Raw genomic sequence first — 57100 nt, 5'->3', positions numbered from 1 at the left:
GGCTGGGCGGCTATGGTCTGCCCGACTGGAGGGTGACCCAGCATGTCTTGCCCTAGAGCATGATACTGAAAAAGTGAGAAAGCGGCTTTTCGGACAAACGGGGCACCATCTGTCCAGGCATCATGCTCCATCTCTTTGATTTAGTGGCGGATTCAGATTTCAGGATTCACCTGAAATCATCTCAAGCGTTCTCATAAACTGGGCGTGGCGTAACAGTAGGGGTAGGGGTTGTGAAACGAGTACTGGGCAATTGTATCGGAACGGCACTTGCCTGTTCCATTGGTCTGTTTGCTTTCCAGATTCCCGCAACAGCCAAGACGGCGACGAAAATCGCCGAACAGGCCATGCGGGCAGAGGTGGTGCCGGACAAAGGCATCTACCAGATGTACCAGAACCGCTCGTGGCTCTGGGGTCGGGAGGGTGCCGGATATTTTGCCGTCCAGCGCCGTCAGTTCAGTGCCTGGACCTCGGACAAGGCGCGCAAGCTGGGCTACGGTGACGGCATCTGGTTCATTCCCGGAGGAGGCAAGCTGTGCTTCCGCGCAAAATGGCACGGAGCCGGAGGCGACTCCAACGCTCTTTCCTGTTTCGAACATCGCCAGGCAGGCAGGATTCTCTACCAGCGCCGGGTTCCAGATGGAGAATGGTACGTATTCAGGAGTTCGCACCGCAACCTTGCGGACGCGTTCATGAAATTGAAACACGGCGACTACGTCAGCCGCAAACAGAGCCGGATCAAGGCAAAGTAGTAGAGACTTTCATCCGGGACAGGGCACTGGTCCAAAAGCGGGTCGACTGAACGGTCAGCGACCTGCCTCAGTCACGTTCAGGCGACCTGCCTTAAGCCTTGCGCTCCCAGCGGCGATCTGGCGTCTGTTGCCAATAGGTGACGGCGTGGCCAGCGCTCTTCATCACCTTCCAGTGCCCTCGCGCCGCCTCGAGCTGGGCGGCATCGTGGCCATCGAACAGGAACACGGCGCGCTCGTAGCCGCCAAGGTCAGGCGGCACCGCGCCGTCGACCAGGAACCTTATCTTTGCGTCGTTGGGATTGCTGTCGCCGGTGGTCAACAGAATCGGCTGTTCGCCGGGATGAGCCTCACGATCGGTCGCGTGCGCCAGGAACGAATCGTCCCGGAAGGTCCAAAGATGCTGGTCGAGCGCATCGCGGCGTTCCTCGGTGCCTGTCTGCACCACGGCGCGCCAGCCACGGTCGACGCTGCGCTCCAGGAGGCCTGGCAGCGCATCCTCCAGCGTCGATTCGGTCAGGTGGTAGAACAGGACGTCGGCCATCGCTTCAGCCTATAGTGATTGAACCCGTTCACTGCTCATAATTGTCGCGCACCAGCCGGTCGAGCAGCCTGACGCCGAAACCGGAACCCCAGGACTGGTTGATCTCGTTCGACGGCGCCCCCATCGCCGTGCCGGCAATGTCGAGATGGGCCCATGGCGTGTCCTTGACGAAGCGCTGCAGAAACTGCGCCGCGATGGTGGCGCCGCCAAAACGGCCGCCGATGTTCTTCATGTCGGCGTTCTTGGAATCGATCAGCTTGTCGTATTCGGCCCCCAGCGGCATGCGCCACAGCCGTTCCTGCGTCGCCTGCCCCGCCGCCGCCAACTTTTCGGCCAGTTCGTCATTGTTGGAAAAGAGGCCGGCATAATGTTGACCGAGCGCCACCATGATGGCGCCGGTCAGCGTCGCCAGATTGACCATGAATTTCGGCTGGAAGCGGTCGTTGCAGTACCACAACGCATCGGCCAGCACGAGGCGGCCCTCGGCGTCGGTATTGAGCACCTCGATGGTCTGGCCCGACATCGAAGTGACGATATCACCGGGGCGCTGGGCATGACCGTCGACGGCATTTTCGACCAGTCCGATGATACCGACGACATTGGCTTTCGCCTTGCGGGCCGCCAGCGCATGCATCAGGCCGGTAACGGCGGCGGCACCGCCCATGTCGCCCTTCATATCCTCCATGCCCGAGGCCGGCTTTATGGAATTGCCGCCAGTGTCGAAAGTGACGCCCTTGCCGACGAAGGCGATCGGGCTGTCCTTCGGCTTGCCGCCGTTCCACTGCATGATCGCCATGCGGGCGCCGCGCGGCGATCCTTGCGCGACACCGAGCAGCGAGCCCATGCCGAGCTTCTTCATTTCCTTCTCAGCCAATATCTCGACCTTGACGCCTAGTGCCTCGAGATCCTTGGCGCGGGCAGCGAACTCGACCGGCCCAAGCACGTTTGCCGGTTCGTTGACGAGGTCGCGCGCCAGTAGGACGCCGTCTATCACCGCCTCGGCATCGGCGAAGGCCTTCTTCGCAGCGGCCGGATCGGCGGTGTGGATGGTCACCTTGACCGGCTTCTTCGGCTCTGCCTTGCCGTCGTCCTTGTCCTTCCTGGTCTTGTACTTGTCGAAGGAATAGCTGCGCAGGAGAATGCCCGCGGCAAGGCTTGCCGCGTCTTTCGCGCTCGGCGAGGCGCCGGCCACATCGAGGACCACCGCCACTTCGGTCGCCTTGCGCAGCGACGCGGCAACGGTGCCGCCAAGCTTCAACCACGCATATTCGTCCAGTCCCGATACCTTGCCGGCGCCTATCGCCACCAGTCTGTCGAGCGATGCTCCCTGCGGCGCCAGAACTTCCACCGTGCTGGCGAACTTGCCCGTGAACTCAGCCACGGGAAAGGCCCGCTCCAGTGTCTTGCCGGGATCACCGGCCTTGGCGACGTCGCTCAGGCCGCCCTCATCCGCCGCGAGCACGAAGACCGTGCCCTTCTTGTTCACCGCGCTCTGGGACCCGGAAAATTTGGCGAAGGCGATCGACGGTCTTTGATTCATCATGTCCTGCTTTCAGGGAATGCGCGACTTTTGGGGAAGCGGTTCGAAACGATGCGCGACATTTGGTCGTTTTCCGGCATTTGGCAAGACTTTGCCGAATTGGCATCCCATATGACCTATGGAATCGATGACGATTCGTCGCGGCACGGCCCCGCTTTTTGCCGCAACCTGTTGTTAACCATCGATGTTCGCCCTTTCTTATCCATTCCCGCCGACACTCCGCCCAGCCGGGGGGCGTGATGTGGGACAGAACCCGGATAGACCATCTGATGAGCCAGTTGTGCAGGCGCTGCCGGACAGCTACCTTGTTCGGTGGCATGATGCCGTTCGAAAAAATCGAGAAAAGCCTTCATGAAGGTCGTTGAACGCTACATCATGCGCCGCGCTTTCGTGGTCTTCATGGCCGCTCTTGTGTGGACGCTGGCGATCGTATGGACGACGCAGGTGCTGGCAAAGATCGATCTGGTCACCGACAGCGGCCAGTCGGCGCTGACCTTCTTCGAAGTCGCCGCCCTCATCCTTCCGTCCATCATCCCGATCGTGGTGCCTTTTGCCCTGGTGGTAGCGGTCGCACAGACACTCAGTGTCATGAATTCGGATTCCGAACTCGCCGTCGTCAACGCCGCGGGGGCCTCGCGCTGGACGATCGTGCGGCCGATCATGTTGCTGGCGCTCGCCGCCGCCGTTTTTTCCTTTGCCGTCGACAACGGCATCGACCCTTACGCACGGCAGAAGAACCGGGCCCTGGTGGCGTCGTCGCGCGCGGATCTGTTGTCGCTGATCATCCAGGAAGGCACCTTCCGCAAGATTGACGACGGGTTGTTCCTGCAGATCGGCGAGCGCCTTCCGAACAATCGGCTGGGCGGCATTTTCGTCGCCGATTCGCGCGAAGAAGGCGTCAACCTCGTCTACTACGCCAAGACCGGAAGCATCATCGAACGCGGCGGTGAAAAGGTGTTGATGATGAATGACGGCGTCATCCATCGCAAAACGCTGACCGGCGATCTCTCCGTCATCCGCTTCACCTCCTATGCCTTCGACATGTCGGCCTTCATGGCGGCGGCTTCGGCGGTGACGCTCCTGCCCAAGGACCAGACGACGCAGTACCTGCTCAACCCGGGCGCCAACGACAAGTATTATCAGCAGAACCCCTACGAATACCGGGCCGAGGTCAACCAGCGGTTCTCGGAATGGACTTATTCCATGGTTTTCGCGCTGATCGCGCTTGCGGTCGCCGGGGATGCGCGCTCGCACCGCGAGGCGCGCGTCAATCCGCTGATCACGGCGATCACGATATCGCTGTTCGTGCGTTGGCTGGGCTTTTTTGCCGCCAGCAAGGCGGATGAGGTCCCGCAATATGCGTATATGGTCTATGGCGTGCCGATCGTGGCTTCCGCGGTGGCGATCTGGTTCATCGTCTCCAACCGGACACTGGAACTGCCCGTGACCTGGGCGGACTGGATGACAAACTTCGCCACGCGCATCGCTGACAGCTGGAATGCTTTCAAATTGCGTTTGTCCAGGCGCGGCGCATCAGGGCAAGGGGTCGGCTGATGGGCTGGACACTGGGCCGCTACTTCTTCTTCCGCTATGTGACGATCACCATCTGGTTCTTCATCGGCCTCCTGGCATTGGTGTTCCTGATCGATTTCACCGAGCTGTCCGGACGCACCACCGGCCTGCCCGGCTTCACCTACGGCACGGCGGTAGCCATTTCAGGCCTCCGTATGCCGATGATCATGCTGCAGACGGTGCCGTTCGTCGGTCTCTTCTCGGCGATGGCGACGCTGGTATCGCTGAACCGGCGTTACGAACTGGTCATCGCGCGTTCCGCCGGTGTTTCCGCCTGGCAGTTCCTCTTGCCCTGCTGTGTCGGAGCCTTGCTGTTCGGCGTCCTGTCGGTTGGCGTCATCAATCCACTCGCCGCGCACGCATTCTCCTGGTCCGAGCAGATCGAAACCCAGCTGCGTTCCGGCAAATCGAATACGGTCTCGGCCGATGCCGCGCCCTGGATCCGGCAGAAAACCAGTTCGGGGGACACCATCATCGGTGCGCGGGCCATCCTGAACCAGGGCCTGGAAATGGCCGATGTCGTATTTTTCATTCTCGACCCGCAAGGCAACATCGTCGAGCGCAAGGACGCCGCCCGTGCCTTCCTGCGCGACGGCTATTGGGAATTGCAGGACGTCAAGACGTTCCAGAACGGCACGATCCAGGCATCGGCAACCGATCGCGTACCGACCAATCTGAAGCCGGAATTCGTGCAAGAGCGGCTGGCGCGCCCCGAAACCATCCCCTTCTACGACCTGCCCGGAAAGATCGAAGTTGCCCGCTCCTTCGGCCTCAAGGCAAATGCCTTTGCCATGCAGTTTGATTCGCTCGTGGCGTTGCCGTTCCTTCTCGTCGCCATGACGCTGATCGCGGCAACGGTTTCAATGCGATTTGCCAGGATGGGACAGTCGGCGACGATGATTCTGGGTGGCATCATCGCTGGCTTTCTGCTTTATGTCGTTTCGGTGCTGGTGAAGGCATTCGGCGTGGCGGGATTCGTGCCGACTGTCGTAGCCGCCTGGGTACCGGTCATGGTGGCTATGTTCTTCGGGGTGACTTTCCTGCTATACAAGGAAGACGGCTAGTGAGGGAGGCGTTTTTGCCCAGCAACAGGCAGGCCGGTTTGGCGCGCCTCTATGCGGCGACCGCCTTGGCGTGCGTGCTTGCCTACGCCGTTCCGGCACCGGCGCTTGCGCAGGACGTCGGCGACATGGCGACATCGGTTCCGGCCGGCTCGCAAATGCTGCTGGCGGCCGATACGCTGGTCTACAACAACGACAACCAGACCGTGACCGCCGTCGGCGGTGTGCAGATCGACTATGGTGGCAATCGCCTTGTCGCCCAGCGCGTCGAATACAACCGCAACACCAAGCGGATGGTCGCGAGCGGCAACGTCGAAGTCATCAACAGCGACGGCACCAAGATCAATTCGCAGCATATCGACATCACCGATGACTTCGCCGACGGCTTCGTCAACGCGTTGCGGGTCGAGACCATCGACAAGGCCTATTTCGCCGCCGAAAGCGCCGAACGCATGGGCGGCGTGCTGACCACCTTCCACAATGGCGTCTACACCGCCTGCGAGCCGTGCGAGGATAAGCCGGACAAAGCGCCGACCTGGCGCGTCAAGGCCAAGAAGATCATCTGGAACGGCGAGAAGAAGACGGTTCGCTTCGAGAATGCGAATTTCGAGTTCTTCGGTTTTCCGCTTGCCTATCTGCCTGCATTCGAGATTGCCGACCCGACGGTGAAGCGCAAGAGCGGCTTCCTGATCCCGAGCATCATCTACAAGAGCGATCTCGGCGTCGGCGTGAAAGTCCCCTATTATCTCGCATTGGCGCCGACCTACGACCTGACCGTCACCGGCACCGGCTATACCAGGCAGGGTTTCCTCGGTGAGGCCGAGTGGCGTCAGCGCTTCGACAATGGCGAGTACAGCTTGAAGATCGCCGGGATACACCAGCAGAATCCCGACGCCTTCCTCGACACCACTGCCTTCCCATCCAGCTCTGGCCACAACGTCAATTCGGGCAGCGCCGGCGATCCCAACAAATTCCGCGGCATGATGGGTACCCAGGGGCAGTTCGCCATCAACTCACGCTGGAACTTCGGCTGGGACGTGCTGTTGCAGACCGACAAGAACTTCTCGAACACCTACGGCATCGACAAGTACAATAGCAGCGTCCACCAGTCGTCGGTCTACTTGACGGGTCTCAACGGCCGCAACTATTTCGACGTGCGCGCCATGCATTTCGATGTGCAGGAAGATACGCCTGACGACAATATCTCTGCGCGAAGCGGACAACAGCCGTGGGTGCTGCCGTCGCTCGATTACGCCTATATTCCTGATGCCTCGGTGGCCGGCGGCCAGCTGTCCCTCAATGTCAACGCGCGTGTCATCCGCCGCGACGATGTCGATGAGACCTTCGTCCAGCCCTACAATGCCCTCACTCCGACGCAGCGCGTCCGCGGCATCGAAGGCGAATCGGGCCGTCTCACCGCCGAGGCCGAGTGGAAGCGGAGTTTCGTCACAGATGACGGACTGGTGCTAACGCCGTTGCTCGCGCTGCAGGGCGATGTGGACTACCTCAACGCATCGTCGGCTTCGCTAGACGCCATCGACCGAATGGCAACGCATTTGGGCGAGCAGGACGATATGCGCTCGTCATTTGCCCGTTACATGGCAACCGCGGGCCTCGAGATGCGTTGGCCGGTGCTGTTTTCCATGGCCAGCGGGTCCAGCCATGTCATCGAGCCAATGGCGCAGGTCTTCATGCGTCCGAACGAGCAATATGTCGGCGGCCTCTCAGTGCCCAACGAAGACGCCCAAAGCATGGTCTTCGACGCGACCACCTTGTTCGAGCGCGACAAGTTCTCCGGTTACGACCGCGTCGAAGGCGGTTCGCGCGCCAATGTCGGCTTCCGCTATTCCGGCTCGTACAACAATGGCTGGGGCACCAATGCGATTTTCGGCCAATCCTATCAGATCGGCGGCGAGAACTCCTTTGCCGCGCCGGATCTGGTCAATGTCGGCGCCAATTCCGGCCTCGACACGACCAAGTCCGACTATGTCGGCCTGTTCGGCATCAACAGCCCCAACGGCTTCGCGGCCTCGGTCAGCGGCCGTTTCGACGAACAGAGCTTCGAGATCCGCCGCGCCGAGGTGAAGGCCGCCTATTCCGGCCTGCCTGTGTCGCTGAGCGCCAAATACGCCTTCATCCAGGCTCAGCCCCTGTACGGCTTTACCACCGACCGCCACGAGGTCACGCTTGGTGCATCGACGCATCTCGCCGAAAACTGGCGCGTCTTCGGCACCGGAACATACGACCTGCAGCAAAGCCTGCTGGTCAAGGACGGCGTCGGCTTCGCCTACAACGATTCCTGCTTCACTTATTTGATGACCTACTCGCAGTCGCGCGATCTGAACACCAGAGAGGTGTCGCAGACCATCGGCTTCAATCTGTCGTTCCGCACCCTCGGCGATTTCGGCTCGTCGACCAGTGGCGTCGACACGATCCAGTAACAATCGGCGACATCGTTTCGCCGCATAGGGCTGGCACGGATTTCGCGCACCTGGAAAGATGAAATTGGGCGGGACCGGGATAGAATTGGGATACCAACGATGAGGAAATACCTCTTTTCAGCAGGTTTCGCGTTGCTCGTGGCGGCGACGTCCGTGTCGATCACTGCAATGACGCCGCCGGCTTTCGCCAGCGAGATCAAATACGTCGTCAACGACATTCCGGTCACCAGCGGCGACATCGCCCATCGCGCCGCCTTCCTGAAGCTGCAGCGCAAGAAGGGCGATGCCGGCCAGGAAATGATCGACCAGACGCTGCGTATGGCCGAGGCCAAGCGGCTTGGCATCCGCATCAGCGACGCACAGGTCGAGGCGGCGTATCAGCGCTTTGCCTCGAGCAACAAGATGCAGCTCAGCCAGCTTGACGGCGTCATGGAGAAGTCAGGTGTCACCAAGAGCCACTTCAAGGAATTCATCCGCGCCCAGATGGCCTGGAACCAGGCTTTGAGCGCACGCTACCGTTCCGGCGACGGCACAGGTGCCGTCAGCGAGCAGGATCTCGTGAGGAAGATGCTCGAAAAAGGCGGCGCCAAACCGAGCGCCACCGAATACATGCTGCAGCAGGTCATCTTCGTGGTGCCGGCGGCTGAACGCAGCGCGACGCTGGGCAAACGCAAGCGCGAGGCCGACGCCATGCGCGCCCGCTTCAACGGCTGCAACACGACGCGCGAATTCGCCAAGGGCTTGATCGACGTCACCGTTCGCGATCTGGGCCGGGTGCTCGCGCCGCAGCTGCCGCCGGACTGGGCCGAGCAGATCAAGGCTACCAAAGTCGGCGGTGCCACCGCCACGCGCGAAACCGAGCGCGGCGTCGAATTCATCGGCATCTGCTCGTCGCGCGAAGTGTCCGACGACAAGGTCGCGCAGATGGCGTTCCAGGCCGAAGGCTCTGGCGGCGACAAGGATGCCGACGCGCTCAGCAAGAAATATGTCGACGAGCTGAAGGCAAAAGCCCGCATCGTCAAGCGCTGACGTGAGCAACGCAGTGACTGCGCTCGCGTTGAGCGTCGGCGATCCGTCCGGCATTGGGCCGGAGATCGCCATCGCCGCCTTTATGGCGCGGGAAGCTGCCGACCTGCCCCCCTTCTACCTGCTCGCCGATCCGGCACTGATCGCCTCCCGGGCGCGCCTGCTCGGCATTTCGCTGCCGGTCGTCGAAACGACATCAGCGCAAGCGGCGCAGGTCTTTGCCCGCGCCTTGCCGATCGTTCCACTAGCCGCCGGCTGCATCGACAGCCCCGGCCGGCCGGATCCGGCCAATGCGGAAGCCACCATCGAGGCCATCGACCGCGCCGTCGCCGATTGCCTTGCCGGCGAAGCCTCGGCCGTGGTCACCTGCCCGATCGCCAAGAAGCCGCTCTACGATGCCGGCTTTCGCTTTCCCGGCCACACCGAGTATCTGGCGCATCTGGCGGCCCGGCACAGCGGCGTCGAGGCGATGCCGGTGATGATGCTGGCAGGACCCGACCTGCGCACCGTTCCCGTCACCATCCACATCGCGCTGGCCGAGGTGCCGAAGGCACTGACCACCGAACTGATCGTCGCCACTGCGCGCATCACCGCTGCCGATCTCACCGGCCGCTTCGGCATCACCAAGCCGAGGCTGGCCATTGCCGGGCTCAACCCGCATGCCGGCGAAGGCGGCTCCATGGGCCTCGAGGACGAGCGGATCGTGCGCCCGGCGGTCGACATCCTGCGTGCCGAGGGCATCGACGCTTTCGGCCCTTTGCCGGCCGACACGTTGTTCCATGTCCGGGCGCGGGCGGGCTACGACGCGGCCCTTTGCATGTATCACGACCAGGCGCTGATCCCGGCCAAGGCGCTGGCTTTCGACGAGGCGGTCAATGTCACGCTCGGCCTGCCCTTCATCCGCACCTCGCCCGACCACGGCACGGCCTTCGACATTGCCGGCAAGGGTGTGGCGCGGCCCGACAGCCTGATAGCGGCGCTGAAGCTTGCCCGGCGGCTGGCCGACACGAACACGAAGGCAATCGCCGTATGAGACCTCGGGCATGAGCATCGACGGGCTGCCGCCGCTACGCGAGGTGATCGAGCGTCATGGGTTGCAGGCGAAGAAGGCGCTCGGCCAGAATTTTCTGCTCGACCTCAACCTCACCGGCAAGATCGCGCGCACCGCCGGCGACTTGTCCGATGTAACAGTAATCGAGGTCGGTCCTGGTCCCGGCGGGCTGACCCGCGCCTTGCTCAACAACGGAGCGCGCCATGTGATCGCCATAGAGCGCGACGAACGTTGCCTGGCTGCTCTTGCCGAAGTGTCCGATCATTATCCCGGCCGGCTGGAGGTTGTTTCCGGCGACGCGCTGAAGACGGATTTCGCAGGCCTTGCCCGTCGAGCGACCGGGGGCTCGGTAAAGATCGTGGCCAACCTGCCCTACAACATCGGCACGGAGCTGCTGGTGCGCTGGCTGACGGTCAGCGACTGGCCGCCTTTCTACACCTCGATGACTTTGATGTTCCAGCGCGAGGTGGCCGAGCGCATCGTCGCGCCCGCCGGCAGCGACAGCTATGGCCGGCTGGGGGTTCTTGCCGGCTGGCGGACGGAGGCGAGGATCGCCTTCGACGTACCGCCACAGGCATTCACGCCGCCGCCAAAGGTCACCTCCTCGGTGGTGCATCTGGTGCCGCGCCCGACGCCCCTGCCCGCCGAGGTGAAAAAACTCGGCCGCGTCACAGAAGCCGCCTTCGGCCAACGTCGCAAGATGCTGCGGCAAAGCGTGAAGAGCCTCGGCGGCGAAGCCCTGCTCGAACGCGCCGGCATCGATCCGACACGCCGCGCCGAGACGCTCAGCGTCGAGGAGTTCGTGCGGCTGACCAATGCGGTGTAAGAAGCTGCCGATCTCCCCCTTGAGGGGGGAGATTGGCGCTTCACCGCCTCAGCCAGTCTTCTCGTCCAACAGTCCAGAGACGAAATCGAACAGGCCTGGCCGGCGGTCGCGTCTTAGCCGCTCGGCGACGACGATACCGCGAACTTCGGCGAAGGCGCGGTCAAGGTCGTCATTGACGATGACGAAATCATATTCCTTCCAGTGCTCGATCTCGTTGCGGGCGTTTTTCAGCCGCGTCTCGATCACCGCCTCCTGGTCTTCAGCGCGACGTTTCAGCCGCGCCTTCAACTCCTTCATCGATGGCGGCAGGACAAAGATCGAGACAATGTCGGCGCGCATCTTCTCCTTGAGCTGCTGGGCACCTTGCCAGTCGATGTCGAACAGCATGTCGCGCCCCTCGGACAGCGCCAATTCGGCCGGTTCGCGCGGTGTCGCATAGCAATTGCCATGCACCTCGGCCCACTCCAGCAGTGCGTCGGAATCACGAAGCCGCTCGAATTCGCGCATCGTCCGAAAATGATAGTGGACGCCTTCGATCTCGCTTCCGCGGCGCGGCCTGGTGGTGACCGAGACCGACAGTTCGAGGCTGGAATCGCTTTCCAGAAGATTGCGCGCGATCGTCGACTTGCCGGCGCCGGATGGCGACGACAGGACGAGCATCAGGCCCCGGCGGCGAATGCGGGACCCCAAATCCTTGGCAACCATCGGCTACTCCAGATTCTGGATCTGTTCACGAAATTGGTCGACCACCGCCTTCAGGTCCAGGCCGATCGCGGTGACGGCTGCGGCATTCGATTTGGAACACAGCGTATTCGATTCGCGGTTAAATTCCTGTGCCAGAAAATCGAGCTTGCGACCGACCGCACCGCCGCCCAGCAGCAGAGCCCGGCCGGACGCGACATGCGTTTTCAGCCGGTCGATCTCTTCGCGAATATCGGCTTTGGTGGCCAGGAACGCCGCCTCCATGTGCAGTCGGGTGGCATCCAGATTGGCGGAAGCGTCCATCAGCAGCCTGACCTGCTCGGCGATGCGTTCGCGAATCACCGTCGTCTCGCGGGATGGATCCGCCTCGGCTCGCAGCGTCAGCACCTCGATCGTGTCGATATGACCCGACAACAGCAAAGCCAGCGCGGCTCCTTCGCCCTGACGTGCCTGTTCGAGCCCGTTCAAGGCCACTTCGAGCGCGACCATGATCGCGGCATCGAGCGCGGCCCTCGCCTCCTCGGTTTCGACGGTTTCAGGAATGTCGAGCACGCCGCGCAGCGAAAGCAATCCATCTGACGTCGCCGCAGCAACGCCGAATTGCTCCTGCAGCCGTTTGGCGAGCCCAGCAAGGTCCTTCAGGAAGGCTTCGTTGACGACCGGCTGCGCCTGCGCGCCAACGGCACGGCCGATGGTCAGCGTCGCCTGGAAATTGCCGCGTGCAAAACGTTTCTGAAGTATCTGCCGGACAGCAGGTTCCAACCGTTCGAAGCCTTGCGGCAGCCGCAGCCGTACCTCGACGCTCTTGCCGTTGACGGACTTGACCTCCCAGGCGATCGAAGTGCCTTCGTGCTCGGCGACGGCACGTGCAAAACCGGTCATGCTCTGCAAATTCATATCGCCCACACGTCCCTGGCACATCGCCCTGAACCGGCTTTCCGGACAGGAGCGAGTGCGGCTTGAAAAAAGACTGCGCCGCAGGCGCGTCGAAATCGGACGCGCGGCGCTCTTCCAAATGTCAGGGCGTTGCCTGTCGGGCAACGCCTTTCTTCATTTACTGGGCAGCGCCCGCGTCACCGCCGCTGGCATCGCTGTCGCCGGTGCCAGTCGTCTTGGCGGCTTTGGCGGCATCATCGGCCTGCTTCTTCAGCAACGCGCGATAGCGGGCGACATTCTCGTTGTGCTCGTCCAGCGTCGCGGCAAAGACGTGCCCGCCGGTGCCGTCGGCAACGAAATAGAGGTCGGCGGTCTTCGACGGATTGGCCACCGCCTCCAGCGCTGCACGACCCGGATTGGCGATCGGCGTCGGCGGCAAGCCATTGATCACATAGGTGTTGTAGGGAGTCTGTTTCTGGATGTCCGACTGGTAGATCGGCCGGTCCGCCGGCTTTCCCTTGCCGCCGAACAGCCCATAGATGATGGTCGGATCGGATTGCAGGCGCATGCCCTTGGCAAGCCGGTTCAGGAAGACGGCGGCAACTCGCGAACGCTCGTCACCCTTGCCCGTCTCCTTCTCGACGATCGAGGCCAGCGTGACGAACTCCTCGACGTTGGCCAGCGGCAGGTCAGGCGCGCGCCGCTCCCAGACATCGTCGACCAGCTTCTTCTGATCCGCCAGCAGCTTGTCGACCATCTGCTGGCGTGTCGCGCCGCGCGTGAAGCGCAGCGTGTCGGTGGCGAGGCTGCCCTCCGGCGGCGTGGTTGCCGGCATGTCGCCGCTCAACGCAGTCTCCTCGGCGATGCGCTGCAATGCCTGGTCGACCGTCAGTCCCTCAGGAATGGTCAGCGAATACATCACCGACTTGCCGCTCTTCAAAAGCTCCATGATATCGCGCATGGAAGCCCTGGGCTTGATCTCGTACTCGCCGGCTTTCAGCGCGGAATCATTGCCGAAGGCCCGCACGCCAAGACGGAATACCCGGGCGTCGCTGATCAGCCCCCGGCGTTCGAGCTGGTCGGCGATATCCTGGACGCCGGTGTTCGGCTTGACCAGGAAGGTGTCGCCATTAGCCGAAGGTCCGGGTTCGGTGAATTCCTCCTTGCCGAAATAGACCGCGACGCCGGCCGCCAGGACCACCAGCATCACCGAGGAGATGACGAAGTTCATGAACACGACGACCTGGCTGCGTGACGCACGCGAGCGCTTCGGCGGCGGCGTGCCAGCCTCCGGCCGCAACGCCTCGCTGGCCGTTTTCGGCACGATCGGGCCGGATGTCGGCGGCCGTTGCCCGAATTCTCCGTTGCCTGCCGGATTTGTGTTCATTTCGCCCTACCGTTTGATCGCCCAACGAATCCCCAGCGGCAGAGTAGGGGCGAATATGGCAAAATTGACGGCACGCCAAAGCGCCGCCCGGCAGCCGGACGATCAGCCATTGTATCGCTGGAAGACCAGCGACGCGTTGGTCCCGCCAAAGCCGAAGGAATTGGACAGCGCCACGTCGATCTGGCGGGCACGCGGCTTGTTCGGCACCAGATCGATCGCGGTTTCGCGTTCCGGGTTATCGAGGTTGATGGTCGGCGGCGCGACATTGTCTCTGATGGCAAGGATAGAGAAGATCGCTTCGGCGGCACCCGCCGCTCCAAGCAGATGGCCGATCGACGACTTGGTTGACGACATCGAAATCTTCGATGCGGCATTGCCGACAAGCCGCTCGACGGCACCGAGCTCAATCGTGTCGGCCATGGTCGAGGTGCCGTGCGCGTTGATGTAGTCGACATCGGCCGGCGTCAACTTGGCCCGGTTCAGTGCCGCCGTCATGCAACGGAAGGCGCCATCGCCATCCTCGGCGGGCGCGGTGATGTGATGCGCATCGCCAGTGAGACCATAACCCGTCACCTCGGCATAGATCTTGGCGCCGCGCGCCCTGGCATGTTCGAGCTCCTCGAGCACGACAACGCCGGCGCCCTCGCCCATGACGAAGCCGTCGCGGTCGCGATCATAGGGTCGCGACGCCGTTTGCGGCGAATCATTGCGTTCCGTCGACAGTGCCCGGCATGCGGCAAAACCGGCGATCGACAGCCGCGTCACCGGCGCTTCGGCGCCACCGGCGACCATCACGTCGGCATCGCCCCACATGATCAACCGGGCAGCATCGCCAATGGCGTGCGCGCCGGTCGAACAGGCCGTGACGACGGCATGGTTCGGGCCTTTCAGCCCGTGCCGGATCGAAACCTGCCCGGAGACGAGATTGATGATCTGGCCCGGGATGAAGAAAGGGCTGATGCGGCGCGGGCCGCGCTCCTTGAGGATCATCGCGTTCTCGGCGATGCCCTCGATGCCGCCGATGCCGGAGCCGATCAGGACGCCGGTGGCACACCGCTCTTCATGCGTCTTGGGTTCCCAGCCGGAATCCTTCAGCGCCTCGTCGGCGGCGGCAATCCCATACAGGATGAAGTCGCCGATCTTGCGCAGTTCCTTCGGCTCGAGCACGGCCTCCGGATTGAAGGTGGCATTGCTGCCGTCACCACGCGGAATGACGTGGGCGATCTTGCAGGCAAGATCCTCCACCTCGAACTCAGTGATGCGCTTGGCAGCGCTGCGGCCGGTCAGAAGTTCCTTCCAGCTGTGCTCGAAGCCCATGCCGAACGGCGACAGCAACCCAAGGCCCGTGACGACGACACGCCTCATCGCAGGTCCTCCCCGGTGATGACTGCGGAAAGCGTCAGGCCGAAGCCTTGTCGATGTACTTCACGGCATCGCCAACGGTCAGGATGGTCTCAGCCGCGTCGTCGGGAATCTCGACGCCGAATTCTTCTTCGAACGCCATGACGAGTTCGACCGTGTCGAGGCTGTCGGCGCCCAGATCATCGATGAAGCTCGCCTGCTCCGTCACTTTGTCGGCATCGACGCCAAGGTGCTCGATGACGATCTTCTTGACGCGCTCTGCGGTGTCACTCATTTGGGCATCCTCGTCTTTTGTTTGTCTGTCTTCGTTAGCGGGCAGAATGCCGCTAATCAAGCTGAAAGATGGTCCTGCCGGAAACGCAACGACTACGAACCGGTTTTTGCCCGAACCGCCGGGTTGCGGGCCGCATTACACGAAAAATAGCTGAGGTCCAAGCCGAAATGGTCTCTTTTCACAACCCGCCGGACCTTGTTTAGAATTCGCCCTGCCGAGTCATATGGTGCGGTTTTCGAGAACCGGAGCGGAGCGTACTTTCAGTACGCGAGCACCGGAAGCGCAGATAACCGCGGCAGATGGCCGGCAGGGTAGAATTATCAACAAGGTCCGTCAGATCATCGCCATGCCGCCATTCACGTGGATGGTCTGGCCGGTGACGTAGGCGGCTTCGTTGGAGGCGAGATAAGCGACGGCGGACGCGACTTCAACGCTGGTGCCCATGCGCCGCGTCGGGATCGCCGCCATGATCGCCTCTTTCTGCTTGTCGTTGAGCTTGTCGGTCATCGCCGATTCGATGAAGCCCGGGGCGACGCAGTTGACGGTGATGTTGCGGGTGGCGATCTCCTGTGCCAGCGATTTGGAAAAGCCGATCATGCCGGCCTTTGAGGCGCAATAATTGGTCTGGCCGGGATTGCCGGTGACGCCGACCACCGAGGTGATGTTGATGATGCGGCCATGGCGGCGGCGCATCATCGGATGGGTGAGTTCGCGGGTCAGCCTGAACACGGCGGTCAGGTTGACTTCGAGCACGGTGTCCCAGTCGGCATCCGACATGCGCACGAACAACCCGTCCTTGGTGATGCCGGCATTGTTGACCAGGATGTCGACGCCTTCGAGATCGGCCTCGGCTTTCTGGCCGAGCGCCTTGACCTCGTCACGGTTCGACAGGTTGGCCGGGAACAGCTTGACCCGGTCGCCAAGCTCGCTGGCCAGCGCTTCCAGTTTCTCGACGCGGGTGCCATGCAGGCCGACGATCGCGCCCTGCGCATGCAGCATCCTGGCGATCGCCTCACCGATGCCTCCCGATGCGCCGGTGACGAGCGCCTTGCGGCCAGTCAATTCGAACATGTCTTTTCCTTCTCTCAAACCGGATAACGGTTATCTGTAGACATCACAGCCCCAGAAGTCGTCGCCTTTCATAATACCTTCCTCGCCGCTCCTGATCCGTGCCAGCACCTCGGCGGCAAGGTAGTAGTCTTCTACGTCCTCAAGGCCGCGCTCAATGAACTCACGCATATGATAGGCTTTGCTGCGCCCAGTCTTGGACGCGAGAACATCCAGGCGCAGCCTGATCTCAGGAGAAAGACGGATCGATGTGGACATGCCGCACCTTAGTTGCGATGCACGTATTCATGTGGCCGCGCATCAGCGAATTCAGTCAAGCCGTTCAACCAAGCGCCGCCAACGCCGCCTCGACCTCAGCCGCGGAGCCGACCGACGCGGTGGCAATGTCGCGGTTGATGCGCCGCGCCAATCCTGAAAGCACCTTGCCGGCGCCGATTTCGTAAAGCGTGGTGATGCCGTTCGCGCCGAACCACTCCACCGTCTCGCGCCAACGCACGCGGCCGGTTATCTGTTCGACCAGGCGGCGGGCGATCTCGTCCGGATCGCTGGTCGGGCTAACCGTGACATTGGATAGGACGGGAACCACCGGCGAATTCTTTGTCACGCCGGCCAGGGCTTCCCGCATGACGTCGGCCGCGGGCGCCATCAGCGCGGAGTGGAAAGGCGCGGAAACCTGCAGCATCAGCGCTCGCTTGGCGCCCTTTTCCGTGCACAGTTTCGCCGCCAGTTCGACCGCAGCCTTGGTTCCGGAAATAACCAGCTGACCGCCGCCATTGTCGTTGGCGATCTGACAGACCGACCCTTTGGATGCCTCGGTGCAGGCTGCTTCGACATCGGCCTGTTCCAATCCGATGATCGCCGCCATGGCGCCCTCGCCGGCCGGCACCGCCGCCTGCATGGCATTGCCGCGTATGCGCAGCAACCGGGCGGCATCGGCAACCGAAACGAAGCCAGCAGCGGCCAACGCCGAATATTCGCCCAGCGAATGACCGGCGACATAGGTGACCTTGCCTTTCAGCGAGAAGCCGCGCGATTCCAGCGCCCGGACCACGGCCAGGGACACCGCCATCAGTGCCGGCTGCGCGTTTGCGGTCAGCGTCAACGCCTCTTCCGGCCCTTCCCAGATCAGCTTCGACAAGTTCTCACCAAGTGCGTCGTCGACTTCCTGGAAGACCCTGCGCGCTTCGGGGAAGGCGTCGGCGAGATCCTTGCCCATGCCGACCGCCTGGCTGCCTTGTCCGGGAAAGGTGAATGCGACGGCCATGCGAGGGCTCCCAAGGGCTGGTTTTGCTTGCCTGAAGACGGGTTTTTCTTGCCTGTGAGGCATGGCGGGGCGCCAAGTCAAGCCCGGTTCGACCCTGCCCGACGGCCGCCTCATCCGCCGAGTGCCTGTTCCGAAAGGCTTTTTGGCGATCACTCCTGATGAAAACCGCTCACGATTCGTTTGCTGGCTCTTCTTATTTTGGCCACAGGCGCTAGCTTTGCGTGACAATTCCATGACAATCGAGTGACGTGTTTGTCGCTGGGTGGGGAAGTTTAAGTGGCAAAGAGTTACAAACGCGCCGGCAAGCCCGCGCCACAGTTCCTGGAAGACGACCCCTCCACCGGCTATCTGCCGGGCAGGAGATGGCCGGTCGTGCGCTATGGGCTTGTCAGCCTGGCGATCGCGGCCGTCCTGGTGTTTGCGATCGAACTGATCGTGCGCGGCGATTTTGCTGGCACCGTCTCCTTCTTCCTGCAGCCGCTGAAGCCCGGCTGGACCACCATCGTCGTCTTCGCGCTGATCCTGATCGGCCTCGATGCGGTGCTCGGCCGCAGCCATCAGAGCCTGATGATCGTCGCGCCGCTGACGCTATCCCTTGCCTTCGTCGGCCACCAGAAGTCGCATTATCTCGGCGATCCGCTCTATCCCACCGATTTCCTCTATGCCCGCCAGATCTTCGCGCTGCTGCCGCTTTTGGTGCGCGACCGGCCGATGACCGCGCTCGCCATGGTCGTCGGCATCGTCGCCGGCCTGTCACTGCTCGTCTACGGCTGGCGGCTGTGGCGCCGCAAGGTTCCCGCGCTCAGCCGCAAGGGCCGCCTTGCCCGGCTGACGCTGGCCGTGCCGCTGCTCGCCTTCTTCGTTTCGATCATGGACTACGCCACCTTCTCCTGGACCAGGGACCGGCTGCAGATCATCCCGATCATGTGGGACCAGAAGGAAAACTATGCCTCCAACGGTTTTGCGCTGGCCTTCGCCCTCAATGTGCCGATGGCGCATGTCTCGGCGCCGCCAGGCTATACCGACAAAGCGATCGCGGCGATCGGCAGACCTGATGTAACCGCCTCGGTGCCGGCCGAGAAGCCCGACATCATCATCGTCATGAGCGAATCCTTCTGGGATCCGACCAAGCTGCCCGGCGTCACCATCACGCCCGATCCGATCCCCAACGTGCGGGCGCTGCGCTCGGGCTCGATGTTCTCGCCGGAATTCGGCGGCATGACCGCCAACATCGAGTTCGAGGCCCTGACCGGCTTTTCCAACGCCTTCCTGCCGGCCGGCAGCATCCCCTATCAGCAATATGTGCGCACGCCGACGCCTTCGCTGGCAACCTTCCTGAAGAGCCAGGGTTACCGGGCGCGCGCCATCCATCCCGGCACCAACTGGTTCTGGAACCGTGGCGCGGTCTACGCCGATTTCGGCTTCAACGACTTCAAGTCGGAAGAGACGCTGCCGCCCATGCAAAAGCGCGGGCCGCTGGCATCGGACGCGGCGATGACCGACGAGATCATCAGCGAGGCCGACGCCAGCGACGAGCCAGTGTTCTTCTTTGCCGTCAGCCTGCAAAACCACGGTCCTTACGAGCCGAACCGCTATTACAATCCGACGCATACGGTGAAGGCGCCGATCAGCCAATGGGCGCGCGAATCGCTGCTTAGCTATGCCGAGGGTTCAGCCGATGCGGATCGCGGCCTTGAACGCCTGGTCGAATGGGCGAAGAAACGCTCCCGTCCCACCGTGATCGCCTTCTTCGGCGATCATCTGCCGCCGCTGGGGCCGGTCTACGTCGAAACCGGCTTCCTCAAGGACAATGTCGCGCCGCGCAAGGAACCGTCGCCCGAGGCCGCCCTCGAACACCACGAGACGCCGCTGGTCATCTGGTCGAACCGCACCGGACCGGCTGAGCACATGGGTGCCGTCAGCCCAGCCTTCCTGCCCTATCATATCCTGAAAACGGCCGGGATCAGCCATCCCTACTACACCGGCTTCCTGGGCGAGATGAGCGAACGCTACCGTGTCGTCGACCGCAATCTTCTGCTGACGCCGGCTGGCGAAGCCACGCCCGATTGGGCGCGACAAAAGGAGATCGATCCGGCGATCCGCGATTTCCGCCTGCTGCAGTACGATATGATGTTCGGCAAACGCCACGCGGCACCCGACTTCTTCCCCGAAACGGTCGACAAGATTGTCGCCGCCCATACGAGTTGAGACCGCCTTTAGTTCGTCAATTGCAGCTTTGAGAACTTGTTGGCAATCTGCTGGAAGACGTCCGGCAATTTGGTCGGATCGTTGACTGCATAATAGCCGCTCGGATCAGAGGCGCAGGCGCTGTAAAGCGCACGGTTGGCTGCGGTGTCGGACTGCAGCACCATGGTGTAGATCTGCACGCCCTGGTCCTTCAATTGGGTGCAGACGCTTTTGGTCCAGCCATCGACGTTGCGTGCCGCCGTCGTCTGGTTATCCGATCCGAAACGACCGCCGGCCAGATAGCCATATGATGTGTAGTCAGACTTCGTCGGCTGTTGGCTGGCGCCATAGACGACGTTCTCACCGTCGGTGAGCAACAGCACGATCTTGCTGATGCCGGGCGTCTTCCACGGCGCTCCATCGGTGTAGGGCGCGGCGGGCGACAGCACCCGCATACCCCATGACAGGCCCTCGGAGACATTGGTGCCCGAACCGTTCCACTCGGTCATCTGACTGGCTGCCTTGCGCAGCTTGTCGAAATCGTCGGTCAGGGCGACCACCGGGGTCGGACACGCACGGTTCGGGCCGATAGTGATGGGAGAGCCGGTCTCGGTGATGAGTTCCTTGGCGGGCGCAACATATTTGGCGATCTTTTCCCTGGCAGCCCTGTCATCGGGTGACAAAAGGTCGATGAGGTTGCCGAGCAGGTTGCTGAGATCGATGCCCAGAATGTTGATGCCCGACTGGGCAAGCCTGGTTTTGTCGCTGACATCGTTGAGGTAGGAGTTGTTGTAGTATTTGTCCGAATTGCCATAGGCGCCAGACGGCTTTTGGGCGTCTTCGGGATCGTCCGGCGCAAAGTACGGCACGAACAGCGTGTCGGGCTTGGCCGTGTCGGGTGGCGTGTCGGAGATATTGTAAGCGCCTGGCCGCGCCTCGACACAACCCTTCCATCCGGTGCCATTCCATCCGGCATCGGTCCATCCGGTCTTCTTGAGCTGTTTGAAAAGCGCCATGTGGTTCGGTCGCTTGCCGTCGATGACGGGAAAATTGACGCCGTTGGTCGAGGACTTGCCGTCCATGTCGATCCAGGACGGATCGAAGCCGTCGCCATTGACGTTGACAGCGGTTACGAAAGGAACCAGCGAGGCGCGGATCTTGCGCGTCGGCGATTTCGCCGCTTCGAGCGTGTCGAGCAACGATTTTGTCGCCGTCCTCAACGCCGTCATGCGCGCGCCGGCCATCGAGCCGGTGTTGTCCAGCACCAGCACGACTTCGAGCTGGTTGTTCGATTCGACCGCCGAGGCATCGACGACGATGCGCTTGCTGTCGCCGAACAGGAAGGCGAAGTTGAGATTGACGTCCGCCGAGGCAACCGCCTTTGTCTTGACGAAGTTGACGCCCTTGTCGACAGTCAACGTCGCCTGCGCATTGCCGAGCTCGCCATGACCGACGATGTTGGCTTGGAAATAGCGGTTGAAAGCGTCATTGCGGGTGATGTCGAGATCGCCAAGGTGCGAGGAAGCAAGGTTTGCCGAATCGAGAGCGTTCTGCAAATTGCTCTTGGCCCGCATAAGGGTCGAGACATCGGTTGCGAAAGCGACTGCTGTCAGGATGACCGGCAAACCCAGTGCCAGCACAAGCGTGAAATTGCCGCTCTTCGAGCGCCAGAATTTGTCGAGAAGCATCCTTACCCCCGGAAATGCTTGCCGCTTTTGTGCGGTCGTCCGGGCTTTTGCGCCTTCCATGATGAATCGACCGTTGACGGCTGGGCTTCAACTCCACACAACCTTCTAGTGTGGTTAAGACGTGGTTCCCGGAAACCACAACTTCCGCCGTTGCTGCTCCCCGATCGTCACGTGGGACACACGGGAATGCCGCTTGCCCTTGCTTTACGGTCGGATTGCTATATAGACGCCCGCAATCTGCCGGTCCTTGCTGGGGGCTGAACGGAGGGCCGGAGGTTTTTTAGAACCTTCGTGTGAAGCCGGAAGTGCTTCCGCCTCCCGTGTCTCCGCTCTCGACCGTCTCGTTATGCTCCTTTCTTCCCCCTGCCCCTTCGAGGGTTTGCGGGTCAGAGAAGTTGCAGAGGCTTTTGCCGCCGGGAACCGGGAGAGAAACGAAGAAAGGCATAAGACATAATGGCTCTTTACGAACATGTGTTTCTTGCCCGGCAGGACCTCTCGCAGCAGCAGGTCGATGCTCTTGTCGAACAGTACAAGGGTGTCATCTCCGCGAATGGCGGGTCCGTCGGCCGGGTCGAGAATTGGGGACTGAAGTCCCTCACCTACCGGGTCAACAAGAACCGGAAGGCTTACTACACGCTGATGGACCTGAATTGCCCAGCGGCCGCGCTCAACGAGATGGAGCGCCAGATGGGCCTGTCCGAAGACGTGCTGCGCTTCCTGACCATCAAGGTCGAGGCGCATGAGGAAGGCCCGTCGGCCATGATGCAGAAGCGCGAAGAGCGCTCGGAACGCGGCGGCTTCGGCGACCGCGACCGTGGCGATCGTGGCCCGCGCTCGTTCGGCGACCGTGATCGCGGCGACCGTGGCGATCGTCCGCCGCGCTCGTTCGGCGACGCCGGTGCCGATCGTGGTCCGCGCCGTCCGCGCGAAGGCTTTGAAGGGGGTGCAGAATAATGGTCGACATCAATCAGATCCCGACCCGGCGCCCGTTCCATCGCCGCCGCAAGACCTGCCCGTTCTCAGGCGCCAACGCGCCCAAGATCGACTACAAGGACGTGCGTCTCCTGCAGCGCTACATTTCCGAGCGCGGCAAGATCGTGCCGTCGCGCATCACCGCCGTCAGCCAGAAGAAGCAGCGCGAACTCGCCAAGGCAATCAAGCGCGCCCGCTTCCTCGGCCTGCTGCCCTACGTGGTTCGCTAATAGCGTCAATGCGGGCGGCTCGCCGCCCGCTCCTCTCCCACGGCGACGGGCGCCGCAGGGTTGGACATCAAATCCCGGGTTGAGGTCAAAAACCTCTAACTGCCGCGACAGGCAGGACAGCGACACCAGCGCCCCCGGGCGCTCAAGCTTCCTGACCTGTTCCAGAGACATTCGGCGTCGATCTCATCGATTGATTGGCGCCCAACCGAAGGAACAAAACCATGGACGTCATTCTTCTCGAACGCGTTTCCCGCCTCGGCCAGATGGGCGACACCGTCAAGGTCAAGGACGGCTTTGCCCGTAACTTCCTGCTGCCGCAGGGCAAGGCGCTGCGCGCCAACGAAGCCAACAAGAAGAAGTTCGAAGGCCAGCGCGCCCAACTCGAAGCCCGTAACCTCGAGCGCAAGTCGGAAGCGGCCCAGATCGCCGAAAAGCTCGACGGCAAGAGCTTCATCGCCGTCCGCTCCGCCGGCGAAACCGGGCAGCTTTACGGTTCCGTTTCGACCCGCGACATCGCCGATCTGCTGACGGCGGAAGGTTTCTCGATCAACCGCAACCAGATCCTGCTCAACCAGCCGATCAAGACCATCGGTGTCACCAATGTGGCGATCGCGCTGCATCCGGAAGTCGAGGTCACCGTCACGCTCAACATCGCCCGCACGGCCGACGAAGCCGAGCGCCAGGCCAAGGGCGAGACACTGACCACTGCCGAAGCCATCTATGGCGACGACATCAACGACAACGCCCGGCCGGAGAACTTCTTCGATCCGAACACCGAGTTCGAGGGCGGCGAAGACAACGCCTGATCACACTTCGCAAGACGATTGGAGCCATGGGCTGATCACGACTTAAAGCCAAGCTCCGATCACTTTGCCGTCATCCAGCCATGCTGGACCAATGCCCGGGTCTCTCGCCCGGGCATTTTTGTGCCAAATGGAACTTTTCGAACCCCTATATATTGTTGCAGACTATGGCGTAGCGCGTCCTTTGGCCGCGCAAAGCACGCTGTGCAACTTTGGTTCGGCGCAAGACCCCCGGCGAAATCGATACCGATTTTCGCGGTCACGCGCCAAGGCAGCCTGTCTGGCCGAGAGGGGACATTTGGTCATGAATATTCTGTTGAAGCGCGTTCTCGACCGCCTGGTGCGCACCGGCAATCTCAAGGTGACCGGCCCCAAGGGCTCGGCTGTGATTTTCGGCGACGGCAGCGGCGAACCGGTGCACATGCATATCAAGACGGCGCATGCCGAGCGCGCCATCACCTTCGATCCGATGCTGGCAGTGCCAGAGTCCTACATGGACGGCGAACTCGACATCCTCGAAGGCGGCGTGCTGGGCGTGATGCGCATCGCCTTCCAGAATATGGGCAGCGGCGGCATCGACGCCACCTGGTCGAAGGCCATCGAAGGGCTGCGCCACGCCTTCCGCCGCCTGCAGCAGATCAACACCGCCTCGCGCTCGCGCCGCAACGTGCAGCGCCACTACGATTTGTCGGGCGACCTCTACCGGCTCTTCCTTGACCAGGACATGCAGTATTCCTGCGCCTATTTCGAGCAGCCGGACATGACGCTGGACGAAGCGCAGGCCGCCAAGAAGCGCCACATCGCCGCCAAGCTCCGGCTGAAAGCCGGCCAGACGGTGCTCGACATCGGCTCCGGCTGGGGCGGGCTTGGCCTCTACCTCGCCAAAGCGTTCGACGTCGACGTGCAGGGCGTGACGCTGTCGACCGAGCAGCATGGCGTCGCCACCGACCGGGCGCACGCGCAAGGGCTGGAAAGCCGCGTGCATTTCGAGCTCAAGGACTACCGCGAACTCAACGAGCGTTTCGATCGCATCGTCTCGGTCGGCATGTTCGAGCATGTCGGCGTCAACCACTACCGTACGTTCTTCGACAAGAGCGCGACGCTGCTCAAGCCCGATGGCGTGATGCTGTTGCACACGATCGGTCGTTCCGGCGTGCCGTGGGCGACCAGCGCATTCATCCGCAAATACATCTTCCCGGGCGGCTATATCCCTTCGCTCTCGGAAGTCATGCCGGCGATCGAAAAGTCGGGCCTGGTCGTCACCGACGTCGAGATCCTGCGGCTCCACTATGCCGATACGCTGAAGCACTGGGGCGAGCGCTTCGCTGCCAACCGCGACAAGGCCAAGGCGATCTATGACGAGCGCTTCTGCCGCATGTGGGAATTCTATCTGGCGGCCTCGGAAGCCGCCTTCCGCTGGCAGGACCTGGTCATCTTCCAGATCCAGATCACCAAGAAGAACGATACGCTGCCGATGTCGCGCGACTACATGGCCAAATGCGAAAAGGCGCTCGAGATGCGCGATATGGGGCATCGTGAAACGGCTCCCGTCAAAAAGAGTCCGACCGCCAAGCCGGCTCGTCGCCGCAAGGTTGCGGACCAGGAATAGCATTGCCGCTTGCCATTGCCGGCGCCTGCACTGAAAAAGGTCCCGTGACCGTCGCGGGACCTTTTTCATGACCTACGTCCTCTATGCCGCCGCCGCTCTGGCCGAGATCGCCGGCTGCTTTTCGTTCTGGGCCTGGTGGCGGCTGGATAAGTCGCCGCTTTGGCTTCTTCCCGGCCTCGGCTCGCTTGCCCTGTTCGGCCTCCTGCTGGCGCTGGTCGACACGTCAGCCGCCGGTCGCGCCTACGCCGCCTATGGCGGCATCTACATTGCGGCATCGCTTGGCTGGCTGTGGCTGGTGGAGGACGTGCGCCCCGACCGCTGGGATTTTGCCGGCGCGGCGCTCTGCATTGCCGGCGCTTCCGTGATCCTTCTCGTCCCGCGGGGCGCGTGAGATGGAGTTGCCGGCATCCCTTCGCCAAGGTGTCGAGCGCTTGCTCGAAAACGTTCCGCTGGCTGTACTCAAACAAGCGGCAAAAACGCTGTCCGACCGTTATCGTGCCGAATTGCGCGACGGCCGTCTGCACATGGCCGAGGATCTGGCGGTGAAAGCCTATCTGGCGACGCGGCTGCCGGCGACCTATGCCGCGATCCGCACCAGTCTCGATGCGCTGAGCGATGCCAAGCCCGCCTTCCAACCCAAGAGCCTGCTCGATGTCGGCGCAGGTCCTGGTACTGCGCTTTGGGCCACGACTGAGCTGTGGCCCGATCTCGAACAGGCTGTGTTGTTCGAAGCCAGTGCGGCGGTACGCAAGGTCGGCGAGACACTTGCCGCCGGTGCGATTGCCGCCCAGACGAGGTGGCTGGCGGGTGATGCCACCATCGACCTTGCCGACCTCAAGTCGGCCGATCTGGTCACTTGCGCCTATGTGCTCGATGAAATCGCTCCCGCATCACTGCCGAAGCTCATCGACCGCCTCTGGCAACTCACCGCCGACACGCTGCTTGTGGTCGAGCCGGGCACCCCTGCCGGCTGGCAGCGCATCCTTGCCGTGCGCCGGCAGTTGATCGAGGCGGGCGCGCATGTGCTAGCGCCTTGCGCGCATCAGGCGCCCTGCCCGCTGATCCAGCCCGACTGGTGCCATTTTTCCCGCCGCGTCGCCCGCTCGCGCCTGCATCGGCTGGCCAAGGATGCCGACGTGCCGTGGGAAGACGAGAAGTTCATCTATGTCGCGGCTTCCCGAGAACGGCCCACTTCGCACCAGGCGCGGGTTCTTGCGCCGCCGAAATCCGGCTCCGGCAAGGTTCTGCTCAAGCTTTGCCAGGACGACGGTACCGCCGCCGAGCGCTTGTTCACCAAGCGCGACGGCGCCGACTTCAAGCTCGCCCGGCGGCTGGACTGGGGCGACAGGCTGGGTTCCGAATAGGCGGCAGTGGCGTTTCGAACCGCTCCGAAGAAAAATTCGGAGCGATGTCGAATCCAGGCCGTGCCGTTCGACCATTGGCGTTCTCGGATCTTTCGAGACGCCAAGAGTGTCAAACGGCATCAGCCAACAGGAGAGACGCAATGAGCTATATCGCAGGATTTGTCGCCGCGGTGCCCGCCGCCAACAAGGAAGCCTATCGCAAGCATGTCGCCAAGGCGGCATCGATGCTGAAGGAGTTCGGCACCACCCGGATGGTCGAGGGATGGGGCGACGACGTGCCCGGCGGCAAGATCACCGACTTCAAGGGAGCCGTGAAGGCAAAGCCGGATGAGGTCATCACCTTTTCGTGGCACGAATACGCGGACAAGGCGGCGGCGGACGCTGCCTATCAGACGATGATGAGCGACCCGCGCATGGCGGAGATCGGCGCGTCCATGCCCTTTGACGGCAAGCGCATGATCATCGGCGGTTTCACGCCGTTCATCGACCTGAACACGACCGGCAAGACCGGCTATATCGATGGCTCGCTGGTGCCGGTGCCGGCCGCCAACAAGCAAGCCTACCTTGCCGTGGCGGCGAAGCAGGCCGCGGTGATCAAGGAACATGGCGCAACCCGCGTCGTCGAGGCGTGGGGCGACGATGTTCCCGACGGCGAGATCACCGATTACCGCAGCGCCGTGAAAGCGACGGGCGATGAGGTTGTCGTCTATGCCTGGGTCGAATGGCCGTCGAAGCAGGTGCGTGACGACGCCTGGAAGAAGGTGATTGCCGATCCGCGCATGTATGCCGACACCATGCCCTACGACAACCAGCGCCGGGTCCACGGCGGCTTCGCACCGATCCTCGACGCCTGATCCCAAGAACCCTAGACAATCCTGGAAAAGGAAACCCACCATGCGTTATGCCTGTCTCATCTACTACCACCCCAAGACGCTGTTCGGCGGCAGCCCGCAAGCCAACGCCGTGCTGGCCGAATGCGCCGGATATGACGAGGTGCTCAGGGCCAGCGGCCACTTCGTAACCGCCGAGGCCCTGGTGTTGCCGGAAGAGGCGATGACCGTGCAGGTCCGCGACGGCAAGATGTCTTCGGTCGACGGCCCGTTCATGGAGACCAAGGAAATCCTGGGCGGCATCATCGTCATCGAAGCCCGTGATCTCAATGAAGCGGTGCGGGTGGCGAGCGGCCATCCGCTGGCAACGATCGGCTTTATCGAAGTCCGTCCGGTCGTCGACTTCAGCCAGCCGCCGCCGGTCCTGTGAGCACCGCCGGCCCGCGCGACGCCCTGGAGGCGGCCTACCGCACCGAGGCGCGGCGCGTGCTGGCGACCTTGATCCGCCTGCTCGGCGGTTTCGACGCGGCGGAGGAGGCCTTGCATGAGGCCTTCACTGCTGCCGCCGAACAATGGCCGCGCCAGGGTGTGCCGGCCAATCCCTATTCCTGGCTGGTCTCGGCCGGCCGCTTCAGGACCATCGACCGCTGGCGCCGGGAAGCGCGGCTGGCCGGGGCTCTGCCCGAGCTCACGGCTCTGGCCGAGCCGACACCGGAGCCGGCCATGCCGGAAGACATCCAGGACGATGAATTGCGGCTCATCTTCGTCTGCTGCCATCCGGCGCTGGCGCCGGATGCACGCATCGCCCTGACCCTGCGCGAAGTGGGTGGTTTGACCACCGAAGAGACCGCCCGCGCCTATCTGACGCCGGCACCGACCATTGCGCAACGCATCGTGCGGGCCAAGGCGAAGATCCGCGACGAGGCCATCCCTTACGAAGTGCCGGACCGCGACGACCTGCCGGCGCGTCTCGAGAGTGCGCTGCAGGTGATCTACCTGATCTTCAATAAGGGTTACGCGGCAACCGAGGGGCCGAACCTGACGCGGGCCGATCTGTGCGCCGAGGCGATCCGGCTCGGCCGGCTGATGGTCGAACTGCTCGACCAGCCGGAGGCGCAAGGGCTGCTGGCCCTGATGCTGCTGCACGAGGCGCGGCGCGCGACGCGGGTCGACGCCAGCGGCGACCTTGTCCTGCTAGAGGATCAGGACCGCACGCTGTGGGACCGTTCGCTGATCGCCGAGGCCGACGGCCTGATCGGTCGGGCGATCGCCTCGCGCCGCATCGGACCTTACATCCTGCAGGCGGCCATTGCTTCCGTCCACGCCGAGGCGGCAGGCACGGCGGAGACCGACTGGGTACAAATCGTCGCGCTTTACGATGTGCTCGGCCGCGTCGACCCCTCGCCGGTCGTGGCACTCAACCGCGCCGCGGCCATAGGCATGCGCGACGGCCCGCAGGCCGGACTGGCGGCAATCGAGGCGGCCATGGGACAAGGCGGGCTGGACGGCTACCATCTGGCGCACGCGGCGCGAGCAGAAATGCAGCGCAGGCTTGGCTTGACCGAAGCGGCAAGGACCTCCTACCGGCGGGCGATCGAGTTGACCCGGCAACCGGCGGAACGCCGGTTCATCGAGGGGCGACTCGGTCAGCTTTGAGCGGGATGGCTGCACAGGGCACCATTCTTGTTTTCCCGTTTTGTTCTCCCTGTAGATGCGCTACAATCGTTCTTTCGATTCGAGTCAATTGTGATTCTTTCCACCGAAAAAACTCGGCTGTGAATCGCGGGTATCAAAGCTGATTGGACAGGCACTGGTGCAGATAAGTCAGCATGGACTTGTCACGTTCTGATATCGAGAAGCCGGGATCGAAATCGGGGACATCATGGCAGAAGCAGCGCGAAAATTCGGCGTCGCGGAAACACCGCTTTATCGTGAAGCGCCAAACAACATCGAGGCCGAGCAGGCGCTGCTCGGCGCGATCCTGGTCAACAACGATGCCTTCTACCGCGTCTCGGACTTCCTCAAGGCCAGCCATTTCTACGAGCCGCTGCACCGCAAGATCTTTGAGGTGGCGTCCGAGTTCATCCGCATGGGCAAGGTCGCGACGCCGATAACGCTAAAAACCTTCCTGCCGGCCGACGAGAAAGTCGGCGACATGACGATGGCGCAATATGTCGTGCGGCTGGCGGTGGAGGCCGTTACCGTCGTCAACGCCACCGACTATGGCCGCGCCATCTATGACCTTGCGACGCGCCGCGCGCTGATCACCGTCGGCGAGGACATGGTCAACATCGCCTATGACGCGCCGGTCGACATGGCGCCCGGCGAACAGATCGAGGACGCCGAACGCCGCCTGTTCGAGCTGGCCGAAAACGGCCGCTACGATGGCGGCTTCGAGAGTTTTTCCGATGCGTTGAAGAACGCCGTCGACATGGCCAGTGCGGCTTACATGCGCGACGGTCACCTATCCGGCATTGCCACCGGCCTGCGCGATCTCGACCACCGCATGGGCGGCCTGCAGCCATCCGATTTGATCATCATCGCCGGCCGCCCAGGCATGGGCAAGACGTCGCTGGCCACCAACATCGCCTACAACATCGCGGCCGCCTATGAGCCTGCCCAGCAGGCCGACGGTTCGGTCAAGGCGGCCAATGGCGGCGTCGTCGGCTTCTTCTCGCTCGAAATGTCGTCGGAGCAGCTGGCCACCCGCATCATCTCCGAGCAGACCGAGATACCATCTTCGAAAATCCGGCGCGGCGATTTGACGGAAGCCGATTTCGGCAAGCTTGTCGCCTACACGCAGGAGAACCACAAGCGCCCGCTCTACATCGACCAGACGGGTGGTATCTCGATCGCCCAGCTCGCGGCGCGCGCCCGCCGCCTCAAGCGGCAGCGCGGGCTGGACCTGATGGTCATCGACTATATCCAGCTGATGCAGGGTTCGTCCGCCAAGGCGTCGCAGAACCGCGTCCAGGAAATCACCGAGATCACCACCGGACTGAAGGCACTCGGCAAAGAGTTGGGCGTGCCGATCATCGCCCTCTCACAGCTCTCGCGTCAGGTCGAAAGCCGCGACGACAAGCATCCGCAGCTGTCCGATCTGCGCGAATCGGGCTCGATCGAGCAGGACGCCGACGTCGTGCTGTTCGTGTACCGCGAGGAATATTACATCAAGAACAAGGAACCGGAGAAAGGCACGCCCGAGCACCTCGCCTGGGAAACGAAGATGATCGAGGTCCAGGGCAAGGCCGAAGTGATCATCGCCAAGCAGCGCCATGGCCCGACCGGCACCGTCAGCCTTGCCTTCCAGGGCGAGTTCACCCGCTTCTCCGACCTCGCCGAGGAGCATCATCTGCCGGAAAGGTTCGAGTAGCTTTTTGACCTACCGTCGCGCTCTGTCACACCCCCCTCTGTCCTGCCGGACATCTCCCCCGCAAGGGGGGAGATTGGATGTCGTTACCGATTTCGCCAATCGCCGACGTGGCAGAGATGGTGCTGTAGTCAAAACTGCCAATCTCCCCCCTTGCGGGGGAGATGTCCGGCAGGACAGAGGGGGGTGTGAAGGAACGCCCCGCTTTCCCAATTTTCAGCCTGCGGCGACGTAATGGCAAAGTCACGCGTCCAATTCATCTGCCAGAGTTGCGGATCGGTGCATCAGCGCTGGGCCGGCAAATGCGATGCCTGTGGCGAGTGGAACACGCTGGTCGAGGAAGGCACGTCCGGCGGCATCGGCTCGGGACCAGCCAACACGCGCAATGCCCGCAAGGGCCGCGCGGTGGTGCTGACCACGCTGTCCGGCGATATCGAGGACGCGCCGCGCATCATCTCGGGCATTGGCGAACTCGACCGCGCCACCGGCGGCGGTTTCGTGCGCGGCTCGGCGTTGCTGGTCGGCGGCGACCCCGGCATCGGCAAGTCGACGCTGCTCACCCAGGCGGCCGCGGCGCTGGCATCAAAAGGCCATCGCATCGTCTATGTTTCCGGCGAAGAGGCGGTCGCGCAGATCAGGCTGCGGGCGCAGCGGCTTGGCGTCGCCTCTTCTCCGGTGGAACTTGCCGCCGAGACCAATGTCGAGGACATCCTGGCGACGATCGCCGACGGCAAGCGGCCTGATCTCGTCATCCTGGATTCGATCCAGACGCTGTGGACCGACCTTGCCGATTCGGCGCCTGGGACCGTCACACAGGTGCGCGCCGCCGCCCAGGCGATGATCCGTTATGCGAAATCCACAGGGGCGGCGATCGTGCTGGTCGGCCATGTCACCAAGGAAGGCCAGATCGCCGGGCCGCGCGTCGTCGAGCACATGGTCGACGCCGTGCTCTACTTCGAAGGCGAAGGCGGCCATCACTATCGCATCCTGCGCACGGTGAAGAACCGTTTTGGACCGACCGACGAGATCGGCGTCTTCGAAATGTCGGACAAGGGCCTGCGCGAGGTCGCCAATCCGTCCGAGCTTTTCCTTGGCGAACGCCATGCCAAATCGCCGGGGGCGGCGGTTTTCGCCGGCATGGAGGGGACAAGGCCGGTGCTGGTCGAGATCCAGGCACTGGTCGCACCCTCCTCGCTCGGCACGCCGCGCCGCGCCGTCGTCGGCTGGGACGGCGCCCGGCTGTCGATGATCCTGGCGGTTCTCGAAGCCCATTGCGGCGTGCGCTTCGGCACTCACGATGTCTATCTCAATGTCGCCGGAGGCTACCGGATTTCGGAGCCCGCGGCCGATCTGGCAGTGGCGGCCGCCCTGGTTTCCTCGCTCACCGGTCTTGCCCTTCCCGCCGATTGCGTCTATTTCGGCGAAATCAGCCTTTCGGGCGCCGTGAGGCCGGTTGCGCATGCGCAACAGCGCCTCAAGGAAGCCGAAAAGCTGGGTTTTGGAAGCGCGGTTCTGCCCTCGGGCAGCGGGGAACTGGCCGGGGGGATCGGGGCCGGTTCTTTCCAGCCGACCGAGCTTGCCGACCTCGTGGCACGCATAGCCGGCTCACGCCGAAGCCGCGTGGACGAAGAAGATTAGAGCATCGGACCCAGAACCCGATGCTCCGCGCTATAATGCGGCTCATGGAGTGGGGCGAAAGACATGCCGATTACGCTGCTTGACGGAATTCTCGTCGGCTTCACTCTGGTCTCGGCGATGCTCGCCATGGTTCGCGGCTTCTCGCGCGAAGTCCTGTCCGTCGTCTCCTGGGCAGCGGCGGCAGCGGCGGCGTTCTTCTTCTACAAGCCGGTTGTGCCTTACCTCGCGCCCTACATCGAGAATGAAAAGGTCGCCATGGCGGCGGCCGCCGGCGTGGTTTTCATCATCGCGTTGATCGTCGTCTCGGTCATCACCATGAAGCTAGCCGACTGGATCATCGATTCCAGGATCGGCGCACTCGATCGTACGCTCGGTTTCCTTTACGGCGCCGCGCGCGGCATCCTGGTCGTTGCCGTCGCCCTGCTGTTCTTCAACTGGCTGGCCGGTGCCAAGGCACCAGCCTGGGTCACGGAGGCCAAGTCGCGGCCGCTGCTCGAACAGATCGGCGCCAAGCTCGAAAGCCTGCTGCCCGAGGATCCGGAAAACGCGATCCTCAAGAAGCTCAATCCGAATCAGCCGGCCGCCGAGACACCAGCTGCTCCGGACGCACCGGCGGCGGATGCTCCGGCGGGCGGCGACGATGCCAACACGCCGGCGCCTGACGACAATGACGCAACACCACCGGCCAACAACGCTCCGGCACCGACGGCACCGGCAAACTGACGCCGAAAACGACGTCAGGATCTGACGATGGTGTGAACGACCGCACGGCCCGCGTTGCTTTCGGCGCGAACCCGCATTATATGGCGATTTTAGCGGAGCTTAAGATGGCAGACGCAGACGACGTGCTTTCCGCCGAGGCCGACGACCATTTCCACGACGAATGCGGTGTGTTCGGCATTTTCGGCCGGCAGGACGCGGCAGCCATCGTCACACTGGGCCTGCATGCGCTGCAGCATCGTGGCCAGGAAGCGGCAGGCATCGTTTCTTATGACGGCAGCCAGTTCCATGTCGAACGCCATGTCGGCCTGATCGGCGACACCTTCACCAAGCAGCGCGTCATCGACAGCCTGCAAGGCAACCGCGCCATTGGCCATACCCGCTACGCCACGACTGGCGGCGCCGGCATGCGCAACATCCAGCCCTTTTTCGCAGAATTGGCCGATGGCGGCTTCGCCGTCGCCCACAACGGCAATCTGACCAACGCCATGACCGTGCAGCGCGCGCTGCAGAAGCAAGGCGCGATCTTCTCCTCCACCTCCGATACCGAGACGCTTTTGCACCTTGTCGCCACCAGCAAGGAGCGCGATTTGAACTCGCGTTTCATCGATGCGGTGCGGCAGGTCGAGGGCGCCTTCTCGCTGGTGGCGATGACGGCCAAGAAGATGATCGGCTGCCGCGATCCGCTCGGCATCCGGCCGCTGGTGCTCGGCGATCTCGACGGCGCCTGGATCCTGGCCTCCGAAACCTGCGCGCTCGACATCATCGGCGCTCGTTTCGTTCGCGACCTGAAGCCCGGCGAGATGGTCGTCGTCACGTCCAAGGGTATTGAAAGCCTGTTCCCCTTCGAACCGCAGAAGACCCGCTTCTGCATCTTCGAATATGTCTATTTCGCGCGGCCGGATTCCTCGGTCGAAGGCCGTAACGTCTATGAGGTGCGCAAGCGCATCGGCGCCGAGCTGGCGGTTGAAAGCCCGGTCGAGGCGGACATCGTCGTGCCGGTGCCGGATTCGGGCACGCCGGCGGCGATCGGCTTCAGCCAGGCCGCAGGCATTCCCTTCGAGCTCGGCATCATCCGCAATCATTATGTCGGCCGCACCTTTATCCAGCCGGGCGATTCGATCCGCCACATGGGCGTCAAGCTGAAGCACAATGCCAACCGCCGCATGATCGAGGGCAAGCGCGTGGTGCTGGTCGACGACAGTATCGTGCGCGGCACCACCAGCCAGAAGATCGTGCAGATGGTGCGCGACGCCGGCGCCAAGGAGGTGCATATGCGCATCGCCTCACCGCCGACACGCGCCTCCTGCTTCTACGGTGTCGACACGCCGGAGAAATCGAAGCTCCTGGCATCGCGCATGTCAATCGAGGAGATGGCCGAGTTCATTCGCGTCGATTCGCTCGGCTTCCTCACCATTGACGGGCTCTACCGCGCCGTCGGCGAAGCCAGCCGCGACAACGACCAGCCGCAATTCTGCGATGCCTGCTTCACCGGCCAGTATCCAACCCGCCTGCTCGACTTCGAAGGCCACGACAATGTGCGCACGCTGTCGCTGCTGGCGACGAGCGGGACGTAGGCCGGACCGTCATCAGCGTTAGTCAAATTCCCGGAATCCATCGCATGACCCTCGACCTTACCGGCCGCGTTGCGGTCGTCACCGGCGCCTCGCGCGGTATCGGCTATTTCATGGCCAAGGAATTGGCTGCCGCCGGCGCGCATGTCATTGCGGTGGCGCGCACTGTCGGCGGACTGGAAGAGCTCGACGACCAGATCAAGACGGCCGGCGGCCAGGCGACACTGGTGCCGCTCGACCTCGCCGACATGGCCGGCATCGACCGCCTGGGCGGCGCCATCCACGAACGCTGGGGCAAGCTCGACATTCTCGTCGCCAATGCCGGCGTTCTCGGCGTCATTTCGCCGATCGGTCATGTCGAAGCAAAAACCTTCGAGAAGGTGATGACCATCAACGTCACCTCGACCTGGCGGCTGATCCGCTCGGTCGACCCTCTGCTGCGGCTCTCCGATGCTGGACGAGCGATCATCCTATCTTCCAACGCAGCGCACTCGGCGCGTGCCTTCTGGGCGCCCTACGCGGCGTCCAAGGCCGCGGTGGAGACGATGATGCGCTCCTGGGCGCATGAGACGCAGAGCCTGCCGCTCCGGGTCAACGCCGCCGACCCCGGCGCCACCCGCACCGCCATGCGTGCCCAGGCAGTGCCGGGCGAGGATCCCGAGACGTTGCCGCACCCCGCCGAGATCGCCAAACGCATCGTGCCGCTGGCCAGCCCGGAGCTGAAAGAGACCGGATTGATCTTCCAAGCCAAGCACAATCGCTTCGTCGCCTATCGCCAGCCGGAATAAAACTAGAGCCTTTTTGACGCATGTCGGTTTCCCAAAAACCGCTGCACACTTTTAGGCGACATGCGTAGGGATTAAACAGGCCTCCGGCAACGTTTCTTCTGATGTAACCCGTCGAAGACCAACCGGAGGACCGACATGCGTAGACTGCTTCTCGCCACCGCCGCCACCCTGATCGCAGCCGCGGGCGCCGCTTACTCGCAAGATGCCAAGATGAGCTTCTTCGTTACCAGTGTCGGTTCCGGCAAGGGTGCCGACCTCGGCGGCCTCAAAGGCGCCGACGCGCATTGCGCGTCGCTGGCGGAAGCCGCTGGCGTCACCGGCAAAAGTTGGGCCGCCTATCTGTCGACCAGCGACACCGACGCCCGCGACCGCATCGGCAAGGGGCCATGGGTAAACGCAAAGGGCATCAAGATCGCCGACGATGTCGCCTCGTTGCACAGCGATGCCAACGGCATCACCAAGCAGACAGCGCTCAACGAGAAAGGCGAAGCGGTCAACGGCCGCGGCGACACGCCCAACCGCCACGACGTGCTGACCGGCTCCAAGCCCGACGGCACCAAGATCGCCGACCAGACCTGCGGCGACTGGACGATGAGCGGGGCGGAAGGCGCCGCTATGATGGGCCATCATGACCGCGCCGGCCTCGACGATTCGGCAGCGGCCAAATCCTGGAATTCCTCGCACGCTTCGCGCGGCGGCTGCAGCCAGGAGGCGCTCAAGGGCACCGGGGGCGACGGCTTGTTCTATTGTTTTGCCACCAACTGAGCCGATTGGGCTTCGAAATTTGGGCTGGAACCCATCGTCCCATCACGCGGCTGTGATGTGACGATGGAAGGCTGCGCCGCCGTCATGCTTTCGTCATTTCCGTGGAGTTGGTAAGGATCACAGCGACTCCCACAACAAGCGCCCACTGGCAGAATGAGGAAATCCCCATGGCTACGACCGCAGCAGCGTTGGTCTGGTATCTGGTAATCGCCGGCCCGCAAGGCGGCATGGTCGTGCTGCCCAGCACCTTCGACAAACGCGAACAGTGCACCGCCGCCATCACCGAATATCAGAAGCAGCCGACACCGGCCGGCTGGTCGGTGCAATGCGTGCCGAGCGCCTCGCCCTTCACTGACGAGGGCGACGCCGAAGAACCGTCAGCGCAGTAAGCGTCAGCGGCGCGCGCTCACCGTCAGCTCCGGCTTCTGGCTGATGGTCTGGAATACCACGCAATAACGCTCGGTCAGCTTCAGCAGCGAGTCTATCCGCTCCTGCGGCTCATCGGTGTCGAGGTTGAAATTGAGCCGGATGGCGCGAAAGCCGACCGGCGCATCCTTGGCGACACCGAGCGTGCCGCGAAAATCGAGATCGCCTTCGGCTTCCACCGTGGCAGCGCCGAGCTTGAACTCGAGCGCCGTCGCCACCGCCTTCAGCGTCACCCCGGCGCAAGCCACCAAGGCCTCCAGCAGCATGTCGCCCGAGCAGAGCTCAAGCCCTGAGCCGCCTGTTGCCGGATGCAGTCCGGCGATGGCGAGCGCCCTGCCCGTCTCCACCTTGCAGGCAACCGACTGGTCGTCGATCGAGCCCTTGGCGCGAAGCGTGATCAGGGCCTGCGAAGCATCGTCACGATAGGCCTGCTTCAGCGGCGCCTGCATGGCCTTCAGTTCGGTCGCATCCATCCGCTTTCCCCTTTCGTCGACTGCTTGCGTCACCGGCATACGCCGTCCGGTCGAGATTTGCGCCGATCACCGTGGGAAGGCAATGCCGTTCCGCAACAGGAGACAGCCGCCAACACCGATATCCCAAATGGGACATTGACGGACAAGGTCCCAAAACGTCTGATCCGGGCAAGTCATCACTCCATTTCCCGGCGGTCCCCAGATGCCCCGTACCCTCTCGACAAGGCCGAAACAGGATGGGTTTCGCGCGCCCGGCGAATTCGAACCCAAATCAGGCTGCTGGATGATCTGGCCGGAGCGACCGGACACCTGGCGCCTCGGCGCCAAGCCCGCGCAAAAGCTGTTCGCGGATGTCGCCGGGGCGATCGCGCAAAGCGAGCCGGTGACGGTGGCGGCCTCTGCTCGCCAGTGGCAGAATGCCCGAGCGCGATTGCCCGGCCATGTGCGCGTCGTGGAAATGTCCACCAACGATTCCTGGCTGCGCGACAGCGGCCCCAATTTCGTCGTCAACGATCAAGGCGACGTGCGTGGCGTCGATTGGATCTTCAACGCATATGGCGGTTTTGACGGCGGCCTCTACGCGCCATGGGACCTCGATGATCTGGCCGCGCAAAAAGTGCTCGAAATCGAGAACATGGATCGCTACCGCGCACCTCTGATCGCCGAGGGCGGCGGGTTGCAATGTGATGGCCAGGGCACCCTCATCACGACGGAGCAATGCCTGCTCAACCGAAATCGCAACGCTCATCTCGGCAAGGCCGAGGTGGAACGCCAGCTTGGCGACTATCTCAGTGTCGGCACCGTCATCTGGCTGCCACGTGGCCTCGCTTTCGACGAGACCGACGGTCATGTCGACGACGTCTGCTGTTTCGTGCGCCCCGAGGTCGTCGTGCTGAGCTGGACCGACAATCGGGAGGATCCGCAATACGAGATTGTGCGAGAAGCCGAAGAGGTGTTGCGTTCGGCCCGCGACGCGCGCGGCCGCGCGCTGGAAGTTCACCGGCTGCCCCACCCCTTGCCGATCGAGATGACGCCGGAAGAAAGCGACAGCGTGGACCGGCTGGATTCGACCTGGGCGCGACCGGCCGGAAACCGGATCGCGGCGAGCTACATCAACTACTATCCGGGCAACAGCGTCGTGGTGGTACCGCAGTTCGGCTGCGATCTCGATGTGAAGGCCAAGCAGACGCTGGCCGAGTTGTTTCCCGATCACCGAATAGTCGGTATCGAAAACTCGCGCGAGATCCTGCTAGGCGGCGGCAATGTCGCCTGCATCACCTTGCCGGTCTATGCCCCGCAACGGCGTTGAAGGACGGGGCATGCCCAAAACAGATAGCGAAAACGGAGGACATTTATGCGCGCTCTGATCTTCTCAACCCTGCTTGCCTGCGGCATCTGCGCAAATGCGGCTTCGGCTGACGAGGAAAAGATCGTCAACGTCTACAACTGGTCCGACTACATCGCGCCGGATACGGCCGAGAAATTCGAGAAGGAGACGGGCATCAAGGTTCGCTACGATGTCTATGACGGCAACGAGGTGCTTGAAACCAAGCTGCTCACCGGCGGCTCGGGATATGACGTGGTCTACCCCTCAGCCTATCCGTTCCTTAAGAACCAGGTGAAGGCGGGGGCGTTCCTGGACCTCGACACATCGAAGCTTGCCAACCATTCGAAGGTCGATCCGCAGGCCCTGGCGCTGATCGCGGGCGCCGACCCACAGAACCTGCATGCCGTGCCCTATATGGCCGTCACCGACGGTATTGGCTACAACGTCGCCGCGGTGAAGCAGAGGCTGCCGGACGCGCCGACGGATTCCTTCGCCATGGTCTTCGACGTCGATGTGGTCAAGAAGCTCTCCGACTGTGGCGTGGCTATCATCGATGCGCCGGCGGAAGTCATCCCGATGGCAATGAACTATCTTCACATCGACCCCAGATCGACCAGTCCCGACGACCTCGCCAAGGTCGAGGACCTGCTGGGCAAGGTGCGGCCCTACATCCGCTATTTCCATTCGTCCAAATACATCAACGACCTCGCCAACGGCGACATCTGCGTGGTGTTGGGCTGGTCGGGCGACATACTCCAGGCAAGGACCCGTGCGGCGGAATCCGTGAAGAAGCTGGAGATCGCCTATTCCATCCCCAGGGAAGGCACGCTCATCAACTTCGATACGATGGCGGTGCCGAAAGATGCGCCGCATCCCGGCAACGCCCAGGCCTGGATCGACTTCAATCTGCGGCCCGATATCGCCGCGGCCAATTCCAGCTATGTCTCCTACGCCAATGCGATACCGGAATCTCTGCCGCTGATGGACAAGGCGATAGCCAGCGATCCCGGCGTCTTTCCGTCTGATGCCGTGAAGGCCAAGCTGTTTGTGGTGGACAACAACGACCCAAAGCTGCTGCGATCACAAAACCGCATGTGGACGCGCATCGTGACGGGGCAATAGAGCAATTCCGGGAAAAGTGCGCAGCGGTTTTTCCGGGAAAGCGCGTAGCGCTTTTAGCGCCGCTCGGAAGCCGTCAATCCCGAGCGACGTCGCGGAGGGTCGCCAGCAGCTCGACCTGGGAGTGCACGCCGAGCTTGCGGTAGATCTGTTTGATGTGGTTGCGGACGGTGCCGGGCGAGACGGCGAGACTTCGCGAAATGGTCTTGGCGTTGCCACCATCGACCAAGTGCCGCGCAATTTCGGCCTCGCGCCTGCTCAGCCGCGAGCGAGCGTCACCGATTGCGGCGCCCTTGTGCCGGAAGCGGCACAGATGAAGCAATCTTTCCAAAATGAGCCTTGTCGCGCTGCTTGCCGCGCAAGCCGTTGCCAGATCCTGCTCGCCAAACGGTTCTGCCCCGTTTCGCCTGAGAAAAGTGACATAGCCAGCGGTCAGCCCGTCGAGATTGAACACACCGGTGATCTCGTCGAAACTGTCGGAAGGGCCGAAGAATTCGCGATAGTAGGGGGTGCGCTGGAAGTCGCCATTGCGGAGTGCCGACAGCGGCAACAGGAAATCCTGCCTTGTGCTGGCGAACCTCTGGAAGAAGGGATCCTGGCGATACAGTCGTGCATCGTAGTCGCGGTTCCAGCGATCGGGGCCGGCATCGTCGATGGTCAGGGACGTGATATCGCGACGGTAAAAGCCGACATAGGCGCGGTCGGAGCCAAGCAACTCGCTCGCCGCTGCCGTGAAGCGAGCCGACAATTCTTCGGGAGTCGCGGCAACGGCCGCAGCGGCCACACCGCCGCTCCAGCGTCCAAACTGATCGAGGGAAACGTTCGACTGCATTCCGGCTCACACTAGCGCAAGCCGTTACAAGTTCAAAACAGCCATTTCCTTTGACTTCGAACCTCTCGGCCATACCTATGCGGGAGTCGTTGTCGCGGAGCCATCATGCCGGTCAAGCTGAAACTGATCTGCCTTATCCTGCCGATGCTTGCCGTCCTGGCGCAGCCCGTCCTGGCTGAAACAGCGGAGCGGCCGGCGCCCTCGGGCGGCGTTCTGTCCCTGCTGCCGCCGCCGCAGACAACCAACCATTCGATCACGCTGGCCGGAAGAAAGCTGGATTACCAGGCAAAAGCCGCCACCCTGTCGCTGCTTTCCGGCAAGGGCGACGTCACGGCGGAGATCTTCTATGTCGCCTACACGCTGGAGCCGCCGGCAAGCGGGGCCAAAGACCCGCAGCGGCCGATCACCTTCGTGTTCAACGGCGGCCCTGGAGCAGCGTCCGCCTATCTGCACATCGGCGCGCTCGGCCCGCGTATAATCGCAATGGGAGCCGACGGCGAATTCCTGCCGTCACCGCAAAGACTGATCGACAATCCCGACAGCTGGCTCGACATGACCGATCTCGTCTTCGTCGATCCGGTGGGAACCGGCTATAGCCGCGAGGCACCGGGGCAGGACACGCGCGATTTCTGGGGCGTCAACCAGGATGCCAGCTCGATTGGCGCCTTCATCCGGCTCTATCTCGCGCAGAACGGCCGCACCGGGTCGCCGCTGTTCCTCGCCGGCGAAAGCTATGGCGGGTTCCGCGCGGCGCTGCTCGCCAGGACATTGCAGGAAGATATCGGCATCAGTCCGAACGGCATCGTGCTGATCTCCCCGGCGCTGGAGTTCACGCTGGTGCAGCCCGACGAATTCGAGCCGCTGCATTGGGCGCTCGAACTGCCTTCACTGGCGGCGGTGCGCCTGCGCGCCGAAGGCGTCAGCGGCGATGCATTGCGGGAGAAGCTGGCAGACGTCGAACATTATGCGATGGGCGATTACCTTACGGCGCTCACCAGCGGACTGGAGCAAGGCAGGCGGCTGGCCAGTCAACGCGTGGCTGACATCACCGGCCTGCCGCTCGACCTGGTGCAGCGGAACTCCGCCCGCATTCCCACCGGCCTGTTCGCAAGGGAGTTCGCCCGCGCCAGCGGCAAGGTGCTCAGCCCCTATGACGCCACGATCGGCACGGCCGACATCGCGCCCGAGAGCGCTCGCATCGCCGGCCCGGATCCGGTGCTCGACCGCAGCGTGCCGGCGCTGACGTCGGCGTTCGTCGGCTATATCAGCGACGAACTGCATTTCCGCACCGATGTCAGCTATCGGCTGCTCAATGGCGAAATCAGCCATAATTGGGACTACGGGACCAGCGCGTCACGGCAAGGCTATGCCGGGGTAATGGACGATCTGCAGCGAGCACGCTCGCTGAACCCCTCGCTCGGCGTCGTGATCGTCAACGGCTACACCGACCTGGTCACGCCTTACCTCGCCTCGCGCTACCTGGTGAACCAGATCCCGTCGCTCGCCAATGCCAAGCCTATCCGTCTCGATGTCGTCGAGGGCGGGCACATGATGTATTTCCGATCCGATGGTCGGCGCGCCCTGAAAGAGGCCGCTTCGGAGCTTTACCAGGCGACGCAATAGGCTTGGCGACAGTGCAACTCGCCATGGACCCCTGCCCCAACATAAGCACCGGGCTGGCGTAGCGCCGCAGCGGTTTTCGCCCGTATAGCTTGGTGCCAAGGGAGCTGAATTCACAGTTCCCTTGTGTCGCTCCTCACAGCATTTCTGCCGCTCCGGCAATTTTGGTCCCACGCGCCTTATGGCCGATATCGCCATTCTCGAAACACGCGAGCGGGTTCTCGCAGGCATCCTGCTGACCGGTGCGGCCTATCTGCTGTTTTCGACACAGGATGCTTCGATCAAGCTGTTGGTCGTCGGCATGAGCGTCTGGCAGATCATGTTCTTCCGCAGCATCACCATTCTGGGTGCGTGCGCGGCGATCGGCGGACGACAGTTGTTTGCTGACACGATGCGCTCGCCGATCGTGCGGCCGATGCTGGTGCGCAGTGCCTTCACGCTTGCTGCGTGGCTCTGCTACTACAACGCGGCGCGCAGCCTGCAGCTCGCCGAACTGACCACCGTCTATTACGCGGCCCCAATCATTGTCACCGTGCTTTCGGTGTTCCTGCTCGGCGAAAAAGTGCCGATGCTGCGCTGGCTGGCGGTGCTGATCGGCTTTGCCGGCGTGTTCATCGCTTGCGATCCGACTCATCTCGGCCTGTCCGTGCCGGTGCTGCTGGTGCTGGCGGCCGCCTTCTTGTGGGGCATCGCCATCGTACTCTTGCGCAAAACCGCCCTTGCCGAGCGCTCGATGATCCAACTCCTGCTCAACAATTTCTATTTCCTGCTGTTTTCGGCGGTACCGGCGTTGTTGTGGTGGCGGACACCGGACGGGGCTCAGTTGCTGCTCCTTGCCAGCGTCGGCGCACTCGGCGGCCTGGCGCAGTATCTTCTCTTCGAGGGCATGAAGCGCACACCGGCCTCGGTGCTGGCACCGCTGGAATACACCTCGCTGTTGTGGGCATTCGCACTCGGCTTTGCGATCTGGGGCGACGTGCCGCGTCGCGAGGTGTTCCTGGGCGCTGCGCTGATCGTCGCCGCCGGCCTGTTGATCGTCGGCACCGAGCATTTCCGCAAACGCCTATGATGTGGATCACCATCATTGCTGACATTACGATGTCAGGACCAAGCGGCGTAGGCTGGCCGCATGACTGAGATTGCAGCTACCATCGACACCGCCGCGGAGCGTACGCTCGGCATCATCCTGGTGTCGTCCTCGGCGGCTGTGTTTGGCCTGACCGGCGTTCTGACCAAGTCGATCCATGCCGACCCGCTGACCATCATCTGCTGGCGCGGCTTCGTCGGCTCGATCCTGGTCAGCCTCTATGTGCTGTGGCGGCGCCACCGCTCCGGCGGGCGTGATAGCCTGCGGCTTGGCTGGCGCGGCTGGCTGCTGGCGGTGGAAGGGGCTCTCGCCAGCATCGCTTTCATATCGGCATTCAAGTTCACCTTCGTTGCCAATGTCGCCGTCATCTATGCCACAGCACCTTTCGTCACCGCGCTGCTGGCCTGGGTTCTGACGCGCGAACCCTTCCGGTTGCAGACGATGGTCGCCGCCGCCGTGTCACTGTGCGGCGTGGCGATCATGGTCTGGTCCGGCTTCGGCACCGGCAATCTGTTCGGCGACGGACTGGCACTGCTGATGACCATCGGCAGCGGCCTCTACATGATCATGGTGCGCGCCTTCCGCGACACGCCCGTGGTGTGGGCCGGTGCGGTTTCGGCTTTCCTGTTGTTCGTGCTCGGCTGGTTCGTCGCCGATCCGCTGGCGGTTTCGCCAAGGGACGCCGTTCTGCTCGCCACTTTCGGCGCGTCCTTCGCACTCTCCTCGATCCTGTGGACGGAGGGCGCGCGGCTCATCCCGCCGGCCGAATCCGGGCTGCTCGGCTCGGCCGAAGTGCCGTTCGCGATCCTGTTTGCCTTCCTGTTCCTGGGCGAGATTGCCCCAGCCGCCAGCATGATCGGCGGCGTCATCGTGTTGTGTGCGGTGTTTGCCCATGCGGGGCGGGATTGGCTGATGGCCCGCTCGCAACGCTTAGCATCAAATATTTCTTAAAAAAGTGACGCGGTCACGGAACCATCATCCGGGTCAGGCATTATTGCTGCGACGGGCCATCCCCAAGTCCCCCCAAACCCCTCGGCCCGTCCTACTCCAAGCCGACCGTAAGGTCGGCTTTTTCTTTGCCCCCAAGCCGACCGTAAGGTCGGCTTTTTCTTCATTCAACCGCCCGACAGGGCAAGGTTACCGCCGAGCAGGGCCGCCAGATCGCCCGCCGGACCATCGGCGCCAGCGCGCAGCCGGATGGCGAACTCAGCCATTGGAACCTGTGGCAGGCCAAGCTCGCGCGGTGCCTCGACAATGCCGGAATGGGCAAAGCGGGCCGTTCGCAGCGTCAGCGCGACACCGGCGTTCACCGCCGTGCGCAGGCCGGCCAGGCTGGCGCTGCCGGCAGCAATATGATAGCGGCGGCCGGCAGCATCGAGTGCGGCAAGTGCTGCTTCGCGAAAACCGCAATATGGGTCGAGCAGCGCCAGCGGCAGTTCCTCCTGCCGCGTGGCCAGCCCCTTTTGTGAGCATAGCCATATCATCGGCTCGCGCAGCACACCGACTTCGTCCGGCGCTGCCGCCTGGCGCATGACGATCGCCAGATCGAGGCCGCCAGACTGCAGCGCCTGCGCCAGTTCGGCGGAGCGGCCGACCCGCAGTTCGATCCTGACGCGCCGATGGCTGCCGGCGAAGGCACGCAGCAGATCCGGCAGGCCGCTGTCGGCGAAATCCTGTGTCGTGCCGATGGCGACGCGTCCGGCAGCGCGGGCGCCCTTAAGCGCCAGCCATGCCTCGCGATGGGCGGCAAGGATCCGCCTAGCATGGCCGACGAGGTCTTCGCCTGCAGGGGTTAAGCCGCGCCCTCGCCCTTGCGGCGCCAGCAGCGGCTCGCCGACGATTTCCTCCAGCCGCTGCATCTGGGCGGTCACCGCCGAGGGCGAACGTGCGACGCTTGCAGCCGCCTTGGCCAGTGAGCCGCTGTCGACGAAAGCTAGGAAGGTTCGGAGCAGATCGGGATCCAGCGTTTCCATACTTCGATCTTATCGAATCTTCCGTTAAAAACAATTCGATTTTTTTGATCGAAAGATGGTGGCATGGTTGTTTCAACGGCGATCGGACGCCGCTCAAGCCAAGGAGAAGAAAAATGCCCATCATCAACATCAGCGTCACCGGCAAACCTGACGCGGCTCTTTCCGCTCGCATCGCAAAGGAGGCCACCGAAATCACCGCGACGCAGCTGCGCAAGGACCCGACGATCACGGCAGTTGCCGTGTCCTACGTGGATCCGCAGCACTGGTTCGCCAGCGGCATGTCGCTGGCCGAGCACGGCACCAACACGTTCTGGCTTGATATCAAGGTGGTCGACGGCACCAATACCAAGCTTGAACTGGAGGCCTATCTGAAGGCGATCTTCGCAGCCTTCGGCCGTCTGCTGGGCGGCGTGCATGAGGAGAGCTACGCCTTCGTGCATGAAGTGCCGGCAGCCGCTTATGGCTATGGCGGCAAGACGCAGGAATTTCGTTTCATCAGTGGACGGCTGCAGGCGGCGTGAGAAGCAGCTTCCCGCACCAAGGGAAGCAAAAGCTCCGCATTGACCTTGCTCCCACATCGTCTAGGTTCTGGCCGACACGGCCGCAAAGAGCCGAGATGCTAAAAAACGTTGGGAGAGACGCGGCATGATCCTGACACTGGCGCTGCTTGCGGGTCTTGTTCTGGCCTGGCTGCTGATCGGCGTGGCGGAAAAATTCCGCCTCGGCCTGCGCTTCACCCAGGCGCTGCTCTATGTGCCGTTCAAGCTCGCCTACCGGATCGGAGACAGCCGCATCCGGGTCGCCCGCAAGGCGCAGGCTCCAGTCATCTACGTCATCTCGCATCAATCGCGCTTCGAGCCGGCGCTGATGCTGTCGCTGCTGCCGGAAGACACGCTGCATATTCTCGATGAGGTCTCGGCGCGCTCGCCGTGGCTCGAACCTTGGCGCGAGCTTGGCCGTACCATCGCCTTCAACGCCGAACATGTCTTCGTCAGCCGCCGGCTGGTGCGCGTGCTCAAAGGCAAGGGCCGGCTCGCCGTCTATCTGCCGGATGCGGTCGAGCCCGACGTCAAGACGTTTCGGTTGTTTCGTGCCGTCACCCGCATCGCCATGCAGGCCGATGCCAAAATCGTGCCGATCTTCGTCGGCGGCGCGCGCAGCCTGCCGGTGTCGCTGACGCCCGCGGACAAGGCGCCACGACACTGGTTTCCGCAGCTGTCGATCAGCGTGCTGGAGCCGATGACCATCGCCGAACTGGTGGCGCGCAACCCCGAGCAGGCCTCGAACACCAACGCGCTGTTCGACCGTGTCGCCGAGGCGCGGCTCTTCGGCACCAACCTCGATCGTGGCCTTTTCCTGGCCATGCGCGATGCCGCCGACCGCGTCGGCGCTTCGCACACGATCATAGAAGACGTCATCTCGGGTGCGTTGAGCTACCGCAAGATGTTCATCGGCGCCCGCGTCCTGGGCAGGCGCTTCGAGGCCGTCACGGCGCCGGGCGAAGCGGTCGGTGTGATGCTGCCCAACGCCAATGGCGTCGTGCTGTCGCTCACCGGCCTTCTGTCGGCCGGCCGGGTGGCGGCGATGATCAACTATACGGCCGGGCCGGCGAGCGTCACCGCGGCCGTGCGCACGGCGGTGATAAGGACCGTGATTTCGTCCCGCGCGTTCGTCGAGAAGGCCGACCTTGCCGATATCGTCGCGGCGATCGAAAAGGGCGGCGCCAGGCTTCTCTGGCTCGAGGATGTGCGGGCCAGCGTCACCGCGCTGGACAAGCTTGCCGCCGCCTTGCTGTGGCGCTGGCCACTGCAGCGGCAGGATGCGGCCAAGCCGGCCGTGATCCTGTTTACCTCGGGCTCGGAAGGCACGCCGAAGGCGGTCGTGCTGTCGCACAAGAACCTTTACGCCAACGCCATGCAGGCCGAGGCGCGGATCACCATCTCGCCTGCCGACATCCTGCTCAACGTGCTGCCGGTGTTCCACTCCTTCGGCCTAACGGGCGGCACCATCCTACCGCTGGTCACCGGGGTAAAGCTGTTCCTCTACCCCTCGCCGCTGCACTACAAGATCATCCCCGAGGTTGCGCGCAAGGTAAAACCGACCATCATGTTCGGCACCGACACATTCCTCGCCAACTATGCGCGCACCGCCAAGGACGGCGATTTTTCCAGCCTGCGCTTCGTCGTCGCCGGCGCCGAGGCGGTGAAGCCGGAAACCCGCCGCGTCTATCGCGAGCGCTTCCAGGCCGAGATCATCGAAGGGTTCGGGCTGACCGAGGCGGCACCGGTGGTTGCCGTCAACACGGCAATCCATGGCCGCGATGGCACGGTCGGCCGGCTGCTGCCGGCCATGCGCATGAAGCTGGAGCCGGTCGAAGGCATCTCCGACGCCGGCCAATTGTGGCTCGACGGACCGAATCTGATGATGGGCTACATGACGTCGGACCGCCCCGGCGAGCTGCAGCCGCTGACCGGCTGGCACGACACCGGCGACATCGTTGCCGTCGACCGCGAAGGCTTCATCACCATTCGCGGACGCGCCAAGCGCTTCGCCAAGATCGCCGGCGAGATGGTGTCGCTGGGTGCGGTGGAGATGCTGGTGCAGTCGCTGTGGCCGGAAGAGCACCACGCGGCTGTGGCCGTGCCCGACAAGAGGCGCGGCGAGCGCATCGTGCTGGTCACCACCGCCGACGACGCCAATCCCGACGAATTGCGCAAATTCGGCAAACAGGCGGGTGCTGCCGAACTGATGGTGCCGAACGACATCGTTAAGGTCGAGGAAATCCCGGTGCTGGGATCCGGCAAGACCGACTATGTGTCGACGAGAAAGCTGGCGATCGACAGGCTGGGGCTCGGCGTCGCGGCGTAAATACCTCGCGGTCGTCATCCTAGGGCGAAGCAAGGAGCGAAGCGACGCGGCGCAGACCCTAGGATCCATTCCGTGACATTCACGTCACGCGCGGCCATTCAGAAGGCGACCGGCGCCAAGCGATTGCCAGTTCTCGTCCGTTGCGCTTTTTGGCTGAGGTCACGGCATGGATCCCAGGGTCTTCGCAACGTCGCTTCGCTCCTGCTTCGCCCTAGGATGACGAAAGCGTAGGTTCTAACCTATATCCGAAGGCGGCACCTTCTCGCCCTCCAGCTTGGCGCGCTTCGAATAGGCGCGCACGCTGAACGGCAGGAAGATCAGGTAGCCGGCGACCGAAGCGGTCAGCGTGTACCAGGGATAGGTCATCAACAGGAGCACGTAGAGGACGACACCCAGGATGATCGGCAACACCTTGTCGCCCGGGATTCTCAGGCTCTTGCCGGAATAGACAGGCAGCCGGCTGACCAGCAGGAAAGCGACCAGGATGGTGAAGCCGGTGGCGACGAAGGCTGCTGGACGACTGGGCTCCAGACCTGTGCGCAGGAAATAGAGATAAAGCGGCAGCATCACCAGCACGGCGCCAGCCGGCGCCGGCACGCCGACGAAATATTCGGACTGCCATATGGGGCGATCGGCCTTCTCGTCATCGAGCACGTTGAAACGGGCGAGGCGCAGCCCGCAGGCGATGGCGAACAGCAGTGCCGCGATCCAGCCCGGCGAACCGGCGCGGTCGAGCAGGAAGGCATAGAGCACCAGAGCCGGCGCCACGCCGAAATTGACGATGTCGGCCAGCGAATCCATCTGAGCGCCGAATTTGGATGTCGCCTTCAGCATCCGCGCCAAGCGGCCGTCAATGCCGTCGAGGAAGGCTGCAAGCAGCACCATCACCACCGCCGGCTCGAAGCGGCCTTCGAAGCCGAAGCGGATGCCGGACAGGCCGGCGCAAATGGCGAGCACGGTGACCAGATTGGGCAGCACCATGCGCATCGGGATTTCGCGGATGCGCGGACCGCCGCTGGCATGGGCCTCGAACTTTTTGTATTGCGTGCCCACCGGTCAGGAAACCCGAACAAGAGGCGTGCCGGCAACACCGCCGAATTCGGCCAGCACGGTTTCGCCGCCAACCGCCGTCTGGCCGACTGCAACGCGCGGCGTCGCGGTCAGGGGCAGGAACACATCGACACGCGAGCCGAAGCGGATCAGGCCAAAACGCTCGCCAGTGCCGATCGAGCCGCCGGCCTCGGCCCAGCAGACGATGCGGCGCGCCACCAGGCCGGCGATCTGGACGGCCGCGACCGTGCCATTGGGGCTCTCGATGACCAGGCCGTTGCGCTCGTTCTCGGTGCTGGCCTTGTCCAGTTCGGCATTGAGGAATTTGCCCGGCCGATGTTCGATTTTCGCAATACGGCCGCGCACCGGGGCGCGGTTCACGTGGCAGGAGAAGACGTTCATGAACACCGAGATGCGGGTCATCTCGACATTGCCGAGGCCGAGTTCGCGCGGCGGCACGGCGGGTCCGACCGCCGAGATGATGCCGTCGGCGGGGCTGACCACCAGGCGGTCATCTACCGGCGTGACGCGCTCGGGATCGCGAAAGAAATAGACGCACCAGGCCGTCAGTATCAGACCGATCCAGAACAGGATCGAGGAGAAATAACCGAGGAAAAGCGTCGCCGCGCCAAAGGCTGCGATGAAGGGATAGCCCTCGCGATGGATCGGTACGAACGCGTTCTTGACCGTATCGACAAGGCTCATCGGTAATAAACAGGCTCCGTTTCAAGTCCGGCCTCAATAGCCGAAAGCCCCCCTCGCCGCAACGCAACAATAGGGAAGGCCGTATTGGGTGCGCCGGCAGGGGTCGCGATCCGCTTGCTAGGTCGGTGTCGTTGTCGGCAGAATTCGGGACACCGACGGTTCAAGGCGCCGGAAAAGGTTGCCCGTCCATGATCCCAAATCCGAAGGCTTCTGAAGCCCGCACCGGCCAGGTGCTCAGCGTCGAAGCGCCGGCACCTGGCATCGGCTGGCGGTAGCAGCCTTGCTACAGCCCGGGAACCCTCTGATAGTTGGCGATGTCGGCGCGAACGCCGAGCCGGGCGATCGTCTCCTGCGGGTTGAAGGCGATGCGCTCGTGCGCGGCTTTGACGATCGGCACGACGTTGTCGACGGCCGCCTGGCTCTCCCATTCGACGATGGTGACGAGGTTGAATTCGCCTGGGCCTGAGAATTGCTCGAGCAGGAAATCCTGCACAAAGCCTTGTTGCAGGCGCAGCAATTCATGCGTCGTCCGGACCTTGGCGAGTATCTCCTTGCGAGCGGCGGCCGGGACGACGAATTTGTCCACCCTGAACACGCTGCCCCCGTCAACAGTCTGATTTGTCTCGCTCATTCGATTGCTCCGTTTTTTAAACACGCTAGTTGGCGGGCTCCAAGAACGGCCTACGATCTCAACTTAAGTTGAGGTCAAGCGGAAATTTTCTCTTTTCCCCTCGTTGGAGAAGGAAACGGTGTCAATTCACCTCCGACGTTCGTCGACGAACGACAACGCCAAGCTCGTCGCCCTCGCGGGCGATGCGTAGGCGCTCCTCGGCCTCGGTCGCCTCGCGCTGGCGGTCCCACATCGAGGCGTAGAGGCCATGCTTGCGCATCAGCTCGGCATGGGTGCCGCGCTCGGCGATCTGGCCGTCCTGCAGCACGATGATCTCATCAGCGGTAATCACCGTCGACAGGCGGTGGGCGATGACGATGGTGGTGCGGCCACGGCTGACCAGATCGAGCGCGGCCTGGATTTCCTGTTCGGTGTGGCTGTCGAGCGCCGAGGTCGCTTCGTCGAGCATCAGGATCGGCGGCGCCTTCAGGATGGTGCGGGCGATCGCCACGCGCTGCTTCTCGCCGCCCGAAAGTTTTAGCCCGCGTTCGCCGACCATCGACTTGTAACCGTCAGGCAATCGCTCGATGAACGGGCCGATCTGGGCGAGTTCGGCGGCCTTCTGCATATCCTCCTCGCTGGCGCCGATGCGGCCATAGCGGATGTTGTAGGCGATGGTGTCGTTGAACAGTACGGTGTCCTGCGGCACCATGCCGATCGCTCCGCGCAGGCTCTCCTGCGTCACGTCCCTGATATCCTGGCCGTCGATCAGCACCTGGCCGGACTGGACGTCGTAGAAGCGGAACAGAAGCCGCGAGATGGTCGACTTGCCGGCGCCCGAGGGCCCGACAATGGCCACGGTCTTGCCGGCCGGCACCTCGAAGCTGATGCCCTTCAGGATCTTGCGGTTGGGGTCATAGGAAAAATGCACGTCGCGGAACTCGACCTTGCCGGCGCTGACAGTAAGTGGCTTCGCGTCCGGCTTGTCGACGATCTCCTGCGGCACATCCAGAAGGTCGAACATCTGCTCGATGTCGGTCAGCCCCTGGCGGATTTCGCGGTAGATGAAGCCGATGAAATTGAGCGGCACCGACAGCTGCATCAGCATGGCATTGATGAAGACGAAGTCGCCGACCGTCTGCGTGCCGGCCTGCACTTCCAGCGCCGACATGCACATGACGATGACGGTGCCGAGGCCAAAGATGATGCCTTGGCCGAAGTTCAGCCAGCCGAGCGAGGTCCAGATCCGGGTCGCTGCGACCTCGTAGCGTGCCATCGAGCGGTCGAAGCGCTCGGCTTCCATGCCCTCATTGTTGAAATATTTCACCGTCTCGTAATTGAGCAACGAGTCGATTGCCTTGGTGTTGGCATCGGTGTCGCTGTCGTTCATGTCGCGGCGGATCGAGATGCGCCAGTCGCTGGCGCGGACCGTGAACCAGACATAGACCCAGACGGTGACCGCGACGACGACTACGTATTTCCAGCCATAGGTGTAGGCGAAGATGCCGGTGGTCAGCGCGAATTCGAGGATGGTCGGCGCCGTGTTGAGCATGATGAAGCGCACGATCGTCTCGATACCCTTGGTGCCGCGCTCGATGATGCGCGACAGGCCGCCGGTGCGGCGCTCGAGATGGAAGCGCAGCGACAGTTGGTGCATGTGGACGAAGGTGCGGAAGGCGAGCTGGCGCACCGCGTATTGGCCGACACGGGCAAACAAGGCGTCGCGCAATTGATTGAAGCCAAGTTGCACCAGGCGCACGACATTGTAGGCAACGACCAGCATGACCGGCGCCAGCAGAAAACTCGGCAGCGGCGGCACCGATTTGGCGTCGCCGGCCAGCGCGTCGGTCGCCCATTTGAAAAAATAGGGACCGGCGACCAGCGTCAGCTTGGCGACGACCAACAGAAGCGTCGCCCATGTGACCCGGGCTCTCAGATCGGCGCGATCCGCCGGCCACATATAGGGCCACAAATTGAGCAGCGTCTTGAAGGTCGAGGAGTCGGAGACGGTTTTTTCGGCCATTTCTTGTGCCTTCTTCTTATGTCTTTTTGACCATGATCTCGTCCGAGAACCGGCTCCACTTTTCGGGATCATGGTCTAGCGGCCGGAGCAGCAGGAATTGACGAGCGCGGCCACCGACGCGGAAACATCGGCAAGTGCGGCACGATCGACCTCGTAGCGCGAGCGCTGACGGTCGGGTTCGAACCGGACCAGCCCGGCTTCGACCAGTATCTTCAAATGTTGTGACACAGTGGACTGCGCCAGATCGAAACGGTCGACAACCTCGCGGCAGCAGCAGGAGTTGCTTGCGGACAGGTATTTCAGGATTTCGATCCGAGCCGGGTGCGAAAGTGCTGCCAGCCGGGTGGCAACGGCTCGGCTGTCCGGGGCGCAGCCAGGCATACCTATTTCAGCTAGGGATTCGCTCATCGTCCATCGGCGATAAACGATGGTCGACGCTGCTGCAAGCTACTCTTCTGGGCAGAGCAGATAGCGGCTAACGCTTTGGACTGGACTTCTCGATCCCCGGGATGCCGGCAATCCGCTCAGCCAGGAAGTCGACCATCAGGCGGACCCTTGCAACGCCCGCGCGCTCCGGGACGATCAGCATGTTCAAAGGGGCGGACGGCAGTGAATAATCATCCAGTATCGTCTCGAGCAGGCCCGCCGCCAAAAGATCGTCGACAAGCCATCGGTGAGCCGGTGCGACCCCTCGACCCGCGAGCAAAGCCTCGCGCGCGGCAAGCCCATGGTCGACACGCAGGCGCCCCGCGAAAGGCACCATATGGCGCTCGCCTCCGGCGCCCTGCAAGGCAAGAGTTTCACTCCCCGCCACGTTCGACATCCGGATACCCTCATGTCCAGACAGATCCGACGGGATAGCCGGTCTGCCTCGCTGCGCCAGATAATCCGGCGATGCCACGAGCAGGCGCCGTGACAGGCCGAGGGCCCGCAGCCTCAATGAGCTGTCGGTGAGCGGCCCCAACCGAAGCGCGATGTCGACACCTTCCCTGACGAGGTCGACACGCTCATCGCTGAGGCTGAGGTCAACGCCGATGTCGGGATATCGGTCCTGAAAGTCGAAGATGAGTCGGCTGGTGTGCAAGACCCCGAAAGCGGCAGTACAGGATATCCGGACGGTGCCGGCCGGCGCGCCACGTGCGCCCCGCGCTTCGTCGCCGGCCTGCTCGACAAGGCGCAGGATCTGGACGCTGTTGGCATAGTAGCGGCTGCCCTCGTCGGTCAGCGTGACCCGCCGGGTGGTCCTGCTGAGCAAAGGCGCACCCACTGCCTCTTCGAGTTCCTGCAGATGCCGCGTGACCGTCGATTGTCCGATACCCAGTTCACCGGCAACCAAGGACAGATTGCCCCGTTCCGCGACGCGAACGAAGGTGCGCATGCGTTCGAGGGTGATGTCCGATTTATCCACTATTCGGCACAATCTTATGCATTACGAATATATAGCGGATTGCGTCGATATTGCCTAGCTAAGGGACCAGTTTTTCAATCCCCGGAGTCCCCCGCATGAAAATCCTACTTGTCTTCGCACATCCCGAATCCCGCTCGCTCAACGGCGCGCTCCGCGACGTCGCCATCAGAGAACTCGAGGCACAAGGCCACGAAGTGCGGGTGACGGACCTCTACGCCCAGGGTTGGAAATCAGCGGTTGATCGGGCCGACTTTCCGGTTTTGGCGCCGGGCGCGCGGCTGATGCCTGCCGCAGCGTCAAAAAAGTCTTTCGAGGCCGACGCGCTGACAGAGGACGTCAAGGCCGAGATCGCAAAGCTGCTATGGGCGGATGCCCTGATTCTCCAATTTCCGCTCTGGTGGTTTGCCATGCCGGCGATCCTCAAGGGCTGGGTCGACAGGGTCTTTGCCTACGGCTTCGCTTACGGCGTGGGCGAACATAGCGACAAACGATGGGGCGACCGCTACGGCGAGGGAACCTTGATGGGCAAGCGCGCAATGTTGATCGTGACCGCCGGCGGCTGGGAGGAGCACTATGCCCCTCGCGGCGTCAACGGACCAATTGATGATCTGCTGTTCCCGATCAACCACGGGATCCTCTACTACCCGGGCTACGACGTCCTTCCGCCATTCGTCGTCTACAGCGTCGACCGCTTCGGTGAAGCCGACTTCGAACCCACCGCCGAGCGCCTGCGCGAGAGGATGAGAACGCTCGCGACCACGCAACCCATCCCCTATCGCCGGCAGAATGGCGGCGACTATTTGATTCCGAGCATGAAACTACGCCCCGACCTGGGGGATCCGAACATGATCGGATTCAAACTGCACCTGAGCGGCTCAGCACACCAGTAGATTTCGACCTGGACGGCCTTGGATCTAGTTGGTCTTGGCCGGCGCTGTCGTTGCCTGCTCGCCCATCGTCTTGAGGTCGGCTGCCTCGCCTTCCTTCGACTTTTCCGGGACCTTGAACACCTGCCCCGGCCAGATGCGGTCGGGATCACTGATCTGGTCCTGGTTGGCGAGGTAGATGGTCGAGAAGCGTACGCCATGGCCGTAGACGCGCCGCGAGATCCGCCACAGCGTATCGTTGCGGCGGATGATGACGGCGCCGTCGGCATGTTCGAGCTTGGGCGCCACGGTCTCGGGCACATCGCTTGGCGGCGTCGCCTCCGCCACAACGGCCGGAGCCTCGGTGGCGGGAGCAGGCGTCGTGGCCGGGGCCGTCCCGGCCGCGGCCGGCGCCTCGGCGGCGGCAGGTGCGGCCGGCTTGGGCTGAACGGGCTTCGGCGCCGAGGGTGCCACGGCGGCGACCGCTTCGCCGGGCTCGCGCTCGAACGGCACGGCTGCGCGGGCCACAACTGTCACACCGTCGGTATCGAGGCCGTCGACACGAATTGTGTAGCTGCCGACCGGAATGTCGCGCGTCGCCTCGACCAGGAAATGACCGTCCGTCGAAGTTTGCGCATCACCGAGCAGGATATCGTTGGCATAGGCGCGCACCTTGCGGCCGGCATCGGCGAGACCGGCGACAAAGATCTTGCTGCCGTCGATCTCGACCGCCTCGACGACGATCTTGGGCTCGGTCACGCCTGCAGCGGGCGGCGTCGCCGGCGCTGCAGGAGCCGGTGCTGCTTCTACCACGGCAGGAGCCGGTGCTGCTTCTACGACGGCAGGTGCCGGGGCGGCTGGTGCCGGAGCAGTTGCGGGCGCTTCGGCTGCGGGAGCAGCCGGCGCGGCGGCCGGAGCAGCCGGCTTTGTTTCGGGCGCCGGAACGGTGAGCAGTTCGGCCGGTTTGCCCGGCTCCTCGACCATTGCCAGCACCTGGCCGGCGGCATCCTTGGGAACCGAAACGACAGCGGTCTGCACCGAAGGGGTGACGACATCGCCCGTGGTCGCGCGCAGTGCGATTGTATAGTCGCCGGGCTTCAGCGGATCGTCCAGCACGATGACAAATGCGCCATCGGGACCGGCAACCGTCGAGCCAAGCACGGTCGTGCCGTTGAGGATCTCGACCTTTGCGTTGGGCGCTGCATTGCCGGCAACGACGATCGAGCCATTGCCCTCGACGCGCACGACGTCAAAGGACGGTGCGACGGGACCGGCCGCAGCCGGCGCCGCCGCGGCCGGTGCCGTTGCCTGGGGCACCGCGGCGGGAGCCGCGGGGACCTCCGCGGCGGGCAGCCGCGCTTCGGTGCCGGGATCGGCCGATTTTGGCGCTGCGGGCGACGTCTGCGCCGCCACTTGCGCCGGCGGCGTGGGATTGAGATACGGGTCGAGTGCGCCCGATACATAGGCGGTTCCCGCGGCAGCAACGGTCCCACCCGCCGCGAACAGGAACGCCTTCAGTGGATTAATTGCCATATTTCCCTACCCCTTAGCCACCTAACGCCGGTCTAGCTTGTTTTGCCAATGCCGACAAGAAAAACGGGCCGACAAGAAAAAGCCCGGGCTTGTTGACCCTTGGGGCTTGACCACGCTTTCAGACCCAATCACCAATCATCGGCATGAACACGATTCGATCCGTCTGCGTCTATTGCGGCTCGTCTCCGGGCCGTGATGAAATCTATATCAAGGCCGGAAACCTGCTCGGACGCTCGATTGCCAAAGCAGGAATGCGGCTGGTCTATGGCGGCGGCACCAAAGGCATCATGGGCGCTGTCGCCGAAGGCGCTTTGCGCGCCAGCGGCAAGGTGACGGGCATCATTCCGCGCTTCCTGATCAACAGGGAGGCAACCGAAACCGCGCTTGACCGGCTCGACGAGTTGCTGATCACCGACAACATGCACGAGCGCAAACACAAGATGTTCGAGAAATCCGACGCCTTTGTGGCGCTGCCGGGGGGCATCGGCACGGTCGAGGAGATCGTCGAGGTGATGACCTGGGCGCAGCTTGGCCATCATCGCAAACCGATCGTCTTCGGCAATGTCGGAGGATTCTGGGATCCGATGCTGACGCTGCTCGATCACATGGCCGCTGAGGGCTTCATCCACACCGCGCAACGGGTCAAGCCGCTGGTTGTCGACGACCCCGAAGCGATCGTCGCCGCCATCATGGTGGCTGGATCCTCCGTAGACGCCCCGACCGAGGGCGTGCAGTCGGTGATAGACAAGATGTAGGGGAATACGGGAGTAAGGCAGTAGGGGAATATGTGAAGTGCCTGGGAACGGCGCCCCCTATTCCCCTATTCCCCTATTCCCCTATTCCCCTATTCCCCTATTCCCCTATTCCCCTATTCCCCTATTCCCCTATTCCCCTATTCCCCT

General features: G+C 63.0%; 56 protein-coding genes (1 of these 56 cut by a window edge). 35 read left to right on the top strand and 21 right to left on the bottom strand.

Translation table 11 applies throughout. The features are described from left to right. Positions 1-56: the 3' portion of a glycoside hydrolase family 26 protein gene (locus NKI21_RS21550; protein WP_128305696.1), read on the top strand. The gene continues 868 nt to the left of window position 1, outside the view; only the last 56 of its 924 coding nucleotides appear in the window; its start codon lies beyond the left edge, outside the window; it ends in the stop codon at positions 54-56. Between the two features lie 174 nt (positions 57-230). Beyond that, positions 231-749, top strand: coding sequence for a DUF995 domain-containing protein (locus NKI21_RS21545; protein ID WP_031213743.1), 519 nt, complete (start codon positions 231-233; stop codon positions 747-749). Positions 750-840: 91 nt separating this feature from the next. On the opposite strand, the gene NKI21_RS21540 is transcribed toward NKI21_RS21545, so the two are convergent. Together NKI21_RS21540 and NKI21_RS21535 are read right to left on the bottom strand one after the other, a co-directional pair. Further along, positions 841-1290: a DNA polymerase III subunit chi gene (locus NKI21_RS21540; protein ID WP_352631889.1), complete on the bottom strand. Its 450-nt coding sequence runs from the start codon at positions 1288-1290 to the stop codon at positions 841-843. A 28-nt stretch (positions 1291-1318) separates the two neighbouring features. Then, positions 1319-2830 carry a leucyl aminopeptidase gene (locus NKI21_RS21535; RefSeq protein WP_352867303.1) on the bottom strand — a complete coding sequence of 504 codons (1512 nt, stop codon included), beginning with the start codon at positions 2828-2830 and terminating at the stop codon, positions 1319-1321. Between the two features lie 51 nt (positions 2831-2881). On the opposite strand from NKI21_RS21535, the gene NKI21_RS21530 reads away from it, so the two are divergent. From NKI21_RS21530 to rsmA, 7 genes are all read left to right on the top strand, one after another. After that, complete coding sequence (locus tag NKI21_RS21530; protein WP_127289235.1) at positions 2882-3070, top strand: hypothetical protein; 189 nt, start codon at positions 2882-2884, stop codon at positions 3068-3070. 111 nt (positions 3071-3181) lie between these two features. Next, a complete protein-coding gene (gene lptF / locus NKI21_RS21525; RefSeq protein ID WP_128305684.1) occupies positions 3182-4384 on the top strand; it encodes an LPS export ABC transporter permease LptF in 1203 nt (400 codons plus the stop codon). Further along, the gene (gene lptG / locus NKI21_RS21520) at positions 4381-5466 is read left to right on the top strand and encodes an LPS export ABC transporter permease LptG (RefSeq protein ID WP_206638135.1); all 1086 of its coding nucleotides are present in this window, start codon (positions 4381-4383) and stop codon (positions 5464-5466) included. The genes lptF and lptG overlap by 4 nt, the downstream gene beginning before the upstream one ends. After that, positions 5466-7904 carry an LPS-assembly protein LptD gene (locus NKI21_RS21515; protein WP_352442182.1) on the top strand — a complete coding sequence of 813 codons (2439 nt, stop codon included), beginning with the start codon at positions 5466-5468 and terminating at the stop codon, positions 7902-7904. Before lptG ends, NKI21_RS21515 begins: the two co-directional genes overlap by 1 nt. A 99-nt stretch (positions 7905-8003) precedes the next feature. Then, positions 8004-8933 carry a peptidylprolyl isomerase gene (locus tag NKI21_RS21510; RefSeq protein ID WP_023813768.1) on the top strand — a complete coding sequence of 310 codons (930 nt, stop codon included), beginning with the start codon at positions 8004-8006 and terminating at the stop codon, positions 8931-8933. 1 nt (position 8934) lies between these two features. Beyond that, a complete protein-coding gene (pdxA, locus tag NKI21_RS21505; protein WP_352442181.1) occupies positions 8935-9963 on the top strand; it encodes a 4-hydroxythreonine-4-phosphate dehydrogenase PdxA in 1029 nt (342 codons plus the stop codon). A gap of 10 nt (positions 9964-9973) precedes the next feature. Continuing rightward, a complete protein-coding gene (rsmA, locus tag NKI21_RS21500; protein ID WP_352442180.1) occupies positions 9974-10807 on the top strand; it encodes a 16S rRNA (adenine(1518)-N(6)/adenine(1519)-N(6))-dimethyltransferase RsmA in 834 nt (277 codons plus the stop codon). A 48-nt stretch (positions 10808-10855) separates the two neighbouring features. Here rsmA and gmk read toward each other — a convergent pair whose 3' ends face one another. The 8 genes from gmk to fabD form a co-directional block, all read right to left on the bottom strand. Beyond that, positions 10856-11512 carry a guanylate kinase gene (gene gmk / locus NKI21_RS21495; RefSeq protein ID WP_352442179.1) on the bottom strand — a complete coding sequence of 219 codons (657 nt, stop codon included), beginning with the start codon at positions 11510-11512 and terminating at the stop codon, positions 10856-10858. A gap of 3 nt (positions 11513-11515) precedes the next feature. Beyond that, positions 11516-12406, bottom strand: a complete 891-nt coding sequence (locus NKI21_RS21490; RefSeq protein WP_352442178.1) for a YicC/YloC family endoribonuclease — start codon at positions 12404-12406, stop codon at positions 11516-11518. A 157-nt stretch (positions 12407-12563) separates the two neighbouring features. Then, the gene (mltG, locus tag NKI21_RS21485) at positions 12564-13772 is read right to left on the bottom strand and encodes an endolytic transglycosylase MltG (RefSeq protein WP_352679804.1); all 1209 of its coding nucleotides are present in this window, start codon (positions 13770-13772) and stop codon (positions 12564-12566) included. A gap of 102 nt (positions 13773-13874) precedes the next feature. Continuing rightward, on the bottom strand, positions 13875-15137 hold the full coding sequence (gene fabF / locus NKI21_RS21480) for a beta-ketoacyl-ACP synthase II (RefSeq protein WP_127273339.1): 1263 nt from the start codon (positions 15135-15137) through the stop codon (positions 13875-13877). Positions 15138-15171: 34 nt separating this feature from the next. Beyond that, complete coding sequence (locus tag NKI21_RS21475; protein ID WP_006203723.1) at positions 15172-15408, bottom strand: acyl carrier protein; 237 nt, start codon at positions 15406-15408, stop codon at positions 15172-15174. A gap of 333 nt (positions 15409-15741) precedes the next feature. Next, positions 15742-16479: a 3-oxoacyl-[acyl-carrier-protein] reductase gene (gene fabG / locus NKI21_RS21470; protein ID WP_023813762.1), complete on the bottom strand. Its 738-nt coding sequence runs from the start codon at positions 16477-16479 to the stop codon at positions 15742-15744. Positions 16480-16509: 30 nt separating this feature from the next. Continuing rightward, positions 16510-16734: a type II toxin-antitoxin system RelB family antitoxin gene (relB, locus tag NKI21_RS21465; RefSeq protein ID WP_023813761.1), complete on the bottom strand. Its 225-nt coding sequence runs from the start codon at positions 16732-16734 to the stop codon at positions 16510-16512. Between the two features lie 64 nt (positions 16735-16798). After that, on the bottom strand, positions 16799-17740 hold the full coding sequence (gene fabD, locus NKI21_RS21460) for an ACP S-malonyltransferase (protein ID WP_352442175.1): 942 nt from the start codon (positions 17738-17740) through the stop codon (positions 16799-16801). Positions 17741-18016: 276 nt separating this feature from the next. Here fabD and NKI21_RS21455 point away from each other — a divergent pair, with 276 nt between their 5' ends. Beyond that, entirely contained in the window at positions 18017-19948 is a 1932-nt protein-coding gene (locus NKI21_RS21455; RefSeq protein ID WP_352867180.1) for an LTA synthase family protein, read from the top strand. Positions 19949-19956: 8 nt separating this feature from the next. Here NKI21_RS21455 and NKI21_RS21450 read toward each other — a convergent pair whose 3' ends face one another. After that, entirely contained in the window at positions 19957-21615 is a 1659-nt protein-coding gene (locus NKI21_RS21450; RefSeq protein ID WP_352442173.1) for a pilus assembly protein TadG-related protein, read from the bottom strand. Between the two features lie 453 nt (positions 21616-22068). Here NKI21_RS21450 and rpsF point away from each other — a divergent pair, with 453 nt between their 5' ends. The 16 genes from rpsF to NKI21_RS21370 all read left to right on the top strand — a co-directional run bounded on the left by rpsF (position 22069) and on the right by NKI21_RS21370 (position 36667). Beyond that, on the top strand, positions 22069-22569 hold the full coding sequence (gene rpsF, locus NKI21_RS21445) for a 30S ribosomal protein S6 (RefSeq protein ID WP_013532520.1): 501 nt from the start codon (positions 22069-22071) through the stop codon (positions 22567-22569). Further along, positions 22569-22817, top strand: coding sequence for a 30S ribosomal protein S18 (gene rpsR / locus NKI21_RS21440; RefSeq protein ID WP_006203718.1), 249 nt, complete (start codon positions 22569-22571; stop codon positions 22815-22817). The genes rpsF and rpsR overlap by 1 nt, the downstream gene beginning before the upstream one ends. A 221-nt stretch (positions 22818-23038) precedes the next feature. Continuing rightward, positions 23039-23623, top strand: coding sequence for a 50S ribosomal protein L9 (gene rplI, locus NKI21_RS21435; RefSeq protein ID WP_127289263.1), 585 nt, complete (start codon positions 23039-23041; stop codon positions 23621-23623). 301 nt (positions 23624-23924) lie between these two features. Then, positions 23925-25229, top strand: a complete 1305-nt coding sequence (locus NKI21_RS21430) for a cyclopropane fatty acid synthase (RefSeq protein WP_023813756.1) — start codon at positions 23925-23927, stop codon at positions 25227-25229. A gap of 67 nt (positions 25230-25296) precedes the next feature. After that, positions 25297-25620, top strand: a complete 324-nt coding sequence (locus tag NKI21_RS21425; RefSeq protein WP_023813755.1) for a YnfA family protein — start codon at positions 25297-25299, stop codon at positions 25618-25620. A 1-nt stretch (position 25621) separates the two neighbouring features. Further along, positions 25622-26593: a small ribosomal subunit Rsm22 family protein gene (locus NKI21_RS21420; protein ID WP_023813754.1), complete on the top strand. Its 972-nt coding sequence runs from the start codon at positions 25622-25624 to the stop codon at positions 26591-26593. A gap of 140 nt (positions 26594-26733) precedes the next feature. Next, positions 26734-27447 (top strand): DUF1428 domain-containing protein, encoded by a 714-nt coding sequence (locus NKI21_RS21415; RefSeq protein WP_352867178.1) that lies wholly within the window; start codon positions 26734-26736, stop codon positions 27445-27447. Positions 27448-27487: 40 nt separating this feature from the next. Next, positions 27488-27853, top strand: coding sequence for a YciI family protein (locus tag NKI21_RS21410; protein ID WP_128303068.1), 366 nt, complete (start codon positions 27488-27490; stop codon positions 27851-27853). Further along, positions 27850-29079 carry an RNA polymerase sigma factor gene (locus NKI21_RS21405; RefSeq protein WP_352867176.1) on the top strand — a complete coding sequence of 410 codons (1230 nt, stop codon included), beginning with the start codon at positions 27850-27852 and terminating at the stop codon, positions 29077-29079. The genes NKI21_RS21410 and NKI21_RS21405 overlap by 4 nt, the downstream gene beginning before the upstream one ends. Positions 29080-29305: 226 nt before the next feature. After that, complete coding sequence (locus NKI21_RS21400) at positions 29306-30796, top strand: replicative DNA helicase (RefSeq protein WP_127261333.1); 1491 nt, start codon at positions 29306-29308, stop codon at positions 30794-30796. A gap of 231 nt (positions 30797-31027) precedes the next feature. Then, positions 31028-32431 carry a DNA repair protein RadA gene (gene radA / locus NKI21_RS21395; RefSeq protein ID WP_023813748.1) on the top strand — a complete coding sequence of 468 codons (1404 nt, stop codon included), beginning with the start codon at positions 31028-31030 and terminating at the stop codon, positions 32429-32431. Positions 32432-32494: 63 nt separating this feature from the next. Continuing rightward, on the top strand, positions 32495-33154 hold the full coding sequence (locus tag NKI21_RS21390; protein WP_352442167.1) for a CvpA family protein: 660 nt from the start codon (positions 32495-32497) through the stop codon (positions 33152-33154). A gap of 104 nt (positions 33155-33258) precedes the next feature. Next, the gene (gene purF, locus NKI21_RS21385; protein WP_013532528.1) at positions 33259-34728 is read left to right on the top strand and encodes an amidophosphoribosyltransferase; all 1470 of its coding nucleotides are present in this window, start codon (positions 33259-33261) and stop codon (positions 34726-34728) included. A gap of 44 nt (positions 34729-34772) precedes the next feature. Beyond that, positions 34773-35513 (top strand): SDR family NAD(P)-dependent oxidoreductase, encoded by a 741-nt coding sequence (locus tag NKI21_RS21380; RefSeq protein WP_352442166.1) that lies wholly within the window; start codon positions 34773-34775, stop codon positions 35511-35513. A gap of 135 nt (positions 35514-35648) precedes the next feature. After that, positions 35649-36278, top strand: a complete 630-nt coding sequence (locus NKI21_RS21375; protein ID WP_128303064.1) for a hypothetical protein — start codon at positions 35649-35651, stop codon at positions 36276-36278. A 167-nt stretch (positions 36279-36445) separates the two neighbouring features. Beyond that, entirely contained in the window at positions 36446-36667 is a 222-nt protein-coding gene (locus NKI21_RS21370) for a hypothetical protein (protein WP_013532531.1), read from the top strand. A 3-nt stretch (positions 36668-36670) separates the two neighbouring features. Here the strand turns inward: NKI21_RS21370 and NKI21_RS21365 are convergent, their stop codons facing one another. Continuing rightward, positions 36671-37177, bottom strand: a complete 507-nt coding sequence (locus NKI21_RS21365) for an OsmC family protein (RefSeq protein ID WP_128303063.1) — start codon at positions 37175-37177, stop codon at positions 36671-36673. A 202-nt stretch (positions 37178-37379) separates the two neighbouring features. On the opposite strand from NKI21_RS21365, the gene aguA reads away from it, so the two are divergent. Together aguA and NKI21_RS21355 are read left to right on the top strand one after the other, a co-directional pair. Further along, complete coding sequence (aguA, locus tag NKI21_RS21360) at positions 37380-38486, top strand: agmatine deiminase (RefSeq protein ID WP_352442165.1); 1107 nt, start codon at positions 37380-37382, stop codon at positions 38484-38486. Between the two features lie 45 nt (positions 38487-38531). Continuing rightward, positions 38532-39626, top strand: coding sequence for a polyamine ABC transporter substrate-binding protein (locus NKI21_RS21355; RefSeq protein WP_352442164.1), 1095 nt, complete (start codon positions 38532-38534; stop codon positions 39624-39626). A gap of 73 nt (positions 39627-39699) precedes the next feature. Here the strand turns inward: NKI21_RS21355 and NKI21_RS21350 are convergent, their stop codons facing one another. Further along, positions 39700-40407, bottom strand: a complete 708-nt coding sequence (locus tag NKI21_RS21350; RefSeq protein ID WP_352442163.1) for a helix-turn-helix transcriptional regulator — start codon at positions 40405-40407, stop codon at positions 39700-39702. 153 nt (positions 40408-40560) lie between these two features. On the opposite strand from NKI21_RS21350, the gene NKI21_RS21345 reads away from it, so the two are divergent. From NKI21_RS21345 to NKI21_RS21335, 3 genes are all read left to right on the top strand, one after another. Further along, on the top strand, positions 40561-42078 hold the full coding sequence (locus NKI21_RS21345; protein WP_352442162.1) for a S10 family peptidase: 1518 nt from the start codon (positions 40561-40563) through the stop codon (positions 42076-42078). 178 nt (positions 42079-42256) lie between these two features. After that, positions 42257-43144 carry a DMT family transporter gene (locus NKI21_RS21340; RefSeq protein ID WP_128303058.1) on the top strand — a complete coding sequence of 296 codons (888 nt, stop codon included), beginning with the start codon at positions 42257-42259 and terminating at the stop codon, positions 43142-43144. A gap of 60 nt (positions 43145-43204) precedes the next feature. Beyond that, the gene (locus NKI21_RS21335; protein WP_128303057.1) at positions 43205-44113 is read left to right on the top strand and encodes a DMT family transporter; all 909 of its coding nucleotides are present in this window, start codon (positions 43205-43207) and stop codon (positions 44111-44113) included. Between the two features lie 164 nt (positions 44114-44277). Here NKI21_RS21335 and NKI21_RS21330 read toward each other — a convergent pair whose 3' ends face one another. Continuing rightward, positions 44278-45135, bottom strand: coding sequence for a LysR substrate-binding domain-containing protein (locus NKI21_RS21330; protein ID WP_352442160.1), 858 nt, complete (start codon positions 45133-45135; stop codon positions 44278-44280). A gap of 113 nt (positions 45136-45248) precedes the next feature. On the opposite strand from NKI21_RS21330, the gene NKI21_RS21325 reads away from it, so the two are divergent. Both NKI21_RS21325 and NKI21_RS21320 read left to right on the top strand, forming a co-directional pair. Then, on the top strand, positions 45249-45656 hold the full coding sequence (locus NKI21_RS21325; RefSeq protein WP_023813736.1) for a tautomerase family protein: 408 nt from the start codon (positions 45249-45251) through the stop codon (positions 45654-45656). A 124-nt stretch (positions 45657-45780) separates the two neighbouring features. Further along, positions 45781-48003 carry an AMP-binding protein gene (locus NKI21_RS21320; protein WP_352442158.1) on the top strand — a complete coding sequence of 741 codons (2223 nt, stop codon included), beginning with the start codon at positions 45781-45783 and terminating at the stop codon, positions 48001-48003. Positions 48004-48237: 234 nt separating this feature from the next. On the opposite strand, the gene NKI21_RS21315 is transcribed toward NKI21_RS21320, so the two are convergent. From NKI21_RS21315 to NKI21_RS21290, 6 genes are all read right to left on the bottom strand, one after another. Further along, on the bottom strand, positions 48238-49056 hold the full coding sequence (locus NKI21_RS21315) for a CDP-alcohol phosphatidyltransferase family protein (RefSeq protein WP_502895160.1): 819 nt from the start codon (positions 49054-49056) through the stop codon (positions 48238-48240). Between the two features lie 3 nt (positions 49057-49059). Beyond that, positions 49060-49758: a phosphatidylserine decarboxylase gene (locus NKI21_RS21310; RefSeq protein WP_352442157.1), complete on the bottom strand. Its 699-nt coding sequence runs from the start codon at positions 49756-49758 to the stop codon at positions 49060-49062. 283 nt (positions 49759-50041) lie between these two features. Continuing rightward, the gene (locus NKI21_RS21305) at positions 50042-50389 is read right to left on the bottom strand and encodes an antibiotic biosynthesis monooxygenase family protein (RefSeq protein ID WP_023813733.1); all 348 of its coding nucleotides are present in this window, start codon (positions 50387-50389) and stop codon (positions 50042-50044) included. Between the two features lie 121 nt (positions 50390-50510). Next, complete coding sequence (locus tag NKI21_RS21300) at positions 50511-52391, bottom strand: ABCB family ABC transporter ATP-binding protein/permease (protein WP_023813732.1); 1881 nt, start codon at positions 52389-52391, stop codon at positions 50511-50513. 75 nt (positions 52392-52466) lie between these two features. Continuing rightward, entirely contained in the window at positions 52467-52799 is a 333-nt protein-coding gene (locus tag NKI21_RS21295) for an ArsR/SmtB family transcription factor (RefSeq protein WP_031213736.1), read from the bottom strand. Between the two features lie 67 nt (positions 52800-52866). Further along, on the bottom strand, positions 52867-53799 hold the full coding sequence (locus NKI21_RS21290) for a LysR family transcriptional regulator (RefSeq protein ID WP_031213735.1): 933 nt from the start codon (positions 53797-53799) through the stop codon (positions 52867-52869). 95 nt (positions 53800-53894) lie between these two features. Between NKI21_RS21290 and NKI21_RS21285 the strand changes: the two genes are divergently transcribed. Then, positions 53895-54689, top strand: coding sequence for an NAD(P)H-dependent oxidoreductase (locus tag NKI21_RS21285; protein WP_023813729.1), 795 nt, complete (start codon positions 53895-53897; stop codon positions 54687-54689). 24 nt (positions 54690-54713) lie between these two features. Here the strand turns inward: NKI21_RS21285 and NKI21_RS21280 are convergent, their stop codons facing one another. Next, positions 54714-56198 carry a LysM peptidoglycan-binding domain-containing protein gene (locus NKI21_RS21280; RefSeq protein ID WP_128303054.1) on the bottom strand — a complete coding sequence of 495 codons (1485 nt, stop codon included), beginning with the start codon at positions 56196-56198 and terminating at the stop codon, positions 54714-54716. 143 nt (positions 56199-56341) lie between these two features. Between NKI21_RS21280 and NKI21_RS21275 the strand changes: the two genes are divergently transcribed. Further along, complete coding sequence (locus NKI21_RS21275; protein ID WP_352867164.1) at positions 56342-56953, top strand: LOG family protein; 612 nt, start codon at positions 56342-56344, stop codon at positions 56951-56953. Positions 56954-57100 lie beyond the last annotated feature (147 nt).

This window comes from Mesorhizobium sp. M0715 (genome assembly GCF_040320355.1).
Taxonomy (GTDB): domain Bacteria; phylum Pseudomonadota; class Alphaproteobacteria; order Rhizobiales; family Rhizobiaceae; genus Mesorhizobium.
The sequence above is the reverse complement of the archived record's forward strand: the minus strand, read 5'-3'. Positions and strand labels throughout refer to the sequence as shown.

Excerpts from the sequence above, each read along its gene's own strand:
- NKI21_RS21540 (WP_352631889.1), bottom strand. The coding sequence starts at position 1,290 with ATGGCCGACGTCCTGTTCTACCACCTGACCGAATCGACGCTGGAGGAT.
- NKI21_RS21535 (WP_352867303.1), bottom strand. The coding sequence starts at position 2,830 with ATGAATCAAAGACCGTCGATCGCCTTCGCCAAATTTTCCGGGTCCCAG.
- NKI21_RS21530 (WP_127289235.1), top strand. The coding sequence starts at position 2,882 with ATGCGCGACATTTGGTCGTTTTCCGGCATTTGGCAAGACTTTGCCGAA.
- lptF (WP_128305684.1), top strand. The coding sequence starts at position 3,182 with ATGAAGGTCGTTGAACGCTACATCATGCGCCGCGCTTTCGTGGTCTTC.
- NKI21_RS21510 (WP_023813768.1), top strand. The coding sequence starts at position 8,004 with ATGAGGAAATACCTCTTTTCAGCAGGTTTCGCGTTGCTCGTGGCGGCG.
- rsmA (WP_352442180.1), top strand. The coding sequence starts at position 9,974 with ATGAGCATCGACGGGCTGCCGCCGCTACGCGAGGTGATCGAGCGTCAT.
- gmk (WP_352442179.1), bottom strand. The coding sequence starts at position 11,512 with ATGGTTGCCAAGGATTTGGGGTCCCGCATTCGCCGCCGGGGCCTGATG.
- NKI21_RS21490 (WP_352442178.1), bottom strand. The coding sequence starts at position 12,406 with ATGAATTTGCAGAGCATGACCGGTTTTGCACGTGCCGTCGCCGAGCAC.
- mltG (WP_352679804.1), bottom strand. The coding sequence starts at position 13,772 with ATGAACACAAATCCGGCAGGCAACGGAGAATTCGGGCAACGGCCGCCG.
- fabF (WP_127273339.1), bottom strand. The coding sequence starts at position 15,137 with ATGAGGCGTGTCGTCGTCACGGGCCTTGGGTTGCTGTCGCCGTTCGGC.
- NKI21_RS21475 (WP_006203723.1), bottom strand. The coding sequence starts at position 15,408 with ATGAGTGACACCGCAGAGCGCGTCAAGAAGATCGTCATCGAGCACCTT.
- fabG (WP_023813762.1), bottom strand. The coding sequence starts at position 16,479 with ATGTTCGAATTGACTGGCCGCAAGGCGCTCGTCACCGGCGCATCGGGA.
- relB (WP_023813761.1), bottom strand. The coding sequence starts at position 16,734 with ATGTCCACATCGATCCGTCTTTCTCCTGAGATCAGGCTGCGCCTGGAT.
- fabD (WP_352442175.1), bottom strand. The coding sequence starts at position 17,740 with ATGGCCGTCGCATTCACCTTTCCCGGACAAGGCAGCCAGGCGGTCGGC.
- NKI21_RS21450 (WP_352442173.1), bottom strand. The coding sequence starts at position 21,615 with ATGCTTCTCGACAAATTCTGGCGCTCGAAGAGCGGCAATTTCACGCTT.
- rpsF (WP_013532520.1), top strand. The coding sequence starts at position 22,069 with ATGGCTCTTTACGAACATGTGTTTCTTGCCCGGCAGGACCTCTCGCAG.
- rpsR (WP_006203718.1), top strand. The coding sequence starts at position 22,569 with ATGGTCGACATCAATCAGATCCCGACCCGGCGCCCGTTCCATCGCCGC.
- rplI (WP_127289263.1), top strand. The coding sequence starts at position 23,039 with ATGGACGTCATTCTTCTCGAACGCGTTTCCCGCCTCGGCCAGATGGGC.
- NKI21_RS21430 (WP_023813756.1), top strand. The coding sequence starts at position 23,925 with ATGAATATTCTGTTGAAGCGCGTTCTCGACCGCCTGGTGCGCACCGGC.
- NKI21_RS21425 (WP_023813755.1), top strand. The coding sequence starts at position 25,297 with ATGACCTACGTCCTCTATGCCGCCGCCGCTCTGGCCGAGATCGCCGGC.
- NKI21_RS21420 (WP_023813754.1), top strand. The coding sequence starts at position 25,622 with ATGGAGTTGCCGGCATCCCTTCGCCAAGGTGTCGAGCGCTTGCTCGAA.
- NKI21_RS21415 (WP_352867178.1), top strand. The coding sequence starts at position 26,734 with ATGAGCTATATCGCAGGATTTGTCGCCGCGGTGCCCGCCGCCAACAAG.
- NKI21_RS21410 (WP_128303068.1), top strand. The coding sequence starts at position 27,488 with ATGCGTTATGCCTGTCTCATCTACTACCACCCCAAGACGCTGTTCGGC.
- NKI21_RS21400 (WP_127261333.1), top strand. The coding sequence starts at position 29,306 with ATGGCAGAAGCAGCGCGAAAATTCGGCGTCGCGGAAACACCGCTTTAT.
- radA (WP_023813748.1), top strand. The coding sequence starts at position 31,028 with ATGGCAAAGTCACGCGTCCAATTCATCTGCCAGAGTTGCGGATCGGTG.
- NKI21_RS21390 (WP_352442167.1), top strand. The coding sequence starts at position 32,495 with ATGCCGATTACGCTGCTTGACGGAATTCTCGTCGGCTTCACTCTGGTC.
- purF (WP_013532528.1), top strand. The coding sequence starts at position 33,259 with ATGGCAGACGCAGACGACGTGCTTTCCGCCGAGGCCGACGACCATTTC.
- NKI21_RS21380 (WP_352442166.1), top strand. The coding sequence starts at position 34,773 with ATGACCCTCGACCTTACCGGCCGCGTTGCGGTCGTCACCGGCGCCTCG.
- NKI21_RS21375 (WP_128303064.1), top strand. The coding sequence starts at position 35,649 with ATGCGTAGACTGCTTCTCGCCACCGCCGCCACCCTGATCGCAGCCGCG.
- NKI21_RS21370 (WP_013532531.1), top strand. The coding sequence starts at position 36,446 with ATGGCTACGACCGCAGCAGCGTTGGTCTGGTATCTGGTAATCGCCGGC.
- NKI21_RS21365 (WP_128303063.1), bottom strand. The coding sequence starts at position 37,177 with ATGGATGCGACCGAACTGAAGGCCATGCAGGCGCCGCTGAAGCAGGCC.
- aguA (WP_352442165.1), top strand. The coding sequence starts at position 37,380 with ATGCCCCGTACCCTCTCGACAAGGCCGAAACAGGATGGGTTTCGCGCG.
- NKI21_RS21355 (WP_352442164.1), top strand. The coding sequence starts at position 38,532 with ATGCGCGCTCTGATCTTCTCAACCCTGCTTGCCTGCGGCATCTGCGCA.
- NKI21_RS21345 (WP_352442162.1), top strand. The coding sequence starts at position 40,561 with ATGCCGGTCAAGCTGAAACTGATCTGCCTTATCCTGCCGATGCTTGCC.
- NKI21_RS21340 (WP_128303058.1), top strand. The coding sequence starts at position 42,257 with ATGGCCGATATCGCCATTCTCGAAACACGCGAGCGGGTTCTCGCAGGC.
- NKI21_RS21335 (WP_128303057.1), top strand. The coding sequence starts at position 43,205 with ATGACTGAGATTGCAGCTACCATCGACACCGCCGCGGAGCGTACGCTC.
- NKI21_RS21330 (WP_352442160.1), bottom strand. The coding sequence starts at position 45,135 with ATGGAAACGCTGGATCCCGATCTGCTCCGAACCTTCCTAGCTTTCGTC.
- NKI21_RS21325 (WP_023813736.1), top strand. The coding sequence starts at position 45,249 with ATGCCCATCATCAACATCAGCGTCACCGGCAAACCTGACGCGGCTCTT.
- NKI21_RS21320 (WP_352442158.1), top strand. The coding sequence starts at position 45,781 with ATGATCCTGACACTGGCGCTGCTTGCGGGTCTTGTTCTGGCCTGGCTG.
- NKI21_RS21310 (WP_352442157.1), bottom strand. The coding sequence starts at position 49,758 with ATGAGCCTTGTCGATACGGTCAAGAACGCGTTCGTACCGATCCATCGC.
- NKI21_RS21305 (WP_023813733.1), bottom strand. The coding sequence starts at position 50,389 with ATGAGCGAGACAAATCAGACTGTTGACGGGGGCAGCGTGTTCAGGGTG.
- NKI21_RS21300 (WP_023813732.1), bottom strand. The coding sequence starts at position 52,391 with ATGGCCGAAAAAACCGTCTCCGACTCCTCGACCTTCAAGACGCTGCTC.
- NKI21_RS21295 (WP_031213736.1), bottom strand. The coding sequence starts at position 52,799 with ATGAGCGAATCCCTAGCTGAAATAGGTATGCCTGGCTGCGCCCCGGAC.
- NKI21_RS21285 (WP_023813729.1), top strand. The coding sequence starts at position 53,895 with ATGAAAATCCTACTTGTCTTCGCACATCCCGAATCCCGCTCGCTCAAC.
- NKI21_RS21280 (WP_128303054.1), bottom strand. The coding sequence starts at position 56,198 with ATGGCAATTAATCCACTGAAGGCGTTCCTGTTCGCGGCGGGTGGGACC.
- NKI21_RS21275 (WP_352867164.1), top strand. The coding sequence starts at position 56,342 with ATGAACACGATTCGATCCGTCTGCGTCTATTGCGGCTCGTCTCCGGGC.